The organism is Methylobacterium nigriterrae (assembly GCF_037106235.1).
Classification (GTDB): domain Bacteria; phylum Pseudomonadota; class Alphaproteobacteria; order Rhizobiales; family Beijerinckiaceae; genus Methylobacterium; species Methylobacterium nigriterrae.
Window position 1 is genome coordinate 1 of the sequence record NZ_JBAWTG010000030.1, and the last position, 56,535, is coordinate 56,535.

General features: G+C 69.7%; 51 protein-coding genes (1 of these 51 only partly in view). 22 read left to right on the plus strand and 29 right to left on the minus strand.

Annotated features, from left to right (window positions below):
* Positions 1 to 290: 290 nt before the first annotated feature.
* From hpnA to WDW90_RS16820, 6 genes are all read left to right on the plus strand, one after another.
* The gene (gene hpnA / locus WDW90_RS16795; protein WP_336488551.1) at positions 291 to 1,316 is read left to right on the plus strand and encodes a hopanoid-associated sugar epimerase; all 1,026 of its coding nucleotides are present in this window, start codon (positions 291 to 293) and stop codon (positions 1,314 to 1,316) included.
* Positions 1,313 to 2,212 carry a squalene synthase HpnC gene (hpnC, locus tag WDW90_RS16800; protein WP_336488552.1) on the plus strand — a complete coding sequence of 300 codons (900 nt, stop codon included), beginning with the start codon at positions 1,313 to 1,315 and terminating at the stop codon, positions 2,210 to 2,212. Before hpnA ends, hpnC begins: the two co-directional genes overlap by 4 nt.
* Positions 2,209 to 3,063, plus strand: coding sequence for a presqualene diphosphate synthase HpnD (gene hpnD, locus WDW90_RS16805; RefSeq protein WP_336488553.1), 855 nt, complete (start codon positions 2,209 to 2,211; stop codon positions 3,061 to 3,063). Before hpnC ends, hpnD begins: the two co-directional genes overlap by 4 nt.
* Positions 3,060 to 4,349, plus strand: a complete 1,290-nt coding sequence (gene hpnE, locus WDW90_RS16810; protein ID WP_336488606.1) for a hydroxysqualene dehydroxylase HpnE — start codon at positions 3,060 to 3,062, stop codon at positions 4,347 to 4,349. The genes hpnD and hpnE overlap by 4 nt, the downstream gene beginning before the upstream one ends.
* 43 nt (positions 4,350 to 4,392) lie before the next feature.
* Complete coding sequence (shc, locus tag WDW90_RS16815; protein WP_336488554.1) at positions 4,393 to 6,390, plus strand: squalene--hopene cyclase; 1,998 nt, start codon at positions 4,393 to 4,395, stop codon at positions 6,388 to 6,390.
* A gap of 141 nt (positions 6,391 to 6,531) precedes the next feature.
* Positions 6,532 to 7,299, plus strand: a complete 768-nt coding sequence (locus tag WDW90_RS16820; RefSeq protein ID WP_336488555.1) for a phosphorylase — start codon at positions 6,532 to 6,534, stop codon at positions 7,297 to 7,299.
* Between the two features lie 90 nt (positions 7,300 to 7,389).
* Here the strand turns inward: WDW90_RS16820 and hpnH are convergent, their stop codons facing one another.
* The gene (gene hpnH / locus WDW90_RS16825; RefSeq protein WP_336488556.1) at positions 7,390 to 8,553 is read right to left on the minus strand and encodes an adenosyl-hopene transferase HpnH; all 1,164 of its coding nucleotides are present in this window, start codon (positions 8,551 to 8,553) and stop codon (positions 7,390 to 7,392) included.
* Positions 8,554 to 9,160: 607 nt separating this feature from the next.
* Between hpnH and WDW90_RS16830 the strand changes: the two genes are divergently transcribed.
* Complete coding sequence (locus tag WDW90_RS16830) at positions 9,161 to 11,809, plus strand: MMPL family transporter (RefSeq protein ID WP_336488557.1); 2,649 nt, start codon at positions 9,161 to 9,163, stop codon at positions 11,807 to 11,809.
* Positions 11,810 to 11,821: 12 nt separating this feature from the next.
* On the plus strand, positions 11,822 to 12,505 hold the full coding sequence (locus tag WDW90_RS16835) for a spermidine synthase (protein ID WP_336488558.1): 684 nt from the start codon (positions 11,822 to 11,824) through the stop codon (positions 12,503 to 12,505).
* A 49-nt stretch (positions 12,506 to 12,554) separates the two neighbouring features.
* On the opposite strand, the gene hpnK is transcribed toward WDW90_RS16835, so the two are convergent.
* The 5 genes from hpnK to WDW90_RS16860 form a co-directional block, all read right to left on the minus strand.
* A complete protein-coding gene (gene hpnK, locus WDW90_RS16840) occupies positions 12,555 to 13,394 on the minus strand; it encodes a hopanoid biosynthesis-associated protein HpnK (RefSeq protein ID WP_336488559.1) in 840 nt (279 codons plus the stop codon).
* Positions 13,395 to 13,484: 90 nt separating this feature from the next.
* A complete protein-coding gene (gene hpnJ / locus WDW90_RS16845; protein WP_336488560.1) occupies positions 13,485 to 14,906 on the minus strand; it encodes a hopanoid biosynthesis associated radical SAM protein HpnJ in 1,422 nt (473 codons plus the stop codon).
* A gap of 60 nt (positions 14,907 to 14,966) precedes the next feature.
* Positions 14,967 to 16,151 carry a bacteriohopanetetrol glucosamine biosynthesis glycosyltransferase HpnI gene (gene hpnI, locus WDW90_RS16850; protein WP_336488561.1) on the minus strand — a complete coding sequence of 395 codons (1,185 nt, stop codon included), beginning with the start codon at positions 16,149 to 16,151 and terminating at the stop codon, positions 14,967 to 14,969.
* Between the two features lie 78 nt (positions 16,152 to 16,229).
* Positions 16,230 to 16,847, minus strand: coding sequence for an MlaC/ttg2D family ABC transporter substrate-binding protein (locus WDW90_RS16855; protein WP_336488562.1), 618 nt, complete (start codon positions 16,845 to 16,847; stop codon positions 16,230 to 16,232).
* Entirely contained in the window at positions 16,838 to 17,962 is a 1,125-nt protein-coding gene (locus WDW90_RS16860) for a flippase-like domain-containing protein (protein ID WP_336488563.1), read from the minus strand. The genes WDW90_RS16855 and WDW90_RS16860 overlap by 10 nt, the downstream gene beginning before the upstream one ends.
* A 210-nt stretch (positions 17,963 to 18,172) precedes the next feature.
* On the opposite strand from WDW90_RS16860, the gene WDW90_RS16865 reads away from it, so the two are divergent.
* A complete protein-coding gene (locus WDW90_RS16865; RefSeq protein ID WP_336488564.1) occupies positions 18,173 to 19,348 on the plus strand; it encodes an amidinotransferase in 1,176 nt (391 codons plus the stop codon).
* 201 nt (positions 19,349 to 19,549) lie between these two features.
* Positions 19,550 to 20,407 (plus strand): MipA/OmpV family protein, encoded by an 858-nt coding sequence (locus WDW90_RS16870; RefSeq protein WP_336488565.1) that lies wholly within the window; start codon positions 19,550 to 19,552, stop codon positions 20,405 to 20,407.
* Between the two features lie 18 nt (positions 20,408 to 20,425).
* Here the strand turns inward: WDW90_RS16870 and WDW90_RS16875 are convergent, their stop codons facing one another.
* From WDW90_RS16875 to WDW90_RS16910, 8 genes are all read right to left on the minus strand, one after another.
* Positions 20,426 to 20,647, minus strand: a complete 222-nt coding sequence (locus WDW90_RS16875) for a hypothetical protein (protein WP_336488566.1) — start codon at positions 20,645 to 20,647, stop codon at positions 20,426 to 20,428.
* Between the two features lie 77 nt (positions 20,648 to 20,724).
* Positions 20,725 to 21,336 (minus strand): glutathione S-transferase, encoded by a 612-nt coding sequence (locus WDW90_RS16880; RefSeq protein ID WP_336488567.1) that lies wholly within the window; start codon positions 21,334 to 21,336, stop codon positions 20,725 to 20,727.
* 33 nt (positions 21,337 to 21,369) lie between these two features.
* Positions 21,370 to 22,566, minus strand: a complete 1,197-nt coding sequence (locus WDW90_RS16885; protein WP_336488568.1) for a lipase family protein — start codon at positions 22,564 to 22,566, stop codon at positions 21,370 to 21,372.
* Between the two features lie 175 nt (positions 22,567 to 22,741).
* Positions 22,742 to 23,194, minus strand: coding sequence for a response regulator (locus WDW90_RS16890; protein ID WP_336488569.1), 453 nt, complete (start codon positions 23,192 to 23,194; stop codon positions 22,742 to 22,744).
* Positions 23,195 to 23,356: 162 nt separating this feature from the next.
* A complete protein-coding gene (locus WDW90_RS16895) occupies positions 23,357 to 24,148 on the minus strand; it encodes a dienelactone hydrolase family protein (RefSeq protein WP_431311056.1) in 792 nt (263 codons plus the stop codon).
* Between the two features lie 162 nt (positions 24,149 to 24,310).
* Positions 24,311 to 24,766, minus strand: a complete 456-nt coding sequence (locus WDW90_RS16900; protein WP_336488570.1) for a hypothetical protein — start codon at positions 24,764 to 24,766, stop codon at positions 24,311 to 24,313.
* A 147-nt stretch (positions 24,767 to 24,913) separates the two neighbouring features.
* The gene (locus tag WDW90_RS16905; RefSeq protein WP_431311057.1) at positions 24,914 to 25,423 is read right to left on the minus strand and encodes a DUF192 domain-containing protein; all 510 of its coding nucleotides are present in this window, start codon (positions 25,421 to 25,423) and stop codon (positions 24,914 to 24,916) included.
* The gene (locus WDW90_RS16910) at positions 25,423 to 26,028 is read right to left on the minus strand and encodes a cold-shock protein (protein ID WP_336488571.1); all 606 of its coding nucleotides are present in this window, start codon (positions 26,026 to 26,028) and stop codon (positions 25,423 to 25,425) included. The genes WDW90_RS16905 and WDW90_RS16910 overlap by 1 nt, the downstream gene beginning before the upstream one ends.
* Before the next feature lie 325 nt (positions 26,029 to 26,353).
* Between WDW90_RS16910 and WDW90_RS16915 the strand changes: the two genes are divergently transcribed.
* The gene (locus WDW90_RS16915; protein ID WP_336488572.1) at positions 26,354 to 27,334 is read left to right on the plus strand and encodes a heparan-alpha-glucosaminide N-acetyltransferase; all 981 of its coding nucleotides are present in this window, start codon (positions 26,354 to 26,356) and stop codon (positions 27,332 to 27,334) included.
* Between the two features lie 61 nt (positions 27,335 to 27,395).
* Here the strand turns inward: WDW90_RS16915 and efp are convergent, their stop codons facing one another.
* Positions 27,396 to 27,962 carry an elongation factor P gene (gene efp / locus WDW90_RS16920; RefSeq protein WP_336488574.1) on the minus strand — a complete coding sequence of 189 codons (567 nt, stop codon included), beginning with the start codon at positions 27,960 to 27,962 and terminating at the stop codon, positions 27,396 to 27,398.
* Between the two features lie 193 nt (positions 27,963 to 28,155).
* On the opposite strand from efp, the gene epmA reads away from it, so the two are divergent.
* The 6 genes from epmA to WDW90_RS16950 all read left to right on the plus strand — a co-directional run bounded on the left by epmA (position 28,156) and on the right by WDW90_RS16950 (position 33,617).
* Positions 28,156 to 29,208, plus strand: a complete 1,053-nt coding sequence (gene epmA / locus WDW90_RS16925) for an EF-P lysine aminoacylase EpmA (RefSeq protein WP_336488575.1) — start codon at positions 28,156 to 28,158, stop codon at positions 29,206 to 29,208.
* Positions 29,205 to 30,260, plus strand: coding sequence for a lysine-2,3-aminomutase-like protein (locus WDW90_RS16930; protein WP_336488576.1), 1,056 nt, complete (start codon positions 29,205 to 29,207; stop codon positions 30,258 to 30,260). The genes epmA and WDW90_RS16930 overlap by 4 nt, the downstream gene beginning before the upstream one ends.
* Before the next feature lie 248 nt (positions 30,261 to 30,508).
* On the plus strand, positions 30,509 to 31,249 hold the full coding sequence (gene aqpZ / locus WDW90_RS16935; RefSeq protein ID WP_336488577.1) for an aquaporin Z: 741 nt from the start codon (positions 30,509 to 30,511) through the stop codon (positions 31,247 to 31,249).
* A 121-nt stretch (positions 31,250 to 31,370) separates the two neighbouring features.
* Positions 31,371 to 31,991 carry a glutathione S-transferase family protein gene (locus tag WDW90_RS16940; RefSeq protein ID WP_336488609.1) on the plus strand — a complete coding sequence of 207 codons (621 nt, stop codon included), beginning with the start codon at positions 31,371 to 31,373 and terminating at the stop codon, positions 31,989 to 31,991.
* A 100-nt stretch (positions 31,992 to 32,091) separates the two neighbouring features.
* Complete coding sequence (locus tag WDW90_RS16945; protein ID WP_336488578.1) at positions 32,092 to 32,754, plus strand: RraA family protein; 663 nt, start codon at positions 32,092 to 32,094, stop codon at positions 32,752 to 32,754.
* 35 nt (positions 32,755 to 32,789) lie between these two features.
* Positions 32,790 to 33,617, plus strand: coding sequence for a YdcF family protein (locus tag WDW90_RS16950; RefSeq protein WP_336488579.1), 828 nt, complete (start codon positions 32,790 to 32,792; stop codon positions 33,615 to 33,617).
* Here WDW90_RS16950 and WDW90_RS16955 read toward each other — a convergent pair.
* The 4 genes from WDW90_RS16955 to WDW90_RS16970 form a co-directional block, all read right to left on the minus strand.
* On the minus strand, positions 33,554 to 33,874 hold the full coding sequence (locus tag WDW90_RS16955) for a DUF3253 domain-containing protein (RefSeq protein WP_336488580.1): 321 nt from the start codon (positions 33,872 to 33,874) through the stop codon (positions 33,554 to 33,556). The two genes, WDW90_RS16950 and WDW90_RS16955, sit on opposite strands and share 64 nt — an antisense overlap.
* Entirely contained in the window at positions 33,871 to 34,605 is a 735-nt protein-coding gene (locus tag WDW90_RS16960) for a DUF599 domain-containing protein (protein ID WP_336488581.1), read from the minus strand. The genes WDW90_RS16955 and WDW90_RS16960 overlap by 4 nt, the downstream gene beginning before the upstream one ends.
* Positions 34,606 to 34,711: 106 nt before the next feature.
* Complete coding sequence (locus tag WDW90_RS16965) at positions 34,712 to 34,996, minus strand: acylphosphatase (protein ID WP_336488582.1); 285 nt, start codon at positions 34,994 to 34,996, stop codon at positions 34,712 to 34,714.
* A 136-nt stretch (positions 34,997 to 35,132) separates the two neighbouring features.
* Positions 35,133 to 36,254: a PepSY-associated TM helix domain-containing protein gene (locus WDW90_RS16970; protein WP_336488583.1), complete on the minus strand. Its 1,122-nt coding sequence runs from the start codon at positions 36,252 to 36,254 to the stop codon at positions 35,133 to 35,135.
* A gap of 327 nt (positions 36,255 to 36,581) precedes the next feature.
* On the opposite strand from WDW90_RS16970, the gene WDW90_RS16975 reads away from it, so the two are divergent.
* Positions 36,582 to 38,594: a TonB-dependent receptor family protein gene (locus WDW90_RS16975; protein ID WP_336488584.1), complete on the plus strand. Its 2,013-nt coding sequence runs from the start codon at positions 36,582 to 36,584 to the stop codon at positions 38,592 to 38,594.
* A 14-nt stretch (positions 38,595 to 38,608) separates the two neighbouring features.
* Here WDW90_RS16975 and WDW90_RS16980 read toward each other — a convergent pair whose 3' ends face one another.
* The 5 genes from WDW90_RS16980 to WDW90_RS17000 all read right to left on the minus strand — a co-directional run bounded on the left by WDW90_RS16980 (position 38,609) and on the right by WDW90_RS17000 (position 43,964).
* Positions 38,609 to 39,037 (minus strand): gamma-glutamylcyclotransferase family protein, encoded by a 429-nt coding sequence (locus WDW90_RS16980; protein ID WP_336488585.1) that lies wholly within the window; start codon positions 39,035 to 39,037, stop codon positions 38,609 to 38,611.
* A 16-nt stretch (positions 39,038 to 39,053) separates the two neighbouring features.
* Positions 39,054 to 41,057, minus strand: a complete 2,004-nt coding sequence (locus WDW90_RS16985; protein ID WP_336488586.1) for an acetyl-CoA carboxylase biotin carboxylase subunit — start codon at positions 41,055 to 41,057, stop codon at positions 39,054 to 39,056.
* Between the two features lie 160 nt (positions 41,058 to 41,217).
* Positions 41,218 to 42,579, minus strand: a complete 1,362-nt coding sequence (locus WDW90_RS16990; protein WP_336488587.1) for a GGDEF domain-containing protein — start codon at positions 42,577 to 42,579, stop codon at positions 41,218 to 41,220.
* A 172-nt stretch (positions 42,580 to 42,751) separates the two neighbouring features.
* Positions 42,752 to 43,189, minus strand: coding sequence for a hypothetical protein (locus WDW90_RS16995; protein ID WP_336488588.1), 438 nt, complete (start codon positions 43,187 to 43,189; stop codon positions 42,752 to 42,754).
* A gap of 175 nt (positions 43,190 to 43,364) precedes the next feature.
* Positions 43,365 to 43,964: a L,D-transpeptidase gene (locus tag WDW90_RS17000; protein ID WP_336488590.1), complete on the minus strand. Its 600-nt coding sequence runs from the start codon at positions 43,962 to 43,964 to the stop codon at positions 43,365 to 43,367.
* Between the two features lie 177 nt (positions 43,965 to 44,141).
* Here WDW90_RS17000 and WDW90_RS17005 point away from each other — a divergent pair, with 177 nt between their 5' ends.
* Positions 44,142 to 45,071, plus strand: coding sequence for a histone deacetylase family protein (locus tag WDW90_RS17005; RefSeq protein ID WP_336488591.1), 930 nt, complete (start codon positions 44,142 to 44,144; stop codon positions 45,069 to 45,071).
* A gap of 46 nt (positions 45,072 to 45,117) precedes the next feature.
* Here the strand turns inward: WDW90_RS17005 and ribB are convergent, their stop codons facing one another.
* The 3 genes from ribB to WDW90_RS17020 all read right to left on the minus strand — a co-directional run bounded on the left by ribB (position 45,118) and on the right by WDW90_RS17020 (position 48,549).
* Positions 45,118 to 46,197 carry a 3,4-dihydroxy-2-butanone-4-phosphate synthase gene (ribB, locus tag WDW90_RS17010; RefSeq protein ID WP_336488592.1) on the minus strand — a complete coding sequence of 360 codons (1,080 nt, stop codon included), beginning with the start codon at positions 46,195 to 46,197 and terminating at the stop codon, positions 45,118 to 45,120.
* A gap of 38 nt (positions 46,198 to 46,235) precedes the next feature.
* Positions 46,236 to 47,339, minus strand: a complete 1,104-nt coding sequence (gene aroC, locus WDW90_RS17015) for a chorismate synthase (RefSeq protein WP_336488593.1) — start codon at positions 47,337 to 47,339, stop codon at positions 46,236 to 46,238.
* Between the two features lie 76 nt (positions 47,340 to 47,415).
* The gene (locus WDW90_RS17020; RefSeq protein WP_336488594.1) at positions 47,416 to 48,549 is read right to left on the minus strand and encodes an anhydro-N-acetylmuramic acid kinase; all 1,134 of its coding nucleotides are present in this window, start codon (positions 48,547 to 48,549) and stop codon (positions 47,416 to 47,418) included.
* Between the two features lie 139 nt (positions 48,550 to 48,688).
* On the opposite strand from WDW90_RS17020, the gene tyrS reads away from it, so the two are divergent.
* Positions 48,689 to 49,966, plus strand: a complete 1,278-nt coding sequence (gene tyrS, locus WDW90_RS17025; RefSeq protein WP_336488595.1) for a tyrosine--tRNA ligase — start codon at positions 48,689 to 48,691, stop codon at positions 49,964 to 49,966.
* 108 nt (positions 49,967 to 50,074) lie between these two features.
* Here tyrS and WDW90_RS17030 read toward each other — a convergent pair whose 3' ends face one another.
* Positions 50,075 to 53,524: a YhdP family protein gene (locus WDW90_RS17030; protein ID WP_431311058.1), complete on the minus strand. Its 3,450-nt coding sequence runs from the start codon at positions 53,522 to 53,524 to the stop codon at positions 50,075 to 50,077.
* A gap of 136 nt (positions 53,525 to 53,660) precedes the next feature.
* Between WDW90_RS17030 and WDW90_RS17035 the strand changes: the two genes are divergently transcribed.
* Positions 53,661 to 54,128, plus strand: coding sequence for a peroxiredoxin (locus tag WDW90_RS17035; RefSeq protein WP_336488611.1), 468 nt, complete (start codon positions 53,661 to 53,663; stop codon positions 54,126 to 54,128).
* A gap of 87 nt (positions 54,129 to 54,215) precedes the next feature.
* A complete protein-coding gene (locus WDW90_RS17040; RefSeq protein WP_336488596.1) occupies positions 54,216 to 55,370 on the plus strand; it encodes a M23 family metallopeptidase in 1,155 nt (384 codons plus the stop codon).
* Between the two features lie 42 nt (positions 55,371 to 55,412).
* Here WDW90_RS17040 and prfB read toward each other — a convergent pair.
* Positions 55,413 to 56,535, minus strand: a protein-coding gene (gene prfB / locus WDW90_RS17045) for a peptide chain release factor 2 (RefSeq protein WP_336488597.1) whose coding sequence is annotated in 2 segments (ribosomal slippage) — positions 55,413 to 56,471 and positions 56,473 to 56,535 — 1,128 coding nt in all; it runs 6 nt beyond the window's last position. Because the reading frame shifts where the segments join, the coding sequence is not laid out codon by codon here.

Below are 56,535 nucleotides of genomic sequence, written 5' to 3' on the forward strand. Positions count from 1 at the left end.
ACCTCTACCAGGACCACGACACGCCCGACCGGATGTACGCCCAGGCCGGCCTCGACGCCCCAGCCATCGTCAAACTCGTCGCCGATACTCTCCCAGAGCAGCGTCAGGACAGCAGATCCGGACGTCTGCGCCTCGCCTGAGGCGCATTCGCGCGGGCGCGCACCGGCAGACGTGTGTGTCCGCGCCGTTCTTGTCGCTTGCGCCGATCGATGACACAAGCGCGCGGCACGAGCGGCCGCCCAGGGTCACGGAACCCTCGGGAGGCATTCCCCTGTGACGAAACGAGCGTGATGCCCGAGGCGACTGAGACAGGCTGCTCCGATCCCGGCCCCGTGCTGATCACCGGCGCGAGCGGCTTCCTCGGCGCTGCTCTGGTCGATGTGTTCCGGCAGGCCGGCTTCCCGGTTCGCATTCTCGTGCGCGCATCGAGCCCGCGCACGAACCTGACCTGGACCGACGTCGAGACCGCCGAGGGCGACATGCGCGACGCCCGGGCCGTTGCCGCCGCCATGCAGGGCAGGCGCTACCTCGTCCACGCGGCGGCCGATTACCGGCTCTGGGCGCCCGACATGGAAGAGATCGTGCGCACCAACCGGGACGGCACGCGCATCCTGATGGAGGAAGCGCTCAGGGCCGGCGTCGAGCGCATCGTCTACACGTCGAGCGTCGCGACCATCAAGCCGCATGACGACGGCACGTCGGCCGACGAGATGCGCCCGCTCACCCCCGGCACGGCCATCGGCGCCTACAAGCGCAGCAAGGTCGTGGCCGAGCGCGTCGTCGACGAGATGGTGGCTAGGGACGGCCTGCCCGCCGTCATCGTGAACCCGTCGACACCGATCGGCCCACGCGACGTCAAGCCCACTCCGACGGGGCGCATCATTCAGGAAGCGGCGATGGGCCGGATGCCGGCCTTCGTCGATACGGGCCTCAATCTCGCCCACGTGGACGACGTCGCGGCCGGCCACCTGCTGGCGCTGCGCAAGGGCCGCGTCGGCGAGAAATACATTCTCGGCGGCGAGAACGTGATGCTGGCGCAGATGCTCGCCGACATCGCCGGCATGGTCGGACGGAAGCCTCCGACCCTCAACCTGCCGCGCGGCGTGGTCTATCCGATCGCCTTCCTCTCCGAGCAGATCGCGCGCGTGACCGGCAAGGCGCCCTTCGCGACCATCGATGGGATCCGCATGTCGCGCTACCGGATGTTCTTCTCGGACGCAAAGGCACGGGCGGAACTCGACTACAGGGCGCGGCCCTATCGCGAGGGCCTGTCGGACGCGATCTCGTGGTTCCGCGGCGCGGGATATCTCGGATGAGCACGCGCCTCGAGACCGCGTCCGACATCCGCTCGGGCAAGGGTCATCGCGACGAGAACTTTCCCGTCGCCTCGCACCTGATCCATCCGCGCCATCGCGGCGCGATCCTGGCCTTCTACAATTTCGTTCGCGCCGGGGACGATGTCGCCGACCACGATGACCTCGCGCCAGAGCGCAAGATCGCTCTCCTCGACGGGCTCGCCGATTCGTTGACCGGAAATGGACCGGCCGACCCCGAAGCAGAGCCGTTGAAGCTTGAGCTCGCCGCGCGTGGATTGCCGCCGATCCACGCGCTCGAACTCCTCGACGCCTTCCGCATGGATGCGCGCAAGGACCGTTACGCGAATTGGGACGAGCTGATCCACTATTGCCGCTACTCGGCCATGCCGGTCGGGCGGTACGTGCTCGACGTGCACGGGGAGGACCCGGCCCGAGTCTGGGCCTCGTCGGATGCGATCTGTGCCGCGCTCCAGATCATCAATCATCTGCAGGATTGCGGGAAGGATTTCCGCACGCTCGACCGGGTCTACATCCCGCAGCAGGTTCTGGTCCGGCACGGCGCGACGGTCGAGATGCTCGGCGCTGAGCGTGCGAGCCCGCAGCTTCGCGCGGTGATCCGGGAATTGGCAGGGCGCACCCTGGCTCTCCTCGACGACGGCGCTAACCTGCCCGATCTCATCGACGACCTGCGACTGTCGCTGGAAATCGCGGCGATCCACCGTCTCGCGGTCGTTCTGGCCCGCGGCCTCACCGAGCGCGATCCGCTCTCCGAGAAGGTCCATCACGGCAAGGCGGCCTTCGCCGCCACCGCGCTCGGCGGGATCGTGGGAACGCTCGCGCGCCGCCCGTTCCGCGCCCGCGCGCTGCGCGCCGCCGCCCAGGGAGCGCATCGTTGAGCGCCACCGCCACGCCCATGCCCGAGACCGCCACCGAGGCGGCCCCTGCCCTGCCGGCGGCGGGCTCCTCGTTCTACACGGCGATGCGTCTCCTTCCGAGGGAGCGGCGCGAGGCGATGTACGCCGTCTACGCCTTCTGCCGCGCGGTCGACGACGTCGCGGATGACGGTGGCGCCGCGGAGGTGCGGGCGGCCGAGCTCGACCGCTGGCGCGCCGACATCGACGCCCTCTACGCGGGCAAGCCGTCGGCCCGGGTGCGCGACCTCGTCGTACCGGTCGCGCGCTACGGCCTGAAGCGCGAGGATTTCCACGCGGTCATCGACGGCATGGCGATGGATGCGTTTGAGGACATCGTGGCCCCCGACGAGGCGACCCTCGACCTCTACTGCGACCGCGTCGCGAGCGCGGTCGGGCGCCTCTCCGTGCGCATCTTCGGCATGCCGGAGGAGGACGGAATCCGCCTCGCCTGGCACCAGGGCCGGGCGCTGCAGCTCACCAACATCCTGCGCGACATCGACGAGGATGCGGAGCGGGGCCGCCTCTACCTGCCGCGCGAGAAGCTCGCCGCCATCGGGCTGAGCGCGCCGACGCCGCAGGCCGCGATCCAGCACCCGCGCATCGGCGAGGTCTGCGCCGGCGTCGCAGCGGAAGCCGACGCGCATTACCGCGCGACCTGGGAGATCATCGGCCGTTCGCCCCGCAAGGCCACCAAGGCCGCCCGCCTGATGGCGGCCGCCTATCGCCTCTACCTGGATGCCCTGCTCCGGCGCGGCTGGACGGCGCCGCGTGCTCGGGTGAAGCCCGGCAAGCTCGCGCTCATCGCCGTCGCGCTCCGCCACGGGATCGTCTGATGGGCACGATCCACGTCGTCGGTGCGGGCCTCGCCGGCCTCTCGGCCGCCGTCTCTCTCGCCGAGCGCGGACAGCGCGTGGTGCTGCACGAGGCCGCCAAGCAGGCGGGCGGGCGCTGCCGCTCCTACTACGATCCGACGCTCGGGCTGACGATCGACAACGGCAACCACCTGCTCCTCTCGGGCAACACCGACGCGCTCGGTTTCATGCGGAAGATCGGCGCGCCCGCCGACGCCCTGACCGGGCCGGAGGAGGCCGCGTTCGACTTCGCGGATCTCAGGACCGGCGAGCGCTGGCGGCTACGCCCGAATGCCGGCCGGGTGCCCTGGTGGGTCCTCAGCCGCTCCCGGCGCGTGCCGGGCAGCCGTGCCCGCGACTATCTCGCGCCGCTCGGCATCCTGAGGGCCGCCTCCGGCAAGCCTGAGGGTCAGGGCGGCACGATCGGGCAAAGCATGGCCTGCGAGGGCGTGCTCTACGATCGGCTCTGGCACCCGGTCCTGCTCGCCGCCCTCAATACCGATCCGCGCGAGAGCGATGTCGGGCTCGCGGCCACGATCTTGCGGGAGACGCTGGGCGCGGGCGGCAGCGCGTGCCGGCCCCTCGTCGCGGTCGCAGGTCTGTCGGCGGCCTTCGTCGATCCGGCAGTCGCGTACTTGGCGAGACGCGGCGCCGAGATCCGCTTCGGCCGCCGTCTGCGCGGGCTGGGACTCGGGCAGCGCGGGATCGAGCGCCTCGATTTCACGGATTCGCCCGACGAACTGGCGGCTGACGATTCCGTGGTGCTTGCCCTGCCGCCCTGGGTTGCCGGCGAGATCCTGCCCGGACTGGCCGTGCCGCAAACATACCGCTCGATCGTGAACGCGCATTTCGCCGTGGTTCCCAAACCCGGCAGCCCGCTCCTTCTCGGCGTCGTGAACGGCCTGACCGAATGGCTCTTCGCCTATCCGGACCGGTATTCGGTCACGATCAGCGGAGCCGACCGCCTGCTCGAAACGCCCCGCGAGGAGCTGGCGGGTCAGATCTGGGGCGAGATCGCGAAGCTCGGCAATCTTGCTCCGGAACTGCCGAGCTGGCAGATCGTCAAGGAGAAGCGGGCGACCTTCGCTGCAACGCCCGCGGAGGCTGCGCGGCGCTCCGGGGCCGCGACGGTCCATGGGAACCTCGTCCTGGCAGGTGATTGGACCGCGACCGGCCTGCCGTCGACGATCGAGGGAGCGATCCGTTCAGGCAAGACCGCCGCATTCGCCCTGATGTGCGAATCGGCACGCGGACGCGGTGTAGCGTGAGGCATACGGCTGCCGGTTTGACGGGGCCGTCGAGGCGAGGACGATGCGAGAGGCTGTGAGCAAGGTCGAGGCGCTGCAGCGCCCGAAGACTCAGGACATTTCCCTCGAGGATGTCGAGCGCGGTGTGGTCAGCGCGACGCGCGCGCTGACGCGGCTCGCCCACGAGGATGGGCACATCTGCTTCGAGCTTGAGGCGGACGCCACCATCCCGTCCGAGTACATCCTGTTCCACCAGTTCCGCGCCACCCATCCACGCCCTGGCCTCGAAGCCAAGATCGGCAGCTATCTTCGGCGCACGCAGGGGAAGCACGGCGGCTGGGCGCTCGTCCACGACGGGCCCTTCGACATCAGCGCCAGCGTTAAAGCCTACTTCGCCCTCAAGATGATCGGCGAGGACATCGAGGCGCCGCATATGCGCCGCGCCCGCGAGGCGATCCTGTCGCGCGGCGGCGCGGCGAACGCCAACGTGTTCACGCGCATCCTTCTCGCGCTCTACGGCGAGGTGCCGTGGTCGGCTGTGCCGGTCATGCCCGTCGAGGTCATGTTCCTTCCGCGGTGGTTCCCCTTCCACCTCGACAAGGTGTCCTACTGGGCGCGCTGCGTGATGGTGCCGCTTTTCGTGCTGCAGGCCACCAAGCCGCGCGCCAGGAACCCGCGCGGCATCGGCGTGCAGGAACTCTTCGTGACGCCGCCCGAGCACGTCCGGTCGTGGCCGGGCTCACCGCACGCGACCTGGCCCTGGACGCCGATCTTCGGCGGCATCGACCATGTGCTGCAGAAGGTCGAGGATTACTTCCCCAAGACGCCTCGGCGGCGCGCCAAGGAGAAGGCCGTCGCCTGGGTCAGCGAGCGCCTGAACGGCGAGGACGGCCTCGGCGCCATCTTCCCCGCGATGGTCAACTCGGTCCTGATGTACGAGGTGATGGGCTATCCCGCTGATCACCCGCAAGTCCGGATCGCCTGCGATGCCATCGAGAAGCTCGTGGTCGAGAAGGAGCATGAGGCCTATGTGCAGCCCTGCGTCTCGCCGGTCTGGGACACGGCCCTGGCTAGCCACGCGCTGCTCGAAGCCGGCGGCGCCGAGGCCGAGCGTCAGGCCCGGAACGGCCTCGACTGGCTGAAGCCCCGACAGGTTCTCGACATCGTCGGCGACTGGGCGGCGGCGAAGCCGAATGTACGGCCCGGCGGCTGGGCCTTCCAGTACGCCAACGCCCATTATCCCGATCTCGACGACACGGCGGTCGTCGTGATGGCGATGAACCGCGCCATGCGCCAGCATGGCCTCGTTGCCGACATGCCCGACTACACCGTCTCGATCGCCCGCGCGCGCGAATGGGTCGAGGGTCTGCAGTCGAGCGACGGCGGCTGGGCGGCCTTCGACGCCGACAACAACCACATGTATCTGAACCACATCCCCTTCTCCGATCACGGCGCGCTCCTCGATCCGCCGACGGCGGACGTGACGGCACGCGTGGTCTCGATGCTGGCGCAGCTCGGTGAGACGCGGGAGACATCGAAGGCCCTCGACCGCGGCGTCGCCTACCTGTTCAAGGAGCAGGAGAAGGACGGCAGCTGGTACGGCCGCTGGGGCATGAACTTCATCTACGGCACGTGGTCGGTGCTCTGCGCCCTGAACGCCGCCGGCATCGATCCGCAATCGTCGGAGATCCAGCGCGCCGTCGCCTGGCTCGTCCGCATCCAGAATCCGGATGGCGGCTGGGGCGAGGACGCGTCGAGCTACAAGATCGACCCGGCCTTCGAGCCCGGTTACAGCACCGCCTCGCAGACGGCCTGGGCGCTGCTGGCCCTGATGGCGGCAGGCGCCAACGACGAGGCGGCGGTCACGCGTGGCATCAACTATCTCACACGGACGCAAGGGGCGGACGGGTTCTGGAACGAGGAGCGCTACACCGCGACCGGTTTCCCGCGCGTCTTCTATCTGCGCTATCACGGCTACTCGAAGTTCTTCCCACTCTGGGCCATGGCCCGCTATCGCAACCTCAAGCGCAGCAACTCGCGCCAAGTCGCCTACGGGATGTAGGCGCGTTCGCCCTGCGATCGACCGCGATTCGCCGGGCTCTACGGCGGCCTCGGCCACAGGCGCGCCGCAATGACGCTGGTAGGGAGGGTGTGTCGGACGGGCCGATCCGTCCGAACTCCTCATCACCAGCGCCGGAACCGCATGATCCCTGCCGAGCACGCCGCCCATGCCAGCGTGGCCGATCTGCGCGTCGCCGGGCCCCTCGGGCCGCCCGTCCTCGCCGTGACGGGGATGGCCAAAGAAGCCCGCATCGCGAGTGGCCCCGGCGTCACCGCGATCGGCGCGGGTGGCAATACGCAGCGCCTGCGCGCGCTCCTCGCCGACCGCCTCGAGCCCGGCTGCCGGGCCGTGGTCAGCATCGGCATCGCGGGCGGCCTCGACCCGGGCCTCGTGCCCGGTGACATCGTGGTGGCGAGCGGGGTGGTCGCCGACAGGCGGCGCTTCGCGGTCGATCCGGTCCTGGCGGAGGCTCTGCTCGCACGACTTGCCAAACCGGGCGTTCGGGCAGTCGCGGGCGACCTCGCCGGCGTCGACACGGCCGTGCTGTCCCTCGACGGCAAGGCCGACCTCCGGGCCGGCACCAATGCGCTCGCGGTCGACATGGAATCGCACGCGGCCGCGATCTTCGCCGAACGCCACGCCCTCCCCTTCGCGGCGATACGCGTCGTCTGCGACCCGGCACACCGGGCGCTGCCCGCTTTCGCGGCGAAAGCCTTGAAGCCCGATGGCGAGCCCGACATCCGCGTCATCCTGGCGGCTCTTGCGCGCGATCCGGGCAAGCTCAGCGCGATCATCCGCCTCGCCCGCGACTCGTCGGCCGCCTTCTCGGCCCTGGCCCGCGCACGGGCCCTCCTCGGCGCCGGGCTCGGCATGCCGGCGGCCGCGGAGCCCCTGCACAAGATCGCGTAGACTCGAAGCCGACCGCGTCGCGCAAAGGCACGAAAAAGCCCCGCGGCGCCGATGCGCCGCGGGGCTTCTTGATTCGACCGGACGCGGCCCTCAGGCCGCGGTGCGCTTGCGGGCTTCCTGTTTGGTGTCGACGCCGGAGGCTTTGATCTCCGAAAGCTTCTGGGCGACGTTGCGCGAGAACACGAACTCCGCCGGGCGCTGGTTCTCCAGGCTGACCTCCGGAGCCATCGGCCCGTCCGTCTTGATGCCACGCAGAGCATGGACGAGCGGTTTCCAGGGCTTGCGCACCGAGTCGACCACCGAGGAAGCCTCGTAGCCCGAGTGGACCATGCAGTCGGCGCACTTCTCGTAATTGCCGGTGCCGTAGGCGTCCCAGTCCGTCTCCTCCATCAGTTCCTTGAAGGTCGCGGCGTAGCCCTCGCCGAGGAGGTAGCAGGGCTTCTGCCAGCCGAAGACGGTCCGGGTCGGGTTGCCCCAGGGCGTGCAATGGTAGGTCTGGTTACCGGCCAGGAAGTCGAGGAACAGGCCGGATTGCTGGAAGGTCCACTTCTCGCGGCCCTTCTCCTTGCCGTGCCGAAACACACCGCGGAACAGGTCCTTCGTGGCCTTGCGGTTGAGGAAGTGCTTCTGGTCGGGCGCACGCTCGTAGGCGTAGCCAGGCGAGACCGTGATGCCGTCGATGCCCATCCGGGTCACGGAGTCGAAGAAGTCCGCGATCTTGTCGGCCGAAGAATTGTTGAAGAAGGTGCAGTTGATGGTGACGCGGAAGCCCATCTCTTTGGCGGTCTTGATGGCCGAGACGGCCTTGTCATAGACACCGCGCTGGCAGACCGACTGGTCGTGCATCTCCTTATCGCCGTCGAGATGGATCGACCACGTGAAGTAGGGGCTGGGCTTATACTCCTTGATCTTCTTCTCGAGGAGCAGCGCGTTCGTGCAGACGATCGCGAATTTCTTCTGCGCGATGATGCCCTCGACGATCTGGGGCAGATCCTTGTGGAGAAGCGGCTCACCGCCCGCGATTACCACCACGGGTGCACCGCACTCGCGCACCGATTCGAGCGCGTCGGCCACGGGCAGGCGCTTATTGAGGATCTCGTCCGGGTAGTCGATCTTGCCGCAGCCCGCACAGGCGAGGTTGCAGCGGAACAGCGGCTCCATCATCATCACGAGCGGATAGCGCTTGCGCCCGGTCAGATGCTGCTTGAGGATGTAGCCGCCGATCTTCGCGACGTACCGGAGGGGAATACCCAAGACGCGGCTCCTTTGTTTTTGGCCCCAGACAAGCGGGCTGCTTAGCGCGAAAACAACACGAATTCCAGCGATCTAGGTTGGAACAGGTCTCAAAGGCGTCCCTATCCCGACGCAGCCGCATGACTTTCCGCCGATGACGCAACGGGGCCACAGGCAGGGCGCCCGGCGAATGCGTTGACCACTTGCGGGGCAGACGCCTATCCCAGGCGCGGCGCGTTTTCCTAGTCGGTTTATCGAATGCCAGCTTTGCGTCGGGATTGCGACGACGATCACAAATTGAGCTTGGCCATATGCTTGCTGCGGTGCGAAATCGCACGTCATGCCGGCGACAAGGTCAGAAAACGGGCCTGCGTTGCATTCATGGTCCCAGCACTTTACTGAGCAGCCCGACCGCGGCGGACCGTCTCGCACCGGCTTCCGTTCTGACGGTCGGGGCCGGCGAGTCGTTCCCGGACCCGGACCGGAGCCGTTCCGCCGGATCGGGCCCGTCGCCGTTTCCCATGGGCGGGCGTTTGTGGCAAACGCCCTGGTTTCCATTGCGTCGCACATTCCTTCCCGGAACGGCGCAGTCACCGTCCGGTCGGTGCTCAAGGCAGGCAGGATACTCGTGATCGAACGTCTCGTCGCGTTTTCCGTTCAGCGTCGCTGGATCATCATCGCGGCCATCGCCCTGATGACGGCCGTGAGCGCCGGCACCGCAGCGCACCTGTTCCGCATCAACACCGATGTCGAGCGGCTTATCGATGCGAAGGAGCCCTGGCGCCAGGACGAGATCAACTACGAGAAGGCGTTTCCCCAGCGCACCAACACCGTCGTGGCAGTGATCGACGGACGGACGCCGGAGGAAGCGGAGGAGGCCGCGGTCGAGCTCGCCAAGGCCCTCAGCGTCCACAAGAACCTGATCGAGACCGTGTACCGGCCCGATGGCGGTCCGTTCTTCGACAAGAACGGCCTCCTCCTGATGTCCCAGGCGGAACTCGAGAAGACCGCCGAGCAGCTGGTCCAGCAGCAGGGCCTGCTCGGGCCGCTCGCCGCCGACCCGTCCCTGCGCGGCGTGATGCGGGTGCTGTCGCTCGGCGCCAAGGGCGTGAAGAGCGGCGATGCCAAGCTCGAAGACCTCGACAGGCCGATGGGCCAGATCAACGCGACGCTGGAGAAGGTGCTGGCCGGTGAGCCGGCGCGCATGTCCTGGCAGCTCCTCCTCTCGGGCGGCGAGACCAAGACAACGGATCTTCGCAAGTTCGTGATGATCCAGCCGGTGCTCGACTTCAATGCGCTCCAGCCCGGCTACGTGGCCTCGAAGCTCATCCGCAACGTCGCCAAGGAGCTCAAGATCACGCCGGAGTACGGTCTCCGGATGCGGTTGACGGGTCCCGTGGCGGTCGCCGACGACGAATTCTCGACGCTCTCCGACGACGCCTTCCTCAACAACAGCGTCACGGTCGGGGCGATCGTGCTGTTCCTGTGGCTGGCGCTGCGCTCGGGCCCGCTCGTGATAGCCGTGCTGATCACGACCTTCTCGGGCCTCATCGTCACGGCGGCACTCGGCCTCCTGATGGTCGGCGAGTTGAACCCGATCTCGGTTGCCTTCGCAGCCTTGTTCGTGGGGCTCGGCATCGATTTCGGCATCCAGTTCGCCGTGCGCTACCGGGCCGACCGTTACGAGCAGCCGACCCTCGAAGCGGCGATCCGCGCCGCCGCGAGAGGCGTCGGCTGGTCGCTGACGCTCGCCGCGGTCTCGCTGATCGCGGGCTTCTTCGCCTTCCTGCCGACCGCCTTTCGCGGCGTCTCGGAGCTCGGCCTCATCGCCGGCGTCGGCATGGTGGTGGCCTATCTGTTCGCCCTCACGCTGCTGCCGGCCCTGATCGCGGTCTTCAAGCCGCGCGGCGAGAAGGAGGCCGTCGAGACGACGTGGCTCGCGGGCGTCGATCCCTGGATCATCGCCCACCGCAAGGGGATCCTGATCGTGGTCGGCTTGATCACGCTTGCCGGCATGCCGCTCCTCTGGAAGCTGCCCTTCGATTCGAACCCGATGCACCTGCGCAGCCCGAAGGTCGAATCGATCGCGACCTATCTCGACCTGATCAAGGACCCGGCGACGAGCCCGAACGTCATCGACGTGATCGCGCCCTCCGTGGCGGACGTGCCGGAGCTGGCCAAGCGCCTGCAGGGGCTGTCGGCGGTGGCCTCGACTATCAGCATCGACACCTTCGTGCCGCGCGACCAGGATCAGAAGCTCGCCACAGTCGCCGATACGGCGCAACTGCTCGATCCCGCCTTGAACCCCGGCCGCAAGCCGCCGCCGCCGACCGACGCCGAGAACGTGAAGGCCATCAAGGAGGCGGCCGCGGCGCTTCGCGGCATCGCGACCGGAGATCAGCCCGCCGCGAAGTCGGCCGGCACCCTTGCCAACACGCTCGACAAGCTCGGCAACGCCCCGGTCGCCATCCGAGAGGCGGCCTCGGTGGCGCTGACCACGGATCTCAAGACTCTGCTGAGCCGTCTGCGCGACCTTCTCCATCCGGAGAAGATCACCCTCGACAACCTGCCCCCGCAGCTCAAGGCCGAATGGGTGGCCGCCGATGGGCGCGCCCGCATCGAGGTCCATCCGAAGGGCAACTCGAACAACGATCAGGTCCTGCGCCGTTTCGCCAAGGAGGTGCAGACGATCGCGCCGCACGCGACCGGCGCCCCGGTCGCCACGACCTCGTCGAGCTACACGATCCTCGGCGCCTTCGTGCAGGCGGGCCTTACCGCGCTGGTGTTGATCTTCCTCATCCTGTCGGTGGCATTGCGCAAACCTTGGGACGTCGCGATGACGCTCGGGCCGCTGGTGCTCGCCACCCTCTGGACGCTGATGGCCCTGAAGGTCGTGGGCATGCCGCTCAACTTCGCGAACATCATCGCGCTGCCGCTGATGCTGGCCGTGGGCGTGGCCTTCCACATCTACTACGTGATCGCGTGGCGAGCCGGCGTCGCCGACATGCTGGCTTCGAGCCTGACGCGCGCGATCTTCTTCTCGGCGCTCACCACCGGCACGGCTTTCGGCTCCCTCGTCCTCTCGAGCCACCCGGGCACGGCCAGCATGGGCAAGCTCCTCGCCCTGTCGCTGTTCTTCACGCTGGTGGCGGCCTTCTTCGTGGTCCCGGCCTTCCTTGGGCCGCCGCCGAAGAAGCCTGACGCCGACCGGCCGGAGAGCCGGAGGGCCGAGGCCGATCCGCCGATCAGCCGGAAGGAAGCGGTTCCCGTGAAGTAGCCGGACCGCCGCGTGATTGCTTGGCAGCACCTCGACACCGCGGAGATCCCCGGCGGCGGGCGCCTGCGGCTCCTCCGCCGTGGGCAGGAGTTCTCGATCCAGCTCGGCCAGAACGAGCTGATGAACAGCCGCCTCAGCGCTTCCGAGCGGGCGCTCGCGGAGCTCGCCTGCGGCCGGATCGGGGCGAGGCGTGGCGCTCGGATCCTGATCGGTGGGCTCGGCATGGGCTTCACCCTGCGTGCGGCGCTCGACTGCTTCCGGTCCGATGCCGAGATTGTCGTGTCCGAATTGGTGCCGGCGATCGTCGACTGGGCGCGCGGACCGATGGCGGAGGTGTTCGGCGATTGCCTCGACGATCCCCGGGTCGCGATCAGGCTCGAGGATGTCGCCGAGGTGATACGCAGGCGCGCGGCCGCATACGACGCGATCCTGCTCGACGTCGACAACGGTCCCGACGGCCTGACCCGCGCGGAGAACGACGCTCTCTACGATGCGGCAGGGCTGCAGGCGGCACGGTCGGCGCTGCGCCCGGGCGGCATACTGGCCGTCTGGTCGGCCCGCCCGGACCGTGCCTTCAGCGCACGCCTCGGACGGTCGGGGTTCGCGGTCGATGAGATCACGGTGCGGGCCAACCGAAGCGGCGGCGCCCGGCACCGGATCTGGCTCGCGACGCGGCCGGATCGGCCTGGATCGTGACGCGCAACTCCTAGCGCTGGTCCGGCGGGCAAGCCGCGCCCGCGGCAACTCACGAAAAATCCGAGAAGCCGCCGGTCGCCGCCGCCATTCGGGTAATCGCGTCACGGGCTTCCGGCGCGATGAGAGCGTCGCGCTCTGCGGCGTAAGCGTAGCCCGCTGCTTCGCCGGGGAAGCCGCCGGCGGTGGCAGGATGGGTATAGAGTTCGGTCAGGCCGTCCGGCAGGTGAGCGAGAAGCCCGGCCACGCGCTTCGACGTCATGGCGCCGGACCATGCGAGCCCCAGCGTTCGGTCTGGAATGAGCAGACCAGCTTGGCGGGCACGCACCGCAAGCAGTGCCGCCCAGGGGGCGATGTCGAGGGCGGGCCTCGGATCGGAGCCCGGCTCAGCCGTGCGCAGCACCGCGCGGGTCTCGCGCGGTACCCGGATCGCCCGCATGCCGAAATCGCGACCGATCCTCAGCACCGCGCCCGCGATCAGCGGATGGACGTGGAAATGCTTGTGCGCGTTGACGTGGTCGAGCGGCAGCCCGGTGGCACGGTAGGCCTCGAACTGCGCCGCGATCTCGGCGGCGAGCTGGCGCCGCGCGGAGGCCTTCAGGGCGAGGTCGAGACCGAGGCGGCCCATGTCCCGGCGCATGAGTCCCTGCGCATCGGTCAGGTCCGGAAGCTCGGCCGCGGGCAGCGTCGGCCACGCTTCGACGAGCACGAGATGCAGCCCGACCCTGAGCCCGGGCAGGCGTCGCGCGCGGGCGACGGCATCCGCGGCGGCCGGTGCCGACACCATCAGGCTCGCCGCCGTGAGAATGCCGTCGCGATGTGCCTGCTCGACCGCCTCGTTGACCTCGAGGCTCAGGCCGAAATCGTCGGCCGTGACCACCAATCGCTTCACGCACCCATCCTCGCGACTGTCGGTAATGGGCCTGGAAATGAAAATGGCCGGGCACGAAGCCCGGCCACAGGCCTCACGAATGCGCCGTGATCAGGCGGCTTGGCGCTCCTTGAGGAACCGATAGAATTCGACGCCCTCGCGCAGGCGGCGCTTCATCATGTCGGGCGAGCGCACCATCTCGCTGACGATGGAGGCGATCTTCGGGGCGCGGAAGTAGAATTTCTTGTAGAAATCTTCCACCGAGTTGAAGATCTCGCTGTGCGACAGATGAGGGTAGTGCAGGGGCGCGACCTGCACGCCGTTCTCGTCGACGAGCTCGGCATTCGCCTCGTCCAACCAGCCGTTCTCCACCGCCTGCTTGTACAGGAAGGTGCCGGGATAAGGTGCCGCGAGAGAGACCTGGATGGTGTGCGGGTTGATCCGCTTGGCGAACTCGATCGTCTCGCGGATCGTCTCCTTCGACTCGCCCGGCAGGCCGAGAATGAAGGTGCCGTGAATCGCGATGCCGAGCTCGTGGCAATCCTTGGTGAACTTCTCCGCCACCTCGACCCGCATGCCCTTCTTGATGTTGTGCAGGATCTGCTGGTTGCCGGACTCGTAGCCGACGAGCAGCAGGCGCAGGCCGTTATCCCTGAGCACCTTCAGGGTCTCGCGCGGGACGTTCGCCTTGGCATTGCACGACCAGGTCACGCCGAGCTTGCCGAGCTCGCGGGCGATCTCCTCGGCACGTGGCAGGTTGTCCGTGAAGGTGTCGTCGTCGAAGAAGAACTCCTTCGTCTGCGGAAACTCCTTCAGGCAGTACTTGATCTCCTCGATCACGTGGGCGACCGACCGGGTGCGGTAGGTGTGGCCGCCGACCGTCTGCGGCCACAGGCAGAAGGTGCAGCGCGACTTGCAGCCGCGACCCGAATAGAACGAGATGTAGGGGTGCTTCAGGTAGCCGATGAAGTACTTCTCCATCTGCAGGTCGCGCTTATAGACCGAGGTGACGAAGGGGAGCTGGTCCATGTCCGTCATGATGGCGCGGTCCTCGTTGTGGACCACGCCCCCCTCGGCGTTGCGATAGGACAGGCCCTTGATCTGGGACATGTCCACGCCGTCGGCGACTTCCTTGATGGTGAAGTCGAACTCGTTGCGGGCAACGAAATCGACGATCGGCGCCTGGGCCATGCTACCGGCGGCGTCCACCGCCACCTTGGCGCCGATCAGGCCGGCCTTCAGCTTGGGGTTGGCGGCCTTCAGCGCCTCGATCGTCTTCACGTCGGACTTGAACGACGGCACCGAGGTGTGCAGCACCACGAGATCGAAGTCGTTCGCCTGAGCGACGATCTCGGCCAGCTTGATGTTGTGGGGCGGCGCGTCGATCAACTTCGAATTCGGCACGAGGGCGGCGGGCTGCGCCAGCCACGTCGGGTACCAGAACGACTTGATCTCGCGCTTTGCCTGGTAGCGGGATCCAGCGCCGCCATCGAAGCCGTCGAAGGTCGGAGCCTGCAGGAAGAGCGTGCGCATGGGGTTCAAGGCCTCAGAGCAGAGCGGGATTGATCAAGTCGAGCGCGAGCGACGCCAAGTTCAGACGGAGGACGCTTCAGCATCGCGGCTGAGATTCGCCTCCGGAATAAGCGTTCCGTCCGCAACGACGCGATAATCGTGACCTTTCCATGTCACCGCCCCCGAGACGAAGCTCCAGGTGAAGTTCGCGAAGGAGAGGATGTCGCGAATCGGCAACAGCCAGTAGGCGTGCGGCTCCAGGCCGAAGGCGCGCTCGAGACGCAGGCACAGCACGATGCGGCAGGCGAGCGCCAGCGCCGCCACAGCCAGCGCGCTGTGGCCGGCGCCGGGAAGGAGTGCGCCGATCAGCGCGAGCGGGAAGGCATGGGTGACGAGCGAGCCCGCGTAGCCCGCGGGGTCCACGTTGCGGATCGTGCGGTTCCAGCGCAGCTCGTGCCGCCACAGGCCGGAAAGTTCGGTGTCGACGCAGGTATGCCCGATCGAGAAGGTGGGGATGGCAACCTGCCGGCCGCCGGCCCGCAGCGCCTCTCCGATCGCGTAATCGTCCGCGAGGTCGTCCTTGAAGGCCTCGAAGCCCCCGATCTCGGCGAGCGCGGCCCGCGTGAAGGCGATGGTCGAGCCGAAGCAGGGCTTGGCGAGGCCGAGCGCGGTGCCGACCACGACGTTCGGCAGAAACTGCACGTCGATCGCGAGCGCCGAGAGGTGGGCGTGGATGCCCCTGTGTGCGGGCACGCCGTGGTACAGGCAGGTGACGCCGCTGACGCCGGGCACCGAGAGCTCGGCGACGATGCGCGCCAGGTAATCGGGCTTCACCACCATGTCGCTGTCGGCGAGCACGACGAGATCGTGCGCGATCATGGCCGACATGTTGATGAGGTTCGAGACTTTGCGGTTCGAGCCGTGCTGACGGGCATCGACAACGAGATCGATGCGAAGGGCTGGGAAGGCGGCTTCGAGCCGCCGCACGACGGCGATCGCCGGATCGGCCGCATTCTGCACGCCGAACACCACTTGGACGGGCCCCGCGTAATCCTGCCCACAGAAGCTCGCGAGATTCTCGTAGAGGTTCGGCTCCATCCCGCAGAGCGGCTTGAGCAGCGTGACCGACGGGACCAGATCCTCGTCGCTCGGACGGGGTGCGACGCGGGAGACGAGGCGGCCCGCGAGATAGGCCGCGAGCAGACCATAGCCGCAGCCGGCAACCGCGAGGACGAGAAGCAGCGGCGAGAGCCAGGTCAGGTCCATGGAGGGCGTCGCTCGGTCACGAAAGTCGGGGAGGAGATCGCCGGTGCGGCGCTCCTGGCGGGGGCGTTTCGTCGGACTTCAAGGCGCTGGTTTGGCGGTCAGCATCGCGGCGGTGCGATCGCGCAGGAATTTCAGCAACCCGTCGGCCCCCCCGGCCTTCAGCGGATCGGCGAAGCTCGCCCTCTGGCTGGCGACCTCGCTCACGTTTCCGTTCAGGAGGACGTCCTGAACGCGATTTCCGGGATTGACCACGAAATCGACCTGCGAATCCTCGCCCTGCGCGTTCGCGACTCGGGTGTGGACAACCCGGTTCGGCCCACGCGCGTCGCTCTGGGGCGTCACGTCGAATTTGCCGCCGACAGCCTGCGAGAGCCGTGTCGCGTAGGTGGCGATGAAATACTGCGCGAAGGCCTCGGTGAGCGCGCCCTGCTGCTCGGGCGTGAAGCTCTTCCATCTCGGGCCGACCGCCACGCGGACCATGGCGGGAAAGTCGAAACTTTCCTTCATGGGGCCACCCACCGCCTCGGCGCGACTCTTCGCGGTGCCGGCGCCGTCCTTCAGGGCCGATTCGTAGCCCGCATACAGGGTCTGGACCGTTCTGACCGCGGCGTCGTCGGCGGCGCGCGCGTCCGACGCGCGGCCCGCAATGAGGCCCGAGAGCGCGAGCGCGATCAGGGTTCCGCGGATCAGGCGCACTTCTTGAGATCTCCGCGCTCTGTGTCCGCGTTGCGGGCACCCCCGCTCGTGCCGCGCGGCGGGGCGTAGCTGTAGAATGGACCGAGCGTCGCCGTTACGGGTTGGAGGACGGGCTTCAGCCGGCGACCGAGCTCCGCCCCGCGCGCTTCCGTTTCGTCCTCATCGGTCCTGCCCTCGAGGAAGTGCCACGCGACGAGGCCCGGAACGCCGACGAGCAGGTCGGCCAGGCGCTTGACCAGCGACAGGGCCAGCGCGACCTCGGCCGGAATCCCGAAGATGGCGCACAGGGCAATGAGGCCGCCCTCCTGCGCGCCGAGCGCGCCGGGAACCGCGAAGGCGGCGCCGCGGACGGCCTGGGCGAGGCTCTCGATCACGATCGCCTCCGCGAAGCTCACCGCATAGCCCATGAAGTGAAGGCAGATGTAGACCTCGAGGGTGCCGATCAGCCAGCCGACGAGATGGATGCCGATGCCGTTCGCGATCCGGGCCGGCGCGCCGTAGAGGCGGCGAAGATTGTCGTAGAGCACCTCGATGGCGCCGAGCGCGCGCCATTCGCGGCCCGAGGCGAAGCGGCTCAGCAGCGCCTGGATCAGACGATGGCCGGAGCGCCGCTGGATCAGATAGAAGGCCGCGATGGCGGGCGCCGCCACCGCGAGGCCGGCTGCCACCGTGCGGACGATCGGCCCGTCGCCGGCGAGCCAGATCAGCACGCCGAGCCCGGCCACCGTGAACAGAAGCTGCGTCAGGGCCTGGGTCATCAGGTCGACGAACATGCTGGCGCCGGCGAGCCCGCCCGTGACGCCGCGCTTGGTCAGGAGCCGGGCGCCCACGAAGTCGCCGCCCACGGTCGCGACCGGCAGGAGAGTGTTGATGCCCTCGCGCACGAAGCGCAGGTTCACGCAGGTCGCGAGGCTCGGGCGGCCGTCCTTCGGGAAGATCGCGAACCAGCCGAGGCCGGCCCAGCCCACGGCGAGCGCGCGCGCCAGCACGACGATCAGGGCACCCCAGCCCGCGCTCACCACGGCCGCCGCCACGTCTTCCAGGCCGGAAGACAGGAACAGGCCGACGACCGTGCACAGTCCGGCGATCAAGGCCAAGGTCGTCAGGCGCTTCATGGTCCTCTTTCGGGGGCGTCGGAGGCTGAAATGCTGAACTCTCGCCGGAAAACCGGCCGAAGATGGGCCGGAAGCGAGGAGCATCATGGCAAGTTGCAGCTTCCGTCAGCGTTGTCTATCACCCGATAGACACACCGCCGACCAAAGCGGCATGGGCCTTCGGGCCCGGCAGTCAGACGGGTTGCGGGGAACGCCAGGGGGTTTTCAGGAATGGACCGCGACGCTCACAACATGGCCGGCGAGGCCGTGCATGGGGACGCTCACGCCGAGTCCTATGAGCACCGCCAGGAGGCGGGTGCGCCGGCACCGCAATCCCCCGTCATGGCCTGGAACGAGTGGGATCCGCTGGAAGAGGTGATAGTCGGCTCCCTCGACGGCGCGACGATCCCGACCCATCACCTGACGGTGATCTTCAACCTGCCGCGGGCCGCGCAGCCCTTCTACCGCCTCGCCAGCGGCTGGAAGTACCCGGGCTTCATGAAGAAGCTCGCGCAGGCCGAGCTCGACAACTTCATCAAGATCCTGGCCGGCGAGGGCGTGACGGTACGCCGGCCGGATACGGTCGATTTCTCCCGCACGTTCAAGGCGCCGCGCTGGTCCTCGCGCGGCTTCTGCGTCGCCTGCCCGCGCGATCCATATCTCGTCATCGGCGACGAGATCATCGAGAGCCCGATGTGCTGGCGCTCGCGCTACTTCGAGGGCGACGCCTACCGTTCGCTCTTCAAGGAATACTTTCGAAACGGAGCCCGCTGGACGTCGGCGCCGCGTCCCCAGCTGACGGACGACCTCTACAATTACGACTACCGGGTGCCGAACCTGAAGGCCGGCGAGCCCATGCGCTTCACCGTCAACGAGTTCGAGCCGGTCTTCGACGCGGCGGATTTCGTGCGCTGCGGGCGTGACCTTTTCGTCACGCGCTCCAACGTCACGAACCTGATGGGCATCGAGTGGCTGCGACGCCATCTCGGCCCCGGGTTCCGGATCCACGAGATCGAGAGTCGCTGCCCGCAGCCGATGCACATCGACTCGTCCTTCATGCCGCTCGCTCCCGGGAAGGTCCTTGTCAATCCCGACTACGTGGACGTCGAGCGCCTGCCGGCCGTGTTGAAGACCTGGGACGTGCTGATCGCGCCGCGCCCCGACCCGGTCTCGGGCTTCATGAGCAAGATCTCGATGTGCTCGCCCTGGACCTCGATCAATGTGCTGATGCTCGACGAGAAGAAGATCGTCGTCGACGCCAGCCAGCCGACCCTGATCAAGGCCCTGAAGGATTGGGGATTCGATCCGATCCCGGCGCCCTTCCTGTCCTATGGGCCATTCGGCGGCTCGTTCCACTGCGCAACCCTCGACGTACGCCGCCGCGGGACCCTCAAATCGTACTTCTGAGGAACCCGGCCGGCTCGCCGGTCGAAGGGGCGCGCCGGCCGTGGCGCTCCCCGCCTCCGTATCCTCGAGGCGCTCCGGCACGAGCCCGGCGTTGCCGCACCGACACAAACCGTCCTGATCGGGACGATCGACGCGCGTCGCACGTGCGGACCTGAACGTTTGTGTCCATAAGGTGAGCCCGACGACATCCTGGATCGCTCGATGGCATTCCTACGCCCTGCGGACCTCCTGAGCGCCTGCGCCGCTTGCGTGCTCCTCGCAGCGGCCGGAGGCTTGGCGCTGGCCGCCGACATGCCGGTCGCGCCGGAAGTGCCCACATTCGCCAAGCTCGAGCAGAAGCTCTGGATCGTGACCCTGACGGGCAACGTGCAGGCGACGCCGCGCTCGCCGGGAAGCGACCAGTACACCGCCATCGGCTATCCATCGGTGAGCATCCGGGAGGCCGGCACGCCGCAGCGCTTCTCGACGCCCGACGACGGCATCAGCTTCTCGATCTACGACAGCGCGGAGTTCCGGTTCGGAGTCACCGCCCGCTACGTGCCGGGTCGCTACTACCGGGACGACCGGCGCCACCTGTTCGGCCTTCGCGACGCGGGCTTCGCGATCGAGCCTGGCGTGTTCGTCGAGTATTATCCCGCGGCGTGGCTGCGCGCGCGGGCCGAACTGCGCCACGGCGTCTTCGGCCATCACGGCTTCGTCGGCTCGATCGGCCTCGATGCGATCCAGCCCATAGACCGCTTCCAGGTCTCGATCGGCCCGCGCTTCAATTTCGGCGACCAGTCCTTCGCGCGCCGATACTTCGGGGTCACGCCGATCGAGGCCCTCGTGAACCGCCGCGTCACGGCCTTCGAGCCGGGCAGCTACGCGACCGTCGGCGGCCTCGGCGCCCTCACCTACACGTTCAGTGAGCAGTGGGCGGCGACGGGCTACGTCGGCTACAACCGCATCGTCGGCTCGGCAGCCGACAGCCCGCTGGTGCGCCGCGGCTACGGAACGCCGAACCAGTTCGTATTCGGCGCGAAGGCCGATTACTCGTTCACGATGCCGGCTCTGTTCTGAGCGCCGGGTCAGGGCCGATCACGGCACCTGCCCGGTCGCCTGATGCCGGCGCCGGCCACCACCGCGCCGGTAGGTGGCGCGCGCCAGAATCAGGGCACCGCCGATCTGCAGGAATCCGTTCTCGCCGAGATCGGCGGGGCCGAGCTGCCAGTGCAGGGCGAGCCGCGTCACGGCATTGAGGGCGATGAGGCCGGCACAGAACGCGGCGGCGGCGGCGAGGGCGGCGACGAAATCGGGCATGGCTTCGCGTCCCGGGATGGGGACTGGAAGCTTAGCAAGAGCCGCGCCACGAGCTAGAGCCCGCCTTTGGTCTGTCCTCAGGCGGTGGGCGGCTGCGTCGCGCGCATCGAGGGGCGCTCGGCGAAGTCGGCGTACCACGCCGCGAGCCCCGGGTGCCGGTCCCGCCAGGCGAGATCGGCGAAGCGCAGGTCGAGGTATCCGAGCGCGCTCGCCGCCGCGACGGTGCCGATGTCCAGGCGATCGGTGAAGGTTGCCGCCCGGCTCTCGAACCAGGCGAGCGCGCTCGCGATCTTGGCGTTCTGCCCGTCGATCCAGCCGGCGGAACGCTCGCCCTCGGCGCGCGCCGTCAGCTCGTAGCGGATGAGGAGCGCTGCATCGAGGAGGCCGTCGGCGAGCGACTGCTCGTTGAGGGCCCGCCAGCGGTCGGCGCCCGCTGGCGGGAACAGCCGATGGCCCCCGAGCGCGTCGATGTACTCGCAGATCACCCGGCTGTCCGCCAGGGCGTTGCCGGTCTCGTCGATCAGCGTGGGGACCTGGGCCAGGGGGTGCTGCGCCAGCACGGTCTCGTCGCGCTTCATCGGGTGGACGGCACTCGGCAGCAACTCGATCCGGTCGGCGAGGCCGAGCTCGTGCGCCGCCACCATGACCTTCCGCACGAAGGGAGAGAAATGCGAGTGGAACAGCTTCATGACGGGCCTGCGTGTCGGATCGGGAGGGCGTGTTCAGGGTCGGCGCGGTGCGGTGGCGTTGCGCGCGGGCGGGGCGCCGCCGCCGGCGGGCGCCGCGGCCGGCGCGTGCGTCGGGCTCGGACGCGGCGTCTCGACGGCGAGGCGCTTCACCGGCCAGCCGTCGTTCCAGCGCTCCATGTCGCTGAAGCGCGCGTTGTTCTTCAGAGACGTGGCGTCGGCGCCCGAGAAGGCGGCGGCCGCGGCAAGGTCGAACGTCTTCCAGTAGGCGAGGTAATCGAGGCTGTCGGCGCGGGCGTTGTTGATCTGCGACACGAGGGTCTGCTGCTCGCCCGTAAGCGCCATGTCGGGCGTCCACTTGAAGCCTGGGGCCACCTGCTTCGGATCCCTGGGCGGCTCGGGCGGCATCTTGATGGCGCTGCCGTCGTAGCCCGCGTCGAGCCCCGCCGGGGAGGCGAGCGTCGCGGTCAGCGCCGGGAAGCCGTGATCGTCGGAAAGCGCTCGCACGAAGAGCTTGCGGTCGGCCCCGACCGCGCTCGCCTCGCGCAGCAGGCGGCGGGCCGCCGCGTCGGCCGCACGCGCATCCTTGTCACCGATCACCGTGACGATCAGGGTCTCGGGCGCGATCGCCGCGAGGTCGTCGAGGGCGATGCCGCGGGCCTTCGGGTTGCTGGCGATGCCTCCGGGCATCACCGCGAAGATCAGCTTCGGCACCGGTAGGTCCTGCGTCCTGGCATCGGCCGCGATGTTCGCGGCGATCGGCGCGCCGGCGAGGTGCCCGATCAGCGCGACCTTCGCGAGATTCGGCCTCGCGTCGGCGTCGCCCGCGAGGTCCGAGAGCGCCGCCTTGAGGAGGCGCTCGGCATTGGCGGTCGCGTCGGCGGGCCGTGTCCGGTTGGGCTCCTGGAAGCGCGGAAAGACGACGAGGTGCCCCTGGCGCGCAAGGTGATCGATCCAGGCGCCGTAGGCCTGCGGGTTCACCGCTCCCCAGCCGTGCAGGAACACCACGACGGAGCGGCCCTCCGCCGGCGCGGCGCCCGACTTGTAGAACACGAAGCTCGAGGCGCCGGATCGCCCGACTGCCCGCTTCACCACGCTCGCAGCGCGGTCGCCGACGCCGCCGGGCCCGTCTGCCGGTTGCGCCGGGGGCATGGCGCCCAGAGCCGGGGCAAGGCCGAAGAGGAGTCCAAGGAATCCACCGGCCAGATGGCCGTGCCAGGCTTTCAGATGCATGAGGGGCTCGATCGTACGGGCGTAACCGACGGTATCGGTGCCGCTACATAGCAGATTTGCCTGTCCTGGCGATGCCTCGCGGCGGGGCGGAGGCCGCCCATCGCCGCACCGAGCTCAGCCCGGAATCGGCGCCGGCAGACCCTCGCCGGCGGGTCGCGTCAACGGGAGACGCGCCTCACGTTTCCATCTCGCGCGAGATCACCTTGCCGCCGGGGCCGATCACGGATGGGCCGGCACCGTCCGGCCGGCCCGCCGCCGCCTCGACCCAGGCCAGGATGTCCTGGGCCCGCCACGGCTTCGGGATGAAGGTCGCGGACACGCGCAGGTCGCTCGGCTGGTCGCCGGCATCTCCCGAGGTCAGCAGCACGCGCACGCGCGGCCACGTCACGCCGATGATGCGGGCGAGTTCGAAGCCGCCGATCGGGCCCGGCGTGCGGACGTCGGAGAACACGACACTGACCTCGTCCGCACGATCCTGCAGGATGGCGAGCGCCCGATCGGCCGTCTCGGCCTCGATCACGGTGAAGCCGGTCTCTTCCAGGAGCGTGGCCGCGAGGAAACGCTCGTCGGGTTGGTCCTCCACGACGAGGATGACCGGCTTCCTACCCGACAGGTTCGCTTCGCTCATGGTCCGGGGCACTCTATGAGGGCTGAACGGCGAGCCCGTCGTTTTGTTTCATCGAATCTTCGCCGTAACAAAGCAGGCCCGCGCCGAGGCAAGTCCTGCCGCGTATCCTGGCACATCCGGAGCGATGAAAGCGTGTCCCTCAGGGCACAGAGCCGTGCGGGATCATCCCGCGCCGTTGGCCTTCAGGAAGGCGAGTGCGCGCGCCCAGCCGTCCTCGGCCGCAGCCTTGCGGTAGCTCGGCCGGTAATCGGCGTGGAAGCCGTGCGGCGCCTCGGGGTAGATCACGAGCTCGACCGTCCTGCCCGCCGCCGTCGCCTTGTCCCGCGCCTCCTCGACGCTCGCCACCGGGATGCCCGTATCGGCGCCGCCGTGGAGGGCGAGGAGCGGCGCGCGGATCTCGGCCGCGACGTCGCCCGACGTCTTCGGCTGAATCGCGCTGCGCTCTCCGCCGAGGGGGCCGTACCAGGCCACCGCAGCCCTCAGGTCGCGGCGATGCGCCGCGTAGAGCCAGACCCCGCGCCCGCCCCTGCACCAGCCCATCACGCCGAGCCGTCCGGCGTCGCCCTTCGAGGCGGAGGAGGCCCAGGCCGCGGCCACGTCGAGATCGGCGATCCACTGGGCGTCGGGCGTCTTCAGGATGACGTCGCGCAGGATCTGCTGGACGTCCGTCATGGTCGAGAGATCGCCCTGGCGCGCGTAGAGTTCGGGCGCCACGGCGCAGTAGCCCGCCTTGGCGAGGCGCCGGCAGACGTCCTTGATGTAGTCGTGGACGCCGAAAATCTCCTCGATCACCAGCATGATCGGGAACGGGCCCGGCCCGACCGGCATCGCCCGGTAGCCCGGCATCAGCCCGTCGCCGGCGGGGATCTTAACCTCTCCGGCCTCAATGCCGGTCGCGTCGGTATGCACGACCTGCGCCTCGACCCGCGTGGTGGCGAGCGTCAGCCCGCTCATCAGGCTCGTCATCACGAAGCCGCGCCGCGACAGGGGCGGCGTGATCAGCCCATCGAGACCTTCCGTGGCGGCGTCGAAGCCCGGCGCGTCGTCCTGAATGGTATCCTCCCGTTCGCATCGCGCGGGATGGCACCATGTCGGGCCGGCGCAGTCAAATCCGGATCAGGCCCTGGCGCGCACGGATCCGCCGCGGCGCTGCGGACCAGCCTGCCGAGAGGCTGCCCGAGCCGGCTTCGGCCGGACGATCTCGCCGAGGCTGACGAAGCCGCCCTCGGCTGCCTCAATGCCCTGCCCTGCCCGGATGCCGAAGCCGAGGGCGAACGATGGGCCGAGGAGCCCGTCACGGGCGATGCCGAAGCGGTCGAGGGCCACCAGGAACGCCTCGCGGAACAGGCTCGGCGTGCACCAGCGTTTCTCGGCCATGTGCAGCGGCCAGTCCCACAGGCCCTCGTGCCGGCGTCGGTCGATCGCCTCGCGGGGGATCAAGTAGCCCGTCCCGCGATGCTCGAGACCCTCGCCGAGAACGCGCCAATCGTCGTTTCGGAAGAGGATGGCGCCGTCCGCGCAGGATTGGTTCGAGAAGGCTGGGTTCGCGAAGGCTTGGCCGCCGTCCATCATCGCAGGAGCCCCTCAGGCTTGCCGGCCGAAAGCGATGTCAGCGCCCGCGTCGGCTAGAACAATAGAGGAACACTGGCCCGAAACGGAACAGGGGTCAAGCGCTGTGTTCACGGTGCGTTCGCGTTTGCACCGGGTGCTGCCGCGACCTCAGTGGGGCTTGAACAGCGAATGCTCGACGCGGTCGCCGGCCCGGATGCCGAACTTGGCCGCAGTGCCAGCATTGAGCTCGAGCACCGACAGGATAGGCTCGCCGGAGGAGATCACCTTGGTCGAGAGCGGCTCGGTGTCGGCGGCGACGCGGGCAACCGTGCCGTCAGCGCGGATGAACACCATGTCGAGGGGCAGATAGGTGTTCTTCATCCACATGTTCACGGGCAGCACCTGCCCGAAGTCGAACAGCATGCCATGGTCGGGTGCCATGCTGCGGCGGAACATCAGGCCGCGGGCGCGGCTCGCATCGTCGCGCATCACCTCGACCGCAAAGGCGTGCGAACCCGACTTCGAGCGAATGGTCAGGGGTTCGGTCGGGCCGGCATCCTGCGCCGTGGCGGGGGCCTGAGCCGCGGCCGGCAGCGCCGGAACGGCGGCGAGGAGGGCGAGCGCGAGGCAGACGTCGACGGCGGGGCGGAGAACACGGAACACGGGAATCGGCACCATCAATGGGAGGCGGGCAGCGCACCGTCGATCAGGCGGACCTCGGCGGCCATGGCCCCCTTGGATCCGTCACCGTAGCGCACCAGCACCGCCTCGCCGGGTTTCAACTCGGCGATACCGTAGCGGCGTAGCGTCTCCATGTGAACGAAGATGTCCGGCGTGCCCTCGCCGCGGCTCAGGAAGCCGAAGCCGCGCAGGCGGTTGAACCACTTCACCACCGCGGTCTCGAGCCCGCTCGTCGGAGTGACGCTGACGTGGGTGCGCGGCATCGGCAGTTCGGATGGATGCGTCGCCGTCGACTGGTCGAGGGACACTACGCGGAACGCTTGCCAGCCACGGGCGCGCTCGACCGCTTCCACCACGATGCGCGCCCCCTCGCTGGCGCCATGGTGCCCCTCCCGGCGCAGGCAGGTGATGTGCAGGAGCACGTCCGCGCTGCCGTCGTCGGGCACGATGAATCCGAAGCCCTTCGAGACGTCGAACCACTTGATGTGGCCGGAAATCTCGATGAGATCGAGGGGGCGGTCCGTCTCCGGGCCACGCGGCGCGCTGGCCAAGCTGTCTGCCGAACGTGGGCCCGCGGGCCCTGATCCGAAGTCGTCAGACATGCTTAAGCAACCCACACCGAATCGCACCACGCAGTTCACAAACGAGATTAACAAAGTCCCGACTCGGCGGAAGCCCGTTTGACTGGCAGTATCGCCGCGCCGGCGTGCAATTTCGCCCGGACCGACATTGGCGCCACAGGGCCGGTGGCAGCCCTTAGTTCGGGCAACATGGTGATCCGACTCGTGGATTGGCGATTCTCACCGGAATCGCCGCACCGTGTCCCGGCGGCGCCATCGGGAGCAATCACGTTTCTGAGAGTCTCTCGGGGCGCTCGATCCTGTCGCGCAATCGCGCCCGGCGCGGAAGGATGCTAGGGCCGCGGCCATGCCGGAGCATCCGCAATCCTCTCCCGCGCCGCGCTTCGCGGCGATCGACGCCGCCCGCGGCGGAGCGCTCCTGGCCATGGCCACCTACCACGCCGTCTGGGATCTCGGTTACCTGCGGCTGAGCCCAGAGAACTACGCCCTGACGCTGCCGGGGCGGACCGCCGCGCACCTCATCGCTGGCGCGTTCCTCGTCCTCGTCGGCATCGGCCTCGTCCTGATGAACGGCCGCGGCCTTCGGATGCGCCCGACACTCGCGCGCTTCGTCCGCATCGGCGGCGCAGCAGCGCTCATCACGGCGGCGACCTACCTAATTTTCCCCGACAGCTTCATCTTCTTCGGCGTCCTGCACTGTATCGCCGTGTCGAGCGTGCTGGCGCTTCCATTCCTGTTCGCGCCGCTCGGCCTCGCGGCGCTGGCGGCCGCGCTCGTGATCGCGGCGCCCCACGTGGTCGCCTACCCGGTCCTCGATGCGCCGGCCCTGTCGTTTCTCGGCCTCGGTGCCGGCGTGCCGCGGACGAACGATTACGTGCCGCTCTTCCCGTGGTTCGGCATCGTGCTGGCAGGCCTCGTTCTCGGCCGCCTGAGCCTGCCGACCCTCGCCCGCTCGCGCCTCGGGGCGTGGCGGCCGGCCAGTCGCCCGGCGCGCGCGGCGGCCTTCGCCGGCCGGCACAGCCTTCTCGTCTACCTCGTGCATCAGCCGGTCCTGCTCGTCCTGCTGACGGGCCTCCTGATGCTGGCCGGGCCGAGCCCGCGGGCCGGCCTGGGGAGCTTCATGGCCGAGTACGGGCAGAACTGCACCCGCACGGGCGGCGAGCGCTCGGCCTGCCGCGTCGCGGCCCGGTGCACCGCCAATGCCCTGCGGCGCGAGACTCTCTGGGCGCTCGCAGGGCGCGACTTCACGCCGGCCGAACGCCTGCGCGCGCAATCCCTCTCGCAAGCCTGCTACGAGGCGGCTGAAGGCACGGCGCCGCCGCCCTGAACGGACAAGGCCGGGCGGCGGGCCCGGTCCGTCGATGCCGCGCGTCCGATCCGGGCCCGGTTCAGTCCTTGGCGCGCTCCACGTAGGAGCCGTCCGCCGTCATGATGACGACGCGGGTGCCCGCCGCGACGTGGGGCGGCACGGCCGTACGAACGCCGTTCGAGAGCATGGCCGGCTTGTAGGAGGACGAGGCGGTCTGCCCCTTCAGCACCGGCTCGGTCTCGGTCACCTCGAGCACCACGCGCTGGGGCAGCTCGATCGTCAGCGGCGTGCCGTTGTGGGTCGACAGCATCACGGCCATGCCTTCCTGAAGGTAGGGAGCCGCGTCGCCGACGACATCCTCGGGCACCGCCACCTGCTCGTAGCTCTCGGGGTTCATGAAGTGATACCCCTCGCCGTCGTTGTACAGGAAGGTGTGCTCGCGATCCTCCACGAAGGCGCGCTCCACCTGCTCCGTCGTGCGGTAACGCTCGGACACCTTCACTCCGTCCGTGATGCGGCGCATGTCGAGTTGCGTCACGGGCGTGCCCTTGCCGGGGTGGATGTTCTCGGCGAACAGGATGACGTAGAGCTTGCCGTCCTTCTCGACGACGTTGCCCTTGCGGAGCGTAGAGGCGATCACCTTCACGGGGTCAGGTCCTAACGTTGACAAAATGGGGCCGCGTCCCCCATCGCGGTGTCCCGCGGGAGCGACGTCTTAGCCCCGCCACTATCCCATCCGTGGCCCGGTTGCCAGTCGCCGGGGAAATAGGCCTGTCGCGTCCCATGGTTTCTCGCCCGGACTTCCGGAAAATCGGACCCGCCGCGCCGGTTCGGCCGTGATGCGACCCGCCTCCGCCTGGTGGGCGCCCGATCTCCACGCCGATCGGCGGCCACGCCTGATCCTGCGCAACCGCATCGCCGCGCGGCTGCGGGCCCATTTCGACGGCCTCGGCTTCGTCGAGGTGGAGGCAGCTGCCCTCCAGGTCTCGCCGGGCAACGAGACGCATCTCTCGGCCTTCGCCACCGAGGCCATCGGCCCGGACGGGGCGCGCCGGCCGCTCTACCTGCACACCTCGCCGGAATTCGCCTGCAAGAAGCTTCTGGCGGCCGGCGAGCCGCGCCTCTTCTGCTTGGCCCGCGTGTTCCGAAACCGCGAGCGCGGTGCTCTCCACCATCCCGAGTTCACGATGCTCGAATGGTACCGGGCGGGCGAGCCCTACGAGATCCTGATGGCCGATTGCGCCGACCTGCTCCGGCTCGCCGCCGAGACCGCCGGCACGGACCGCTTCACGTATCGCGACCGGGCCTGCGACCCGCACGCACCGTTCGAGCGCCTGACCTTGGCGGAAGGCTTCGCGCGGCATGCGGGCATCGACCTTCTGGCGACCGTGGCGGAGGACGGGGCGACCGACCGGCCCGCGCTCGCTGCCGCGGTCGCAGGCGCCGGCCTGCGGGTGGCCGCCGACGATACCTGGGCGGACCTCTTCAGCCGCGTGCTCGTCGCCCGCATCGAGCCGCATCTTGGGCAGGGGCGCCCGACGATCCTGTGCGAGTATCCGGTGAGCGAGGCCGCGCTCGCCCGGCCGAGCCCCCGCGACCCGCGCGTGGCCGAGCGCTTCGAGCTCTACGCCTGCGGGGTCGAGCTCGCCAACGCCTTCGGTGAGCTGACGGATGCGGGCGAGCAGCGCCGCCGCTTCGAGGCCGAGATGGCCGAGCGCCTGCGCATCTATGGCGAGGCCTACCCGATCGACGAGGACTTTCTCGATGCCCTCGCCGCAATGCCGGACGCGAGCGGCATCGCGCTCGGATTCGACCGCCTCGTGATGCTGGCCTGCGGCGCTGCCCGGATCGACGACGTGATCTGGACGCCGGTTGCGGGAGGCGCGCGATGAGCCCTCCGCTCCGCAACCCGGTCGACCTCGTGGCCTCCGGCCTCGTCGAGCCCGAGGATCTGCCGGCCTTGGTGGCAGTCGCCGCCCGCTACGCCGTCTCAGTGACGCCCGACATGGCCGAACTAATCGAGCGCGACGACCCGCTCGACCCGATCGCCCGCCAGTTCGTGCCGCGCACCGAGGAGCTGGAGACGCGCTCCGAGGAACTGGCGGACCCGATCGGCGACGCCGCGCATGCGCCGCTGCCCGGGATCGTCCACCGCTATCCCGATCGGGTGCTCCTCAAGCCGCTCCATATCTGCCCGGTCTACTGCCGCTTCTGTTTCCGGCGCGAGGTGGTCGGGCCCGACGGACTCGGGGCCTTGAGCGAGGCCGAACTCGCGGCGGCGCTCGGCTACATCGCCGCGCATGACGAGATCTGGGAGGTGGTGCTGACGGGCGGCGACCCGTTTGCCCTGTCGCCGCGGCGCCTGCGCGCCATCGCGGAGGTACTCGCCCGGATCGCGCATGTCCGTGTGCTGCGCGTCCACACGCGCGTGCCCCTCGTGAGCCCGGCCCAGATCGGGGACGACCTCGTCCGGGCCTTGAAGGCCTTCGGGCGCGCCGTCTTCGTGGCGCTCCACGCCAACCACCCCCGCGAGTTCACGCCGGCCGCCGTGGCGGCGATCGCCCGCCTGGTCGATGCCGGCATCCCGCTGGTGAGCCAGTCGGTGCTGCTGCGCGGGGTGAACGACGACGCGGCGACGCTCGAGCGGCTGATGCGCGCCTTCGTGGAGAACCGCGTCAAGCCCTACTACCTCCACCACGGCGACCTCGCTCCGGGCACGTCGCATCTGCGCACGAGCCTGCCGGACGGACAGGCCCTGATGCGGGACCTGCGCGGCCGTCTCTCCGGCCTCGCCCAGCCGACCTATGTCCTCGACATCCCGGGCGGCCACGGCAAGGTACCGGTGGGGCCGGACTACCTGCGGGAGGGCGCCGACGGGACCGTCGTCACCGATCCGTCGGGGATCGAGCACGCCTACCCGCCGAAGAATAACCGGCAATCTTGAGGCAGATCGCAGCCGGCCAGATTACTTTTGCTTGACTTCGCTTTACTGGATGCCATCTCGTACGCTTCTCGACCGAGCGGCCGGCCTTAAGGTTTTGCTAAAGCCGTCCGGCGGCGGCGGGCGTATCGCCTGAGACCATCAGCGCCGGTGTCAGAGCCATCCCACGCATCCCATCGGCTCGCGCCCGCCGAGCCGGTCAGCCCAGCGTCCCGACGGTCATCACGCCTGCGCAAGCATGGAGCAGGATCATGAACGACGACATGATGCGCCGCGTTTCCGCGGAGTTCTTCGGCACCTTCTGGCTCACCTTCGGCGGCTGCGGCGCGGCCGTCCTCTCGGCCGCCTATCCCGAACTCGGCATCGGCTTCCTCGGCGTTGCCTTCGCGTTCGGGCTCACCGTGCTCACCATGGCCTACGCGGTTGGCCATATCTCGGGCGGGCATTTCAACCCCGCCGTCACCCTGGGGCTATGGTCGGCGGGTCGATGCGCCAATCACCATGTCCTGCCCTATGTCGTCAGTCAGGTGGTGGGCGCCGTCGTGGCCGCGGGCGTGCTCTTCGTCATCGCCTCCGGCAAGGCCGGCTGGGTGCCGAACGGCTTCGCCTCGAACGGGTACGGCGACCTCAGCCCCGGCAAGTATGGGGTCGTCTCCTGCGTGATCACCGAGGTCCTGGCGACGTTCTTCTTCCTGTTCATCATCATCGGGACGACCTCGAAGGGCGCTGCGGTGGGATTTGCCGGCATCCCCATCGGCTTCGCCCTGGTGCTGATCCACCTGATCTCGATCCCGGTCACCAACACGTCGGTCAACCCGGCCCGATCGACCGGACCGGCCCTGTTCGCGGGCGGCGCCTACATCGCGCAGCTCTGGCTGTTCTGGCTGGCGCCGATCGCGGGCGCGATCCTGGCGGGTTTCGCGGCGCGCTGGCTGTACGAGCCCGTCGACATCGTCGACACCGTGGTGGTGGAGAAGCAGGCCGTCGCGTGAGAAATCGCGTCGCGGGTTGCTCCGGGGCGCGGGCCGGGTAGGACTGGGCCCGAACCCGGCGCCCGGTTCCCGCGACAATCCCCGTCCGCGACCCTGGTGCCGCGGACGGAGGACCGTGACCATGCGCAGGCTCTGGGGCCGGGCGAATTCCATCAACGTGCAGAAGGTGCTGTGGGGCCTGGACGAGCTCGGCCTCCCCTACGAGCGGATCGAGGCCGGGGGCGCGCACGGCGTCGTCGGGGATGCAGCCTATCGGGCCATGAACCCCAACGGACTCGTGCCGACCCTGCAGGAGGATGCGTTCGTGCTCTGGGAGTCGAACGCGATCCTGCGCTACCTCGCGCGGCGCAACGGAGGTCCCCTCGCCCTGCCGGAGGACGCCCACGAGCGGGCCTGGATCGACCAGTGGCTCGACTGGCAGGCGACGAGCTTCACGCCGGCCATGCGCGACGCCTTCTGGCAGCGGATCCGGGTCGAGGAGACCCGGCGCGACGAGGCCGCCATCGCGGCTTCGCTGTCCGCGACGGAGCGGCACGCCGAGACGCTCGACCGCCACCTGCACGACCGCGGCTTCGTGGTCGGCACGCGCTTCAGCATCGCCGACCTCGCGCTCGGCTGCGCCGCCCATCGCTGGCTGCACCTGCCCCTGCCCCGGATCCGGCGGCCCGCGCTGGAGCGCTGGTACGCGGCGATCGCCGCCCGGCCGGCCGCGGCCTGCGTGATGCGCCAGGCGCTGAGCTGAGGACGCCGTCCGTTGCCCGTCATGCCGCGCCTTGTCGGGCGCGGCTCGCGACACACCTTGGCTGAGACCCGGACGGGTCCAGTTCCAGCGGAGCCCCAGCATGCCCATCGACGCCACCCTGCGGGACGCGCTCTCAGCCGTGTCAACGGCGAGCCTCGGGCGGGTACTCGCCCGGCGCGGCCTCACGGCCTGCGCGCTGCGCGGGCTGCGTGCGCACTCGGGATCGCGCGGCGCGGTCGGACCGGCCCACACGCTGCGGCTGATCCGCGCCCGCGGCGAGGCGGGGCTATCGCTCAGCCAGACCCTCGACGGGGTGCCGGAAGGCGCCGTCGTGGTGGCGGATGCCGGCGGCGCAGGCGAGACCCTGCCCTTCGGTGCGGTACTCGCCGTCCGCCTCGCCCAGCGCGGCGCGGCCGGTCTCATCACCGATGCCGCCTGTCCGCCTGGGACAGGCCTCCCGGTGTGGTCCGGCCAGCCCGAAGGCGCGGGCGCCGGGAGCGGGCTCGTGCTCGTCGGCGCCGGGGAGCCGATCGCTTGCGGGGGCGGCGCGGTCCATCCGGGCGACATCGTGGTGGGCGATGCCGAGGGCGTCGTGGCGATCCCGGCCGCCATCGCCGAGGCGGTGGCGCTCGAGGCGGTCGAGCAGCAGCGCCTCGATCTCTGGATTCAGCGCGAGGTCGAGAAGGGCGCGAGCCTCGAGGGCCTACTGCCGCCGGATGCGGCGGCGCTCGCCCGGTTCGAGGCCGAGACCAAGCCGGCCTAACGGCGTCCTCCCCGCTCCGAGGCGCCGTCCGCTCCATGTTCTTCCCGCTCTCGAAGGTGATCTTCTTCCTGATCACCCCGTCGAACCTGCTGATCCTGCTCGGGCTCGCCGGCTGCCTCCTCGTCGCGATGAAGCGCGGGCGCCGGATCGGCCTCGGGCTCGCCTGGCTGGGGCTCGGCGGGCTACTCGTCGGCGGCCTCTCGCCCCTCCCCTACCTGTCGCTGGCGCCGCTCGAGGAGCGTTTCCCGAAATTCACCGAGGACGGAGCGCCGATCGCCGGCATCATCGTGCTCGGGGGCGGGATCGAATCGGGGCTCTCGCAGGATCGCCAGCAGATCGTCGTCAACGATGCCGGCGAGCGGCCGATCTACCTGGCCGACCTTGGTCGCCGCTACCCGGATGCGCGCCTCGTCTTCTCGGGCGGCAGCGGCAGCCTGCGCGACCCGACCGCCGAGGCCGACATCGTCGGCCGGATGAGCGACACGCTCGGCCTGCCCCGCACGCGGCTGATCCTCGAGAACCGCTCGCGCAACACCCGCGAGAACGCGACGTTCACGGCTGGCCTCGTCAAGCCCCAGCCGAACCAGCGCTGGCTGCTCGTCACCTCCGCCTGGCACATGCCCCGCTCGATCGGCTGCTTCCGGCAGGCGGGCTTCAACGTCACGGCCTATCCGGTCGATTACCGCACGCGCGGCTACAAGGACGTCGCGCGATTCTCGAATTTCGCCTCGGACGGCCTGCTGCAGCTCGACCTTGCCGGCAAGGAATGGGTCGGGCTCGCGGCCTACCGGCTCGCCGGCTACTCGGACGCCTTGTTCCCGGCCCCCTCGCCTGCACCGCCCTCGGGCAGCGCGAGCCGATAGATTCCGCGGAAATCGTCCGGGTCGGGCACGGGCCGGCCCTTGCGCAGGATCGCGACCTGCCCGGCCTTGGTGAGCCGCACCGCGACCCGCCGCACCGGCTGCATCAGGGGGCCCCAGCCGTCCGGGTGCGGCCCGCCGAGGGCGCGCGCCACTTCGGACGGGCAGACCGTCTTGCCCGCGCCGCGCTCGGCGACGAGGCGCAGCAGCGTCTCGGCGATCTCGGCCTCGCTCGTCCGGGCCGGCTTCGCGTCGATCATGGTGTCTCGTCCTTCACGGCATCGACATCGTCCGTCAGCAGCGCGCCGCGGATCTCGGACACGAATTGGCGCCGCCACATCACCAGCACCACCGCTGTCGTCGTCAGCATCAGGATGAGCGGGCTCACGAACCAGCCGAGATAGGCGAGCGCGAAGAAGAAGGCCCGCTGCCCGCGCGCGAAGTGGCTGCCGGCGGCGATGTTCATGGCGGCGGCGCGCCGCGCGGCGCGCTGCATCTCGGCCTCGGACACGCCGCTCCCCTTCGGCGGGACCGCGCCGATCAGGATGGCACCGTAGTTGAACAGCCGGTAGGCCCAGGCGAACTTGAAGAAGGCGTAGACGAAGACGACCGCGAGCCCCGCCACCTTGATCTCCCAGGTCGCCCGGGTCGTGACGGCTCCGAAGGGCAGCGTGCCGAACAGGGTCAGCACCTCGTCGCCCGAGCGCGAGAGCGTGAGTACGCCGCCGAGCGCGATCAGCGAGGTCGAGGCGAAGAAGGCCGTGCCGTTCTGCAGCGAGGCGTTGATGGTGGTGTCCACCACCCGATTCTCGCGCACGAGCATCTGCCGCGCCCAGACCTCGCGCTGGCCGTTCATGATCTGGCTGAGGCTCACGAGCCTGCCGCGCATGCGCCCGACCGAGAGGCCGTAGCCGATCCAGGCGACGACGAAGAAGATCAGGGCCGCGAGATCGCGATGCGAGAAGGCCGTGTCCGTGGTGAGGCTGGTCATGCGATGCGGTGTCGGGCTGAGGGGCGCCGCTCGCTAGCCCGGCGGGGTGTCCCCTGTCGAGGGGCGCGACGCGGCCGAGGGGCCGGGAGGGCGGATGCGGGCCGCCTCAGGTTCCGCGGATCTCGAAAGCCGGGAAGGTCTCGGGTCCGGGCCGGTCCGTCACCGCGACGGCCTCGACCCGCGCCCCGCGCGGCCCCGCCTCGCAGGCCTTCAGCATGACGCTCACCGCCTCGGCCGGCCCCGAGAAGGTGGCGGCGACCGCCCCGTCGTCGCGGTTGCGCACGTGGCCCGTCAGCCCGTGCAGCTGTGCCTGGTGCTGCGTCCAGGCGCGGTAGCCGACGCCCTGGACGCGGCCGGTGATCACGGCGTCGACGGTTCTGGTCTCGCTCAAGCGCGGCTCCCGGGTTGCGCGGGCCCCGCGGGGGAGCCCGGCTCTGGCGGCCGGTGAGGTACCACGCGAGCGCACCGAAGAGAACGTCGTCGAGAGAATGCCGTCCGCGCGGCTCACCCGGCGGAGGGCGCCCCGGTCAGGCCGTCGCCAGGGCCCGCAGGCGCGTCCGGCGGGAGCGCCAGATGGTAAAGCCCGAGGCGAACAGGAGGAGCGGCGCGAAGCCGGCCGCGAACGCGAGGAGGCGCCCGGGCAGGCCGGCCACGGATCCGTTGTGCAGCCAGATCTGAAGCGTCTGGTAGCGGGTCCCGTTCGACATCGCGCTCCAGCTCCGGTCCTCGACGATGCGCCCGGTCCAGGGATCGAGCCACAGCACCCCGTCGCTGCGGAAGGCAGGGTCGGCGCGTGGGGGCGCCAGGAAGACGCGCCAGGTGTTGCGGCTGCCGGAGGGCGGGTTGAGGCGGGAGACCGCCGCCTTGGGATAGGCCGCCCGGACGGCCGCCAGGATCGCGTCCGCACCGAGGCGCGGGGCGTCCGAGGCGGGCAGGCTCGGCGAGGGCAGGGTCGCGACCGGCGAGAACAGTCCGACCACCGGCCGCATCAGACCGGGAAAGACGTGGCCGGTCCCCGTCACGGCGACGACGACGAGCACGGCGCAGGCCCAGAAGCCCGCGGCTCCGTGGAGATCGAGCCAGAACCGCTGGCGCGATACGCCGCGCCGCAGGGTGACGGAGCGCCGGAACCGGCCCGGCTTCGGCCACCACAGCCAGAGGCCGCTCAAAGCTGACAGCAGCAGCCCGATCCCGACCACGCCCACCGCCTCCTTGCCCCACCAGTCGCGCAGCAGCAGCGTGTAGTGCAGCCGGTAGACGAGGTGGGCGAAAGCAGTTCCCGTATCCCGCCGGCCGAGCACGCGGCCGTCCGACGGGTCGATCATCGTCGTCCAGAGCCGCCCGTCGGGGTGCGCGTGAACGATCACCCAGACCGGCCAGACGCCGTCCGGCGTCGCGATCTGGCTCACGGGCTCGCGGTCGACCTGCACGGCGGCGCGCAGCGCCTCCGACAACCCGATCCGCCGGTCCGGCGAGGCCGGCCGGTAGAGGGTCGGGTTCAGCGCCGCGTCGATCTCCCGGTAGAAGACGTTGAGGCTTCCCGTCAGCCCGATCAGCACCAGCAGCGCGCCCCCGCCGAGGCCGATCCAGCGGTGCAGGCGCTTCCAGACCGCGCGGAGCCCTCCCCGCAGCGATTCCCGCCCCGTCACCGGCCCGCTCCCGCCCGCGAATCCGCGTCGGCGCGCGCGATCCGCCATCGAATCAACGGGTGATTGCTGATCAGGGATCTCACTTCAACCATGCATATTTGCATCTTTTGAAACGTTTCTAAAGATGAAGCAAAATAGAAATACAGCTTCTATCAGGACTAAGTTGGTGAAATAAATGAATTCCGTCAAGACTTTGAAATTTATAGTTGTATCATGCAAAAATTGGACGATGTTCACCGCGCGGCGTGCGTCGCGTTGCTGTGGCTTGCCGCCTTTTGCTCGGCCGCCGGGGCCGCGCCGGGCGTCGAAGGTCCGGCGCAGACATCCGTGACGCTGGAAGAGCTCGACGTGACCGCGAGCCCGCTCGCCGCCGTCCGCGTCCCGGCGGCGGCGCGCGTCTATGCCGGCAGCCGCGGCGAGGCGACCCGGGCGGATCTCGAGGCCGCCGGCGCGCAGACCATCATGGACGCGCTGCGCCTGATCCCGGGCGTGCAGACGCCGGTCCCGAACGGGCCCGCCAGCGGCGACTTCGCGCAGAGCGTCGGCATCCGCGGGCTCGCCTCGCGGCTCGGCGGCTACGCCACCGTCCTCCTCGACGGCGTGCCACTCTCCAGCGCGCCCTACCTGCAGCCCGAACTCTCCCTGGCGCCGGTCTCGTTCGGCATGCTGGAGCGGATCGACGTGATCAAGGGTGGCGCGGCCGTGCGCTACGGGCCGCAGAACGTCGGCGGCGTCATCAACTACGTCACGTGGCCGATCCCGAAGGAATTCGGCGGGCAGGTGCGGCTGCGGGGCAATCTCAATGGCTCGGACCAGGCCGGCGGATTCCTCAACGGCCAGTCGGACATCTTGATCGGCGGCTCGAACAGCGAGGGCAGCGGGCTCGCGCTGCTCTACTCGGGCAACCACGGCCCCTCCTTCCGGCCGCGGTCGAACCAGGACATCGACGACGTGATGCTCAAGTACCGCGTCCAGCTGACGCCGGAGAGCTACGTCGACGGGCGCGTGCACGGCTACAACGCCTCGGCTGAGCTGCCTGGCCCCCTCGACCAGGCGGCCTACCGGCGCAACCCCTACGGCTCGACCAACGCGTACCAATCCTACGACGGCAGCCGGATCGAGGGCGTGGCCCGCTATGTCAACGAGTTCGATGGCACCAAGTACTTCGAGGCGACCGTCTTCGATCTCAGCAGCCACCGCACCTTCGCGCTCTCGAACCGGAACCGCGACAGCCTCGCCACGCAGTTCGACATCACGCCGCGGAACTACAACACGTTCGGCGTCGAGCCGCGCTTCAGCGTCCGCTCGGACCTGTTCGGCATCCTGCAGGAGACCTCGATCGGCTACCGCTACGTCCGCGAGGATGCGGACGAACGACGGCTGCGGCGCAGCTTCCGCGCCGGCTCCGACCCGTTCCTGTTCAGGCCCGTGCCCAACCGAGATTCGGTCGGCTCGACCGACGCGCACGCATTTTACCTCGACGACGAGCTGACCTTCGGCGCGCTGACGGTGACGCCGGGCATCCGCGTCGAGGATGTCACGATCGGGCGGGCCAACAACCTGAACGGCTTCCGGGCGGAGGAGCACTACACCGTGCCGCTGCCCTCGCTGCGCGTCGGCTACGCGGCGAGCCCCGACCTGTTCCTCTACGGCAATGTCGGGCGCTCGTTCGGCTCGCTCAACTTCACGCAACTCCCGCTCAGCCGCAGCGATCAGAAGCTCGCCCCCGAGATCGCCACGACGGCGGAGATCGGCGCCCGCGCAACGCTCGGCGGCCTCACCGCCGAGATCGCCTGGTACCGCCTGAGCTTCGACAACCAGATCGAGTTCGACGCGATCCGCAGCGACTTCGTCAATGTCGGGCGCACGCTCCATCGCGGCGTCGAGACGGGCCTGCGCTACGATTTCGCCAGCCTCGACCCGGCGCTCTCGGTCTTCGGCGCCTACGTCACCTACGCCTATACCCGCGCGACGATCCAGGACGGAGCCTTCGCGGGCAACGACCTGCGCCTCTACTCCCGTCACACGGGGACGGTCGGGGCGAGCTACGCCGCCGGCCCCTGGAGCTTCGACTGGTTCGGCTACGCGCAGTCGGACCAGTTCGCCGACGAGGCCAACACCGCGATCCCTTCCGCGGACGGGCGCTTCGGCCGCATCCCCGGATGGGTGATCTGGAACGCGCGCACCAGCTACGCGGTCACGCCCGAATCCCGCCTCAGCCTCGGTGTCGCGAACGTCTTCGACAGGCGCACCTTCACCCGCGCCAGCGCGGAGGACAATGGCGGGATCTTCGCGGGCCCGCCGCGCACCCTGTACGTGGAGCTGCGCACGCGCTTCTGACGGGGTGCGGCGGATCAGCCCGGTCCGCGCAGCCACGCGCGCATTTCCCGGCGGTAGGCGGCGGGCAGTTGCGCCGCCTCGCCGGCCCGCAGCACCGCCTCGAGGTAGCCAGGCCGGGGCACACCCGGCGCGGTCGAGCGGCCGAGATAGATCAGCGCCCGCTTGACGCCGCCCTCGGTCGCGATCGGCTGCGACGCCTTGGCGTAGAGGCCGCCCGCGACGCCCTCGTAGCGGTCGAGGGCGGGGATGTCGGCCAGCGCGAGGTCCCAGACCACGCCCCAGACGGTGCGGGCCGGGTCCCGCACCACCGAGGCGTAGCCCTCCCGCATCACGATGAAGCGGTGCCGGTTGAGCCGCCCCTGCCCCACCAGCCGCGAGGCGGGGCAGCGCAGCGCCATCGCTGCGGCGTCCATGTTGGCGCCGTAGGCGAAGTAGAGCGGCAAGGGGCCGCCCTGTCCCTCAGGCGAATTCCAGGATCACGGCGTCGACCGCGAGGCTATCGCCCTCCTTGGCGTGGATCTTGGAGACCGTGGCGTCGCGCTCGGCGCGGAGCACGTTCTCCATCTTCATCGCCTCGACGATGGCGAGCGGCTCGCCGGTCTTCACCTCCTGGCCCTCCGCCACCATGATCTGCTTCACGAGGCCCGGCATCGGGCAGAGCACCTGCTTGCCGGATCCCGCCTGCTCCTTGACGGGCATGAGCGCGGCGAGCTCCGCCTCCCGCTTGGTGAAGACCCGGGCTTCGGCCGCCGCGCCCGCGTGCTGGAGCGCCACGCCGTTCAGGAGGCCGCGCACCTGGATCGCTACCCGTTGCGAGCCGATCGTGCCCGTCCAGACCGGCTGGCCGGGACGCCAGTCGCTCGCCACGGTGAGCGCCGTGCCATCGGCCTCGGTGACGACGAGGTCCCCGAGCTCGGAATCGACCGTGACCGGATAGGCTTCGCCGGCCAGGATCACGATGCGGTCGCGCTGGAAATGCAGGAGGCTCGGATCGCGCATCTGGCCCGAGATGCCGCGCTTGCGCTGGTTGAGCTTGTGATCGATCGCCGCCGCCGCCGCCGCCATCCGGCGGGCAATCTCGCCCCTGGGCTCCGGGGCGACGAACCCCTCCGGGAATTCCTCCGCGATGAAGCCGGTCGACAGGCGCCCCTCGCGCCAGCGCGGATGCGCCATGAGTGCGGCCAGGAAGGGGATGTTGTGCCGGATGCCGTCGATCGCGAAGGCGTCGAGGGCCTCGGCCTGCGCCTCGATCGCCTCGGACCGCGTCGGCGCCCAGGTGACGAGCTTGGCGATCATCGGGTCGTAGTGGATCGCGATCTCGCCGCCCTCCTCCACGCCCGTGTCGTTGCGCACGATCGCGGTGCCCTGGCGGCCTTCCTCCGGCGGCTGGTAGGTGGTGAGGCGCCCGATCGAGGGCAGGAAGTTGCGGGTCGGGTCCTCGGCGTAGACGCGGCTCTCCACCGCCCAGCCGTCGAGCTTCACGTCGGCCTGCGTCAGGGGCAGATTCTCCCCGGCCGCGACCCGGATCATCAGCTCGACGAGGTCGAGCCCGGTGATCATCTCGGTGACCGGGTGCTCCACCTGAAGGCGGGTGTTCATCTCGAGGAAGTAGAAGGACTTGTCCTGGCCCGCCACGAACTCGACGGTGCCGGCCGAATCGTAGTTCACGGCACGCGCCAGCGAGACGGCCTGCTCGCCCATCTTGCGCCGGGTCGCCTCGTCGAGGAGCGGCGAGGGAGCCTCCTCGATCACCTTCTGGTTGCGGCGTTGGATCGAGCACTCGCGCTCGCCGAGATAGACGACGTTGCCGTGCTTGTCGCCGATCACCTGGATCTCGATGTGGCGCGGATCGGTGATGAACTTCTCCACGAACACCCGGTCGTCGCCGAAGGACGAGGCGGCCTCCGACTTTGCCCGCGCGAAGCCCTCCGCCACCTCCGCCGCCGAGTGGGCGATGCGCATGCCCTTGCCGCCGCCGCCGGCGGACGCCTTGATCATCACGGGATAGCCGATCTCGTCGGCGATCTTGACGGCGTGGTCCGGCGACTCGATCACGCCGAGGTATCCGGGCACCGTCGAGACCTTCGCGGCGGAGGCCGCCTTCTTCGACTCGATCTTGTCGCCCATCGCGGCGATCGCGCCGGGGTTCGGGCCGATGAAGACGATGCCGGCCTCGGCGAGCGCCTTCGGGAAGGCCTCGCGCTCGGAGAGGAAGCCGTAGCCCGGATGCACGGCCTGGGCGCCGGTCCGCTTGCAGGCGTCGATGATCCGGTCGATCAGGAGATAGGACTGCGCGGCCGGTGCCGGGCCGATATGCACGGCCTCGTCCGCCATGGCGACGTGCACCGCGTCCCGATCCGCGTCCGAGTAGACCGCGACCGTCTTGATGCCCATGCGCCGGGCCGTCTTGATTATGCGGCAGGCGATCTCGCCGCGGTTCGCGATCAGGATTTTCTCGAACATTGAATACCGCATTCACTTTGGACGTGGTGCGGCCGCGAGGCGCGCACTCAAGCTTCGCCCCCGTTAAAGCACTTGCGCGCGTTCTGGAAGGTGACCTTGGTCGGGGCCGAGCCGGTTTTGTGCCGGCAAGGTTTTCGCGGGCGCCCCGGGAGTTGAGAGTTCAGGCGGCGCGGACCTGAACGGTGTCCACTTGGCGCGGCTTCGCCTCACCGGGCAGGTTCATGACCCAGTCCGCCACGACGCGGTCGCGTCCATCCGCCTTCGCTGCATAGAGCGCCCTGTCGGCCCGCTGCAGGAGCGCATCCATCGGATCCGTCGCGCGGTCGGCTCCGGCCTGAGCAGCGGCGAGCGCGAGACCGACGCTGACGCTGACGCGGCGCCCGTCGTCGAAGCCCGGATGGACGAGGGAGAGGTCGGCGACCGCCGTCCGGATGCGTTCGCCGAGCGTCCAAAGGCTCGCAGCGTCGGCCGCGGGCAGGATAGCGATGAACTCCTCGCCGCCGTAGCGGCCGGCGAAAGCCCCCGGCGGCATGGCCGCCTGGATCGCCGCCGCCACGGCGATCAGGCAGCGGTCGCCCGCCGTGTGGCCGGCGCTGTCGTTGAAGCGCTTGAAATGGTCGATGTCGAGGAGGGCACCGCCGACCTGCCCGCCGGTCTTCGCTTGCTCCGCCCAGGCTTCGGCGAGGCGCGCTTCGACGGCTCGCCGATTGGCGAGCCCGGTCAGCCCGTCCGTGGCGGCCAGGACGGCGAGCCGGGCATTGGCGACGGCGAGCTCGTCGGCCTGGAGCCGGGTCCGCAGGCTCAGGACGAAGGCGTGCTCCAGCACGACATTCATCACATGGCGCGCGGGCACGAGGCACCCGATCACGAAGGTGAAGAAGATGGTCAGGAGGACCGGCACCTTCCTCTCGACGTCGGGGTTCATCAGCCCGAAGCCGAGATAGAGGGCGACCACGACCGCCGCTCCGGCAATCGACCAGGCCCGGCTCAGCGGAAAGACGATGGTCGCGGTCGCGGTCGCGAACAGGCCCGCGGTCAGATAGCGCTCGTGGATGGCTCCTCCGCCCGCGGCCCCGAGCACTTCGGCGACGATCATCATCACGGCGACCGTGATGAGCAGGCTGACGCCCTCGATCCAGGCTGCCCGCGGCCGCGACCACAGCCAGATCAGCGAGCCGTAGACGATCGGGATGAAGATCGCCCGCATCATCACCGAGACCCCGATGAGGGCAGGCTGCATGACGTAGTCGAGCGAGCAGGTCACGATGCCGAAGATTGTGACCCAGATCAGCCAGAAGCGGATCGTCCGGCTTCGCTGCCGCCAACTCGCGGCACGGTAGATCTCGCGGAGCCGGCCGGTGAGGCGGATATCCCGGATGCGGCCCGCCAGCGTGCGCTCGATCTCGGTGAGAAGCGCGATGCGGCCGGCATCGTCGAGGGCATCGATCATCGCATAGCGCATCGAGGGGGTGCCCGCGCGGCCGCGGGCCCTGCCCGTCCCGGGCGCATGCTGACCGTCCATTCCGGAATTCGCCGTCATGTCGGGAAGTTAGCGCCCCGACCCCAGCATTTCGTTAAGACGAATACAGAAATGGAGATATATTACTGCTCTTTTTGCGAATTTTTGGCGATCAGATTTGTCGAATTGTGTTCAATGAGCTCTCCAATCGCGAGATCGGCAACTGCTTCTGCGCTCAAGCAGCTTTCCTGAGGCCATGGGCGGCCTGCGCGTCGACCGTCTTGCGATTGGCCACGAGTGCGAAGGCGACCAGCGACTCGTCGCAGGTCTGCGCCTCGCGGACGATCTCGAAGGCGATGCGCGCGCCGGTCGCGGTCGGGCCGCGGCCGTTCCCGATCGAGGCGGCGAGCCAGCGCGCGACCTCGCGGTCGATTGTTCCGGAAGGCCGCTCGCCCCACACGGCGAAATCGACGGTCGCGGCCACGAGGAAATCCGCGAAGGCGGCGTCGGCCTGGCCGACCGCCCGATCGAGGGCGATCAGCATGTCGGCCTCGTCGCGCGACGTGATCCCCTCGGGCAGGAGATCGCGCCCGAGGATCCTGACGTCGGCAGCGGTGATGCGGCCGGCGCCGACGACACGGTCACAGAAGTTCTGCATAGAAGAGTTGATCATGTCTTGATGCCTCCCCGGCCTTTGTTTGTGCCGGTCTTTGTCCCTGTGCGTATTCGACTATGCGGGACGGCATCGACTGCACGGTTAACGGCCAAATCTGAACTGGCGTTCAGGTTAAAGCCCGCTCACGAAGCAGCGTTTCGAGATTCTTGCGGTCCGGAGCCCGAAGGGGGCATCAGCGCACGATCACCCGCGCGCCGACGGGCACGCGGTTGAACAGATCCACGACGTCGATGTTGCGCAGGCGGATGCAGCCCGAAGACACCGCTTGCCCGATCTTCTCGGGCTCGTTGGTGCCGTGGATGCGGTAGAGCGTGTCGCGGCCTCGGTCCGACAGGTAGAGGGCGCGGGCGCCGAGCGGGTTTGCGGGCCCGCCCTCCATCGCGTGGACGTGCGGCCAGCGCCGCACCATCTCGGCGGGCGGATTCCAGGCCGGCCATTCCGCCTTGCGGGCGACGGTGGCGGTGCCGGTCCAGCCATAGGCCTCGTCGCCCACGGTGACGCCGTAGCGGAGCGCCTTGCCGCCGGGCTCGACGAGGTAGAGCTGGCGCGCCTTGGTGTCGACTACGACGGTGCCCGGCGCCTCCCTGGTCGGGTCGTCCACAAGGTAGCGCGCGAAATGCGGGTCGAATTCGGCCTCCGGCACCAGCGCCATGAAGGCCGCGTCCCGTGACGAGAGGGTCGGATCGGGTACGGACTTGTAGCTGCAGCCTGTCACGGCGACGGCCAGGAGACCACCGACGAGGGCGGCGCGCACGGAATTCGAGAGTGGCATGGCGGTGCGAAGTCCCGGCCCCGATCTCGCGTTTAGGGTGGACAGGGCCTTGCGCAGCTTAAGGGCGGAGCGCAGACCTCCGTAGCCCGGAAGCACGATCCCGTGGCACATTTGCCGTGCTTGTTGCGCGGGCGCGACAGAGCGGTCCACCGAAGGATCGCCGCCGGGAGGACGATCGTGAGCACCCTGTATGTCAGCCACCCCTCGGCGCTCGACCACGACACGCTTCCGGGCCATCCCGAATGCCCGGACCGGATTCGCGCGATCGAGTGCGCGCTCGAGGCCGAGCGCTTCGCGAGCCTCGTGCGGGGCTCGGCCCCGAAGGCCGATCCGCGGGCCGCGACCCTCGCGCACCCGGCGGCTTACGTGGAGGCGATCATCGAGGCTGCGCCGCAGGATGGCTACGTCCAGATCGACGGCGACACGCTGATGTCGCCCGGCACCCTGGAGGCCGCCCTGCGGGCTGTCGGCGGCGCCGTGCACGCGGTCGACGCCGTGATGCGAAGGGAGTGCGCCAACGCCTTCGTGGCCATGCGCCCGCCCGGCCACCACGCCGAGCGCACGCGCGCCATGGGCTTCTGCCTGTTCAATCACGCTGCGATCGCCGCGCGCCACGCGCGCACGGCGCACGGGGCCGAGCGCGTCGCCCTGGTCGACTGGGACGTGCATCACGGCAACGGCAGCCAGGACATCTTCTGGGACGACGGGAGCGTGATGTACGCCTCGACGCACCAGATGCCGCTCTTTCCCGGCAGCGGCGCGGCCTCCGAGCGAGGCGGCAAGGACACGGTCGTCAACGTGCCGCTGCACGCGAACGACGACGGCGCCGTGTTCCGCGAGGCCTTCGAGATCGGCATCCTGCCGCGCCTCGAAGCCTTCCGGCCCGACGTGATCATCGTCTCGGCGGGCTTCGACGCGCACCGCCTCGACCCGCTCGCCAACCTGCGGCTCGAAGCGGCGGATTTCGGCTGGGCCACCCGCAAGCTGATGGATCTCGCCGACCGCCACGCGGGAGGACGGCTAATCTCGGTGCTCGAAGGCGGCTACAGCCTGGAGGGCCTCGCCCGCTCGGTGGCCGAGCATGTCGATGCGCTGATGGGGCGGTGACGGGGCGCCCTCCAACGGGATCCGAACAGGACGTTCGGCCCCCGCCTCACCCATCCATCGGCTCGTCCCCGAGCATCTCGATGCCGAAGCCGGAGAGGCCGACATAGGCGCGCGACGAGGTCGAGAGGTTGCGGATCGAGACCACGCCGAGGTCGCGCAGGATCTGGGCGCCGAGGCCGACCTCGCGCCACTGCCGCACGCGCTGCGCCTCCGTGCCCTCCTCCTCGGCGAAGCGCGAGAGGGGGACGCCCGCGGTGCCGTCGCGCAGGTAGACGAGGATGCCGCGGCCCTCCTTGGCGAAGCGGGCCATCACGCTCTCGATCTGCTTTCCGCCCTCGATCACGTCCGCCACCACGTTCGAGCGGTGGAGGCGCACGAGCACGTCGCGCCCGTCGCCGATGCGCCCGTGCACGAAGGCGAATTGCTGGATGGTCTCGAAGGGCGTCGTGTAGGCGTAGCCCGTCAACTCGCCGAACTCGGTCCTGACCGGGAAATGGCCGACCCGCTCGACGAGCTTGTCGCGCGCCTGCCGGTAGGCGATCAGGTCCGCCACCGAGACGCGCTTCAGCCCGTGGTTCTCCGCGAAGGCGTCGATCTGCGGCCCCTTCATCACGGTGCCGTCGTCGTTGGCGAGTTCGCAGATCACGCCCACGGGCGGGAGGCTCGCGAGCTTGCAGAGATCGACCGCGGCCTCGGTGTGGCCGGAGCGCATCAGCACGCCGCCGTCCTTGGCGATGAGCGGGAAGACGTGGCCCGGCCGCACGAAATCCGAGGCGCCCATGTTGCCGTTGGCGAGCGCCCGCACGGTGTTGCAGCGCTGCTCGGCCGAGATGCCGGTGGTGAGACCGTGCTTGACGTCGACCGTCACCGTGAAGGCGGTGCCGAGCGGCGCGTCGTTCGAGGCGACCATTGGATCGAGGCGCAGGCGCCGCGCCTCCCCCAGCGTGATCGGCGCGCAGACGATGCCGCAGGTGTTGCGGATGATGAAGGCCATCTTCTCCGGCGTGCAGAGGGAGGCGGCGACGACGAGGTCGCCCTCGTTCTCGCGGTCGTCGTCGTCGGTGACGACCACGATCTCGCCGCGGGCAAAGGCCTCGACGGCCTCGGTGACGCTGGTATGGGGCACGGGGTCAGGTCTCTTCGAAGGGCTGAGGCGCGGCGGGGTCAGGCGCGGGTCCCGACCTGCCCCCGATGGCGCAGATAGTGATCGGCCAGCACGCAGGCCATCATGGCCTCGGCCACCGGCACCGCCCGGATGCCGACGCAGGGGTCGTGGCGGCCCTTGGTGATCACGTCGACGTCGCAGTTGTCCCGGCTCACCGAGCGGCGCGGCGTCAGGATCGAGGAGGTCGGCTTCACGGCGAAGCGGCAGACGACGGGCTGGCCCGACGAGATGCCGCCCAGGATCCCGCCCGCGTGGTTGGCGAGGAAGACCGGGGTACCGTCGTTGCTCGCCCGCATCTCGTCCGCGTTCTCCTCGCCGCGCAGCGCCGCCGAGGCGAAGCCGTCGCCGATCTCGACGCCCTTGACCGCGTTGATCGACATCATGGCTGCGGCGAGGTCCGCGTCGAGCTTGCCGTAGACCGGCGCACCGAGGCCCGGCGGCACGCCCTCGGCCACCACCTCGATCACGGCCCCCACGGACGAGCCGTCCTTGCGGATGCCGTCGAGATAGGTCGCGTAATCGGCCGCCGCTCGTGCATCCGGGCAGAAGAACGGGTTGCGGGCGACCTCCTCCCAGTCCCAGTTCGCCCGGTCGATCGCGTGCGGGCCCATCTGGACGAGGGCCGCGCGAATGATCAAGCCGGCCGGCAGGACCTTGCGGGCGATGGCGCCTGCCGCGACGCGGGCCGCCGTCTCGCGCGCCGAGGAGCGCCCGCCGCCGCGGTAGTCGCGGATGCCGTACTTGGCGTCGTAGGTGTAGTCGGCATGGCCCGGCCGGTAGGTGTCGCGGATCTCGGAATAGTCCTTCGAGCGCTGGTCGGTGTTCTCGATCATCAGCGCGATCGGCGTGCCGGTGGTGAGTTGGCGCCCGCCCGTGCGGTCGTCGGAGAAGACGCCGGACAGGATCCGCACCGCGTCGGGCTCGCGCCGCTGCGTGGTGAAGCGCGACTGGCCGGGCTTCCGGCGGTCGAGCTCGGCCTGGATCTCCTCGGCCTCGAGCGGCAGCCCGGGCGGGCAGCCGTCGACCACGCAGCCGAGCGCGACCCCGTGGCTCTCGCCGAAGGTGGTGACGCGGAAAAGGTGGCCGAAGCTGTTGTGCGACATGGCCCGCCCGCTCTAGCGCGGGATCGCCCGGCCCACAAATCCGATCCGCCGGCGCGGCGCCGTTTCCGGCTCGCGCTCAGGGGCGGGCCAGCACGCCCCCGGTGATCGGCTCGCGCACGCCGGTGGTCGACGGGAAGGTGATGGGCAGCCCTTTGAGCGAGCGCACCGCGAGGTGGGCGAAGGCCTGCGCCTCCAGATAGGCCGAGGACCAGCCGATCGCGTCGGCGGTCGTGATCTCGGCGCGCAGGTGATAGTTCAGGAGCCGGACGAGTTCGCCGTTGCGGGCCCCGCCCCCGGCCACGATCCAGCGGGTCGGGATCTCGGGGGCATGGTCGAGGGCGCGGGCGACCGCGCGGGCCGTGAAGGCGGTGAGCGTGGCCGCCCCGTCCTCGGTCGAGAGCTGGCCCGCGAGCTTGTGCGAGAACCAGTTCCGGTCGAGCGATTTCGGGGGGCGGCGGACGAAGAACGGGTGGGTCAGGAGCCAGGCCAGCAGCGGCTCGTCGGGCCGGCCGCGCGCGGCGGTGCGCCCGCCGTCGTCGAGGTTCTTGTTCTCCCGCTCCTGCATCCACTCGTCGATGAGGGCGTTGCCGGGGCCGGTATCGAAGGCGATGATGCCGCCCCTCGAATCGATCAAGGTCGCGTTCGCCACGCCCCCGATATTGAGGATGCCGAACGGGCCCAAGAAGCCCGAGGCCTCGGCGAGCGCCTTGTGGAAGATCGGCACCAGCGGCGCGCCCTGCCCGCCCGCGTCGATGTCGGCCCGGCGCAGGTCGGAGACCACGGCGATCCCGAGGCGGCGGGCCAGCGCCTGCCCGTCGCCGATCTGGATGCTGATGCGGTGGTCGGGGCGGTGGATCACGGTCTGGCCGTGGAAGCCGATCACGTCGATGTCGGAGGCAGCGAGGCCGTTCTCGGCGAGGAAGTGCTCAACGGCCTCCGCGTGCGCGTCCGTCACGAACTGCTCGGCGGCTGGAAGCCGGCCCGGACGGTCGCCCGGCGCGATCACGCTCTCGGCGTCCTTGGTCGCCGCCCGCAGGAGCGCCTTCTCCTCCTCCTGGTAGCCGCGATAGCCGGTCGGCCCGAGCGGCTCCAGGAAGTTGTTGTGGCCCTTGACGACCTTGACCCGCTCGCCGTCCGTCTCGATCAGGGCGACGTCGACCCCGTCGAGCGAGGTGCCGCTCATCAGCCCGATCGCGCGCATCATCGTCATGTCGAACCGCCCCCGTGCCTTTCGGTGGGCGCCCTGCTAAGAGCCGGCGCACTGTGTCAAAGCCCAGGAGCTAGCACGCGGGTCCCGACCCTGTCCCGCCCGCTCCTGCCGGCCGAACCCGTCGAGATCGATCGCCGCCATGACAACCCCGACCGAGAGCTTCGCGCCGCGCTCCGATTTCCTGAAGATCCTGACCGAGCGCGGCTACGTCCACCAGGGCTCCGACCTTGCCGGCATCGATGCGGCGGCGCTGGACGGGCGGCTCACCACCTATGTTGGCTACGATTGCACGGCGGCCTCGCTCCATGTCGGCCATCTCCTGTCGATCATGATGCTGCACTGGCTCCAGGCGAGCGGCGGCAAGCCGATCGCGCTGATGGGCGGCGGCACGACTCGGGTCGGCGACCCCTCGGGGCGCGACGAGACCCGCAAGATCCTGACGATCGAGCAGATCGAGGAGAACAAGGAGGGCATCAAGAAGACCTTCGCGCGCTTCCTCGACTTCGGCGAGGGCGGCAGCAAGGCCCTGATGGTCGACAACGCCGAGTGGCTGACGAGATTGAACTACATCGAGATGCTGCGCGACATCGGCCGGCATTTCTCGGTCAACCGCATGATGTCGATGGACAGCGTGCGCCTGCGGCTCGAACGCGACCAGGAACTCTCGTTCCTGGAGTTCAACTACATGATCCTGCAATCCTACGACTTCGTGGAGCTGAACCGGCGCTACGGCTGCATTATGCAGATGGGCGGCTCGGACCAATGGGGCAACATCGTCAACGGCATCGATCTCGGGCGCCGCCTCGGCACGCCGCAGCTCTACGGCCTGACCTGCCCGCTGCTGACCACGGCGTCGGGCGCCAAGATGGGCAAGACCGCCGCCGGCGCCGTCTGGCTCGATGCCGGCATGCTGAGCCCGTACGATTACTGGCAGTTCTGGCGCAACACCGAGGATGCCGACGTCTCCCGCTTCCTGAAGCTGTTCACGCTGCTGCCGATGACCGAGATCGCGCGGCTGGCGAGCCTCGGCGGACAGGAGATCAACGAGGCCAAGAAGGTCCTCGCCACTGAGGCCACCGCGCTGATGCACGGCCGCGAGGCGGCCGAGGCCGCCGCCGAGACGGCCCGCAAGACCTTCGTGGAGGGCACGCTCGCGGCCGACCTGCCGACCGTCACGGTGCCGCGCGCCCTGCTCGCGGCCGGCCTCGGCATCCTCACCGCCTTCGGCCCGGAGCACGCCAAGCTCGTCCCCTCGACGAGCGAGGCGCGGCGCCAGATCAAGAACGGCGGCCTGCGCGTCAACGACGTCCCGGTCGGCGACGAGCGCGCGGTGCTGCGCGAGGCCGACCTCACGGCGGAGGGCGTGATCAAGCTCTCCTTCGGCCGCAAGAAGCACGTCCTGCTGCGGGCGGAGTGAGGGAGCATTCCGAGCGCCGGCGATCCCTCGCCGTCCCGGAACGGGCGCGTGTCGCGCCCTCCATGTCAATGGCTGCGTAAGCCGGCGCCCGGCCGGGGACGCCGCACCCTATCGGTCGCTCGCGGCGTTCCCCGTCAGGCCGTCCGCGAAGGCGTCGTTGCTGCCGCCCGCGCTGAAGAGCTTGCGCAGGAAGCCGGGGGCGACCGCCGAGAGCGGGTTCACGCTGACGTCGGGCGAGCCGAGCTTGCCGGCGACGCGGAAATTGACCGCGAACAGGCCCTCGTTGTGGCCGCCCGCCAGCAGCGGGCCGAACAGCGGCACCTGGGCCACCACGTTGTTGAGGCCGTAGAGCGGCACGAAGGTGCCGGTGATGTCCGTTCGCTCCTTGCCCGCGTCGAGGTAGCCGCTCAGCGTGAAGCCCATCACGGCGTTCGAGATCGCCGCGTCGGTGAAGTCGACGCGGCTGCCATTGCGCACGAAGTTCGCGCGCATCCGGTCGAACGTCACCTCGCTCGCCTGGCCCTGGACCGTGCGCCTGCGACCGCGGGAATCGACCACCTCGCTGCTCGCCGGACCCTGCGCCATGATGCTCGACAGGGCCGGCTCGTTGCGCAGCGTGAAGCTCCGGATCTGGATGACGCCCGATTGCGGACCGTCGTTCATGTAGGTGCTGAGCGCGAGCTTGCCGCCGTACATGCGCTTGTAGATGTCGACGAAGCGCAGCGTCGCGCCGGCATCGAGCGACTCGAGGGCGAGGACCGGGATGCCGCGCTCGCCGCGCGAGATGGTAGCGGTGAAGGGCGAGGCGCGGAAGCGGCCCTGGAAGCTCGCCGCGCGCACCTCCCGGCCCCGCATCGTGAGCTTGAGGCTCGCATTGGTCAGCGCCTCGTCGTTGAAGCCCGTCAGGATGTTGAGGGCGATGTCCGCCTCGATCTCCTTGGAGTTCGCGTCCTTCGCCGGCTTCGCGTCGCTGCCCGAGAGCGAGTGAAGGAACGGTCGCGCGTCGGCCACCGCACCCTTGACGCCAATGCGGTAGCCGGCGCCGCTGCGGTCGAGCATGACCCGCATATCGTCGCCCGGCGAGAGCTTCAGGGTCGAGAGTTCCGCCCGCTCGAAACCGCCATCGGCGTTGAGCGACGCGGATCCGCGCGCCGCCGCCGGCGCGGCGTCGAGGACGATGTCGCGCAGGTCGATGCCGTTGCCCGCGCCGTTGTCGATCAGCGCGAAGCTGAGGCGGCCGGGTTTCCCGGGCGCCTTGGTGAAGCCCGGGAGCAGGCCGTCGATGCCGGCGCGGCCGAGATCGGCCTCGACCTTGATCGGCGTCCTGGCCGGACGCCCGATCGGCACCACCGCCTTTACCGGAATCGTGCCCGTGAGCTGGGGCGCGACCGGCAGGCCCTTGCGGGCGCGCAGCGCCTCGTCGAGGCTCAGGCTGACGAGGGCCTCGCCGGGCGCTCCGGCCTTGGGCTGGCGCAGGTCGATCCCGACGGGCGAGCCCACGATCCTGCCGTCGCCCTTCAGGGTGAAGCCAGACCTGTCGTACGAGACCGCGAACTTGCCCGATTCGAGCTTCTCCTTGCCGAAAGCCTTGTCCACCGTGAGGTCAGTCAGCGAGCCGCCGAGCGTGACAGGCAGGTCCGGCAGGTCGGGGATGTGCTTGAGGTTCAGCGGGAAATCGATGCGCAGGTCCGCATTGCCCCGGATCGCGGCGGGGTCGAGATCGGCGCTGACGAGGCTCCTGAACATCTTGGTCTGGAGCAGCGCGGCCAGGGCATCGGCCCCGCCACCAAGACGCAGCCCAATCTGGGCGACCACCTTGTCGGGCGTGATCTCGGGAATCACGAATGTGCCGTCCGAGATAGCGAGGCTGCGCCCGTCCGGCATCCGGATGTCGGCGGTGACGCCGCGGATCGTCGTGGTGCGCCCGGTGATCACGCCGCCGACCCGGCCATGCGTGAGCGGCGGCGCGTCATTTGAGACGGCGAGCGTCGCGTCCGAGACCGCGAAGGTGATGTGCACCGCGTTGTCGGGCATCGGATCGCCCTTCGTGGCGGCGGCGAGCTCGGCCGCCGACATGTCGACCGTGATGTCCACGGAATCGACCCGGCCGCCGCGCAATTCGTCCACGAGGTAGTTCCGGGCCGGGGGCGCGATGTGCTCGGGCCAGAGCCGCAGGGCGGTGCGCGCATCGGTGTTGGCGGCGGTCACGTGGAGCGTCAGACCGTCATCGTCGCCGGTGGTCCCGATCGTGCCGGTGATCCGCCCGCCGAGGCCCTCGCCCGCGATGCTGAGATCGTCGATGGCGATGCCGCCGGCACGGCCCGTGAGGCGGGCGTCGATCGTCGCGATCTTCACCGGCTGGTCGCCGGCGCTCGCGCCCCTCAAAATCGCGTCGCGGCCGGAGAGCGTGGCCGTCCAGGCAGTGTCGGCCCCAGCCGGGCTCTCGGTCCAGGCGCCGGTGAGATGCACGGCGTTGCCCGCCCCCAGATAGTCGAGAGCGTCGAGATTCATCACACGGGCACGCTCGTCCCAGCTCGCGCTCGCCCGCAGGCTCTCGATCGTGACCGGATTGAAGTCCTTCTCCTCGATGAGGAAGTTTCCGTCGCTCGTATGAAGGGTGGCCTTCATGCCCTCGATCCGCCCGGCGTCGAGGGCGACGTCGGCCTTGGCCGACAGCTTCAGGTCCGTGGTGATCGGAAGCTTCGACTGGCCCGAGAGAAGCAGCAGGTCGGTCACCGGCAGGTCGTCGAGCGTGATGATGCCGGTGCGGCGCGTGCCGCCGGCCTCGCGCAGGTTGCCGCCGAAGCGCCACTCGCCGTGCGGGCCGTCGATGCGCAGCTCGAAGACGCGCGCGTCCTGCGTCGGGTCGCGCCCGAACAGGCCGTTCACGCGCTCGAACACGGCGCGCTGGCGCGCGTCGTCGTCGATCAGCGTCAGCCGGGCATTGGTGAGCCGGGCCCGGTCGAGGGCGCCGATCACGCCCGCCGAATCGAGCACGACGCCGAAGATCGAGGCGACCGAGGCCGAGAGCGGCGAGACGTTGCCGCGGGCCGGGTCGACGCTCGGCAGGGTGTGCGGCTTGATGTCGCCCGGGTGGGCCGGCTCGGAGGCCGCGAAGGCGATCGAGCCGTCCCGGTGGACGAGGGCCGTCATCTGCAAGTCGCGGAACTCGATCGATCGCGGCTGCACCGCGAGACGCAGCAGGCCCCAAGTATCGAGGCTGACGACCGCGAGCGGCGCACGCACCACGAGGGCACCCTGCGGATTGCGGACGTCGAGCCCGGCGACGCGCAGGGCCAGCGAGTGCTCGCTGTCGAGCTCGACCGCGCTGTCGCGCAGGGAGACGTGCCAGCCCGGCCCGATTCGGTCGGCGATTGCCGAGGCGACGCGCTCGGAGAGGCCGTCGACCCGCAGCGGGCCGGAGGCGAGCCTCAGCACCCCGATGCCGAGTCCCAGGCCGAGCAGGAATACCAGCGAGAGCGCCGTCCAGAGGCAGATGCCGGTCCAGCGACGGGCCGGCGGCTTCATGCGAAGTCCCTGGTCCGTTTCCTCAACCATTCGAACCTTGACCGCTGGATCGGCGCGACCTCCCGTCCTAAAGCGAGGGTCGTCCGGGCTACGTCGGCACCTGTCGGCGTGTCGCGCGGATGGCGTTCCTCACCGCATACCAGCAATCGGCCGAAAGGAAGGCATGATGCCCCTCGATACCGGCGATCAGGCGCCCGATTTCGAATTGCCCGGTGCGGGCGGCGAGGCAATCGCCCTGTCGGGCCTGAAGGGTCACAAGGTCGTGCTCTACTTCTACCCGAAGGACGACACGAGCGGCTGCACCCTCGAGGCGCAGGGCTTCAACGCCCTGCAGGACGCCTTCGCGGCGGCGGATGCCCGGGTGATCGGGGTCTCGCCGGACTCGGTGAAGAGCCACGACAAGTTCCGGGCGAAGTACGGCCTCACCGTCCCGCTCGCCTCGGACGAAGCCAAGGGCATGCTCGAAGTCTACGGGGTCTGGGTCGAGAAGAGCATGTACGGCCGGAAATACATGGGCGTCGAGCGCACCACGATGCTCCTCGACCGCGACGGCCGCATCGCCCGGGTCTGGCCCAAGGTGAAGGTGCCGGGCCATGCCGAGGATGTTCTGGAAGCGGCCCGCGCATTGCCGTGACGCGGCGGCCGCAGCCGCGCGGGCGCTTCGCGCTTCGTTAACCCTACCCGGGGCCTAATGGCATCTCGCCATCCGGGTCTCCCCCACATGCACGCCCCTCGACCGGCCAAGACCGCCCGCACGCGCCTCACGGTGCTGCTCGGATGCGGCTGCGGGCTGACGGCGCTCTGGGCCGGGGCGGCGACCTACGCCCTCGTCTTCCACGACGCGGTGCTGGCCCGCTTCCTGGCGCGGCAGGGCGTCCCGCAGGCCCGCTACGAGGCCCGCATCGCCGACATGCAGGCCCGGCTCGACCGGGCCGCCTCGGACCGCTCGCTGACGCGCGAGGCCGTCGAGGTGCGCCTCTCGGAGCTGGCCGAGCGCCAGGCCGCGCTCGAGAAGCGGCAGGCGGCGCTCGCCGAGATCGCGGCGGCGCCGGCGGCCGAGCCGGAGGCCGGGGCATTGCCGGCCGCCGATTCGGCGCCGCTCGACGCCCTCGACCTTCGCACCGGCGACGGGCCCGCGCCGGCCGAGCGCCACTCGGCGCACGGCCTCGGGCCGCGGCTCGCCGCCTTCGAGCGGAGCCTCGACGTTGTGGCCAAGGCGCAGTCCCGCGGCCTGCAGGCGATCACGGCGCGGGCCGGGCGCGGCGCCGGGCAGCTGAAGAGCCTGCTCGCCCGCACGGGCGTCGATCCGGCGCGCTTCGAGCGGCCGGTTGCCGGGCTCGGCGGCCCGCTGGTGCCGGTGAGCGCCGATGCCTTCGCGATCGATCTCGCCCGGGCCCAGCGCGTCCTCGGGGACGAGCAGCGCCTGCGCCGCGTGACCGGGACGCTGCCCCTGCGGCGGCCGCTCCTCGGCGCCTACGCCCTGTCGAGCGGCTTCGGCACCCGGATCGATCCCTTCACCCGTGGCCTCGCGCTGCATACGGGCCTCGACCTCAAGGCCGAGACCGGCGAACCCGCACGCGCCACGGCGCCGGGCCGCGTCACCGCCGCGGAAGCCGCCGGCGGCTACGGCAACATGGTGGAGATCGATCACGGACACGGCGTCACGACGCGCTACGCCCATCTCGCGCGCCTCGGCGTTGCGCCGGGCCAGTGGGTGCAGGCCGGGGACGTCGTCGGCCGGGTCGGCTCGACGGGCCGTTCCACCGGCAGCCACCTGCATTACGAGACGCGCATCGACGGCGAGCCGGTCGACCCGCAGCGCTTCCTGCGGGCCGGCGCGCAGCTCGACGCGTGGCAGTTCAACGTGGACCGGTGAGCGCGCCCGGCGGGCGGCCCGCGTGACGTGGCCCGGCCGGCCTCAGTCGATATCCTCGACCGCCCCGGCGCCGCCGTAGACGCGCTGGGCCAGCGAGGCTTCCATGAACGGGTCGAGATCGCCGTCGAGCACGTCGTCGGGGCTCGTCGACTGGGTTCCCGTGCGCAGGTCCTTCACGAGCTGGTAGGGCTGCAGCACGTAGCTGCGGATCTGGTGGCCCCAGCCGATATCCGTCTTGGCGGCGGCCTCGGCGTTGGCCTTCTCCTCGCGCTTCTTCAGCTCGGCCTCGTAGAGGCGGGCGCGCAGCATGTTCCAGGCGGTCGCCCGGTTCTTGTGCTGCGAGCGCTCCTGCTGGCAGGCCACCACGATGCCGGTCGGGTTGTGCGTGATGCGCACCGCCGAATCGGTCGTGTTGACGTGCTGGCCGCCCGCGCCAGACGACCGGTAGGTATCGATGCGGCAGTCGGATTCCTTGATCTCGATCTCGATCCGGTCGTCGATGACCGGGTAGACCCAGACGCTCGCGAAGCTGGTGTGGCGACGCGCGCTCGAATCGTAGGGCGAGATCCGCACGAGCCGGTGCACGCCCGACTCGGTCTTGAGCCAGCCATAGGCGTTGTGGCCCTTGATCAGGAGCGTGGCACCCTTGATCCCGGCCTCCTCCCCGTCGGACCATTCGACGATCTCGACCTTGTACTTCCGGCGCTCGGCCCAGCGGGCATACATGCGCTGGAGCATGTTGGCCCAATCCTGGCTCTCGGTTCCGCCCGCGCCCGAATGCACTTCGAGATAGGTGTCGAAGCCGTCGGCCTCGCCCGAGAGCAGGCTCTCGATCTGGCGGCGCGCGGCTTCGGCCTCGACGGCCCGGACCGACGCCTCGCCCTCCCGGATCGTGCCCTCGTCGTCCTCGGCCTCGCCGAGCTCGATCAGGGTGTGGGCGTCGTCGAGGTCCTGCTCCAGCCGCTTGATGGCGGAGACCGCCTCGTCGAGCTGCGTGCGCTCGCGCATGACCTTCTGCGCGGCCTCGGCGTCGTTCCAGAGTTCGGGGTCCTCGGAGGCCGCGTTCAGCTCCGCGAGGCGTTTCTCGACGGTATCCCAGTCAAAGATGCCTCCTCAGCAGTCCGATCGACTGCTTGGCGGCATCCGAGGCTTGTTCGATCTCGGC

Excerpts from the sequence above, each read along its gene's own strand:
- hpnA (WP_336488551.1), top strand. The coding sequence starts at position 291 with ATGCCCGAGGCGACTGAGACAGGCTGCTCCGATCCCGGCCCCGTGCTG.
- hpnC (WP_336488552.1), top strand. The coding sequence starts at position 1,313 with ATGAGCACGCGCCTCGAGACCGCGTCCGACATCCGCTCGGGCAAGGGT.
- shc (WP_336488554.1), top strand. The coding sequence starts at position 4,393 with ATGCGAGAGGCTGTGAGCAAGGTCGAGGCGCTGCAGCGCCCGAAGACT.
- WDW90_RS16820 (WP_336488555.1), top strand. The coding sequence starts at position 6,532 with ATGATCCCTGCCGAGCACGCCGCCCATGCCAGCGTGGCCGATCTGCGC.
- hpnJ (WP_336488560.1), bottom strand. The coding sequence starts at position 14,906 with ATGCGCACGCTCTTCCTGCAGGCTCCGACCTTCGACGGCTTCGATGGC.
- hpnI (WP_336488561.1), bottom strand. The coding sequence starts at position 16,151 with ATGGACCTGACCTGGCTCTCGCCGCTGCTTCTCGTCCTCGCGGTTGCC.
- WDW90_RS16860 (WP_336488563.1), bottom strand. The coding sequence starts at position 17,962 with ATGAAGCGCCTGACGACCTTGGCCTTGATCGCCGGACTGTGCACGGTC.
- WDW90_RS16865 (WP_336488564.1), top strand. The coding sequence starts at position 18,173 with ATGGACCGCGACGCTCACAACATGGCCGGCGAGGCCGTGCATGGGGAC.
- WDW90_RS16870 (WP_336488565.1), top strand. The coding sequence starts at position 19,550 with ATGGCATTCCTACGCCCTGCGGACCTCCTGAGCGCCTGCGCCGCTTGC.
- WDW90_RS16875 (WP_336488566.1), bottom strand. The coding sequence starts at position 20,647 with ATGCCCGATTTCGTCGCCGCCCTCGCCGCCGCCGCCGCGTTCTGTGCC.
- WDW90_RS16880 (WP_336488567.1), bottom strand. The coding sequence starts at position 21,336 with ATGAAGCTGTTCCACTCGCATTTCTCTCCCTTCGTGCGGAAGGTCATG.
- WDW90_RS16885 (WP_336488568.1), bottom strand. The coding sequence starts at position 22,566 with ATGCATCTGAAAGCCTGGCACGGCCATCTGGCCGGTGGATTCCTTGGA.
- WDW90_RS16890 (WP_336488569.1), bottom strand. The coding sequence starts at position 23,194 with ATGAGCGAAGCGAACCTGTCGGGTAGGAAGCCGGTCATCCTCGTCGTG.
- WDW90_RS16895 (WP_431311056.1), bottom strand. The coding sequence starts at position 24,148 with ATGAGCGGGCTGACGCTCGCCACCACGCGGGTCGAGGCGCAGGTCGTG.
- WDW90_RS16900 (WP_336488570.1), bottom strand. The coding sequence starts at position 24,766 with ATGATGGACGGCGGCCAAGCCTTCGCGAACCCAGCCTTCTCGAACCAA.
- WDW90_RS16905 (WP_431311057.1), bottom strand. The coding sequence starts at position 25,423 with ATGGTGCCGATTCCCGTGTTCCGTGTTCTCCGCCCCGCCGTCGACGTC.
- WDW90_RS16910 (WP_336488571.1), bottom strand. The coding sequence starts at position 26,028 with ATGTCTGACGACTTCGGATCAGGGCCCGCGGGCCCACGTTCGGCAGAC.
- WDW90_RS16915 (WP_336488572.1), top strand. The coding sequence starts at position 26,354 with ATGCCGGAGCATCCGCAATCCTCTCCCGCGCCGCGCTTCGCGGCGATC.
- epmA (WP_336488575.1), top strand. The coding sequence starts at position 28,156 with ATGCGACCCGCCTCCGCCTGGTGGGCGCCCGATCTCCACGCCGATCGG.
- WDW90_RS16930 (WP_336488576.1), top strand. The coding sequence starts at position 29,205 with ATGAGCCCTCCGCTCCGCAACCCGGTCGACCTCGTGGCCTCCGGCCTC.
- aqpZ (WP_336488577.1), top strand. The coding sequence starts at position 30,509 with ATGAACGACGACATGATGCGCCGCGTTTCCGCGGAGTTCTTCGGCACC.
- WDW90_RS16940 (WP_336488609.1), top strand. The coding sequence starts at position 31,371 with ATGCGCAGGCTCTGGGGCCGGGCGAATTCCATCAACGTGCAGAAGGTG.
- WDW90_RS16945 (WP_336488578.1), top strand. The coding sequence starts at position 32,092 with ATGCCCATCGACGCCACCCTGCGGGACGCGCTCTCAGCCGTGTCAACG.
- WDW90_RS16950 (WP_336488579.1), top strand. The coding sequence starts at position 32,790 with ATGTTCTTCCCGCTCTCGAAGGTGATCTTCTTCCTGATCACCCCGTCG.
- WDW90_RS16955 (WP_336488580.1), bottom strand. The coding sequence starts at position 33,874 with ATGATCGACGCGAAGCCGGCCCGGACGAGCGAGGCCGAGATCGCCGAG.
- WDW90_RS16960 (WP_336488581.1), bottom strand. The coding sequence starts at position 34,605 with ATGACCAGCCTCACCACGGACACGGCCTTCTCGCATCGCGATCTCGCG.
- WDW90_RS16985 (WP_336488586.1), bottom strand. The coding sequence starts at position 41,057 with ATGTTCGAGAAAATCCTGATCGCGAACCGCGGCGAGATCGCCTGCCGC.
- WDW90_RS16990 (WP_336488587.1), bottom strand. The coding sequence starts at position 42,579 with ATGGACGGTCAGCATGCGCCCGGGACGGGCAGGGCCCGCGGCCGCGCG.
- WDW90_RS16995 (WP_336488588.1), bottom strand. The coding sequence starts at position 43,189 with ATGATCAACTCTTCTATGCAGAACTTCTGTGACCGTGTCGTCGGCGCC.
- WDW90_RS17000 (WP_336488590.1), bottom strand. The coding sequence starts at position 43,964 with ATGCCACTCTCGAATTCCGTGCGCGCCGCCCTCGTCGGTGGTCTCCTG.
- aroC (WP_336488593.1), bottom strand. The coding sequence starts at position 47,339 with ATGTCGCACAACAGCTTCGGCCACCTTTTCCGCGTCACCACCTTCGGC.
- WDW90_RS17020 (WP_336488594.1), bottom strand. The coding sequence starts at position 48,549 with ATGACGATGATGCGCGCGATCGGGCTGATGAGCGGCACCTCGCTCGAC.
- tyrS (WP_336488595.1), top strand. The coding sequence starts at position 48,689 with ATGACAACCCCGACCGAGAGCTTCGCGCCGCGCTCCGATTTCCTGAAG.
- WDW90_RS17030 (WP_431311058.1), bottom strand. The coding sequence starts at position 53,524 with ATGGTTGAGGAAACGGACCAGGGACTTCGCATGAAGCCGCCGGCCCGT.
- WDW90_RS17035 (WP_336488611.1), top strand. The coding sequence starts at position 53,661 with ATGCCCCTCGATACCGGCGATCAGGCGCCCGATTTCGAATTGCCCGGT.
- WDW90_RS17040 (WP_336488596.1), top strand. The coding sequence starts at position 54,216 with ATGCACGCCCCTCGACCGGCCAAGACCGCCCGCACGCGCCTCACGGTG.